At 69.0% G+C, this 55,993-nt stretch carries 52 protein-coding genes (1 of these 52 cut by a window edge); 27 read left to right on the top strand and 25 right to left on the bottom strand.

Annotation, left to right across the window (positions count from 1 at the left end; all coding sequences use genetic code 11):
- The 3 genes from VK92_RS33560 to mmsB all read left to right on the top strand — a co-directional run.
- A protein-coding gene (locus tag VK92_RS33560) for an MFS transporter (RefSeq protein ID WP_021163346.1) crosses the window boundary here: on the top strand, positions 1 to 409 show its final stretch. The gene continues 911 nt to the left of window position 1, outside the view; the window shows 409 of its 1,320 coding nt (coding positions 912-1,320); its start codon lies beyond the left edge, outside the window; its stop codon occupies positions 407 to 409.
- A 115-nt stretch (positions 410 to 524) separates the two neighbouring features.
- Positions 525 to 2,051: a CoA-acylating methylmalonate-semialdehyde dehydrogenase gene (locus VK92_RS33555; protein WP_048025773.1), complete on the top strand. Its 1,527-nt coding sequence runs from the start codon at positions 525 to 527 to the stop codon at positions 2,049 to 2,051.
- Between the two features lie 14 nt (positions 2,052 to 2,065).
- Positions 2,066 to 2,956: a 3-hydroxyisobutyrate dehydrogenase gene (gene mmsB / locus VK92_RS33550; RefSeq protein ID WP_048025770.1), complete on the top strand. Its 891-nt coding sequence runs from the start codon at positions 2,066 to 2,068 to the stop codon at positions 2,954 to 2,956.
- A gap of 121 nt (positions 2,957 to 3,077) precedes the next feature.
- Here mmsB and VK92_RS33545 read toward each other — a convergent pair whose 3' ends face one another.
- Positions 3,078 to 3,410: a hypothetical protein gene (locus tag VK92_RS33545; protein ID WP_048025768.1), complete on the bottom strand. Its 333-nt coding sequence runs from the start codon at positions 3,408 to 3,410 to the stop codon at positions 3,078 to 3,080.
- 510 nt (positions 3,411 to 3,920) lie between these two features.
- Here VK92_RS33545 and VK92_RS33540 point away from each other — a divergent pair.
- Entirely contained in the window at positions 3,921 to 4,685 is a 765-nt protein-coding gene (locus tag VK92_RS33540; protein ID WP_048025767.1) for a DUF4397 domain-containing protein, read from the top strand.
- Positions 4,686 to 4,791: 106 nt separating this feature from the next.
- Here the strand turns inward: VK92_RS33540 and VK92_RS33535 are convergent, their stop codons facing one another.
- On the bottom strand, positions 4,792 to 5,349 hold the full coding sequence (locus VK92_RS33535; protein ID WP_048025765.1) for a DUF3005 domain-containing protein: 558 nt from the start codon (positions 5,347 to 5,349) through the stop codon (positions 4,792 to 4,794).
- Positions 5,350 to 5,524: 175 nt separating this feature from the next.
- On the opposite strand from VK92_RS33535, the gene VK92_RS42660 reads away from it, so the two are divergent.
- The 4 genes from VK92_RS42660 to VK92_RS33515 all read left to right on the top strand — a co-directional run bounded on the left by VK92_RS42660 (position 5,525) and on the right by VK92_RS33515 (position 9,697).
- Positions 5,525 to 5,797: a hypothetical protein gene (locus VK92_RS42660; RefSeq protein WP_226233625.1), complete on the top strand. Its 273-nt coding sequence runs from the start codon at positions 5,525 to 5,527 to the stop codon at positions 5,795 to 5,797.
- Positions 5,798 to 6,035: 238 nt separating this feature from the next.
- Entirely contained in the window at positions 6,036 to 7,586 is a 1,551-nt protein-coding gene (locus VK92_RS33525; protein WP_091924671.1) for an NCS1 family nucleobase:cation symporter-1, read from the top strand.
- A gap of 22 nt (positions 7,587 to 7,608) precedes the next feature.
- Complete coding sequence (locus tag VK92_RS33520; RefSeq protein ID WP_048025762.1) at positions 7,609 to 8,337, top strand: aspartate/glutamate racemase family protein; 729 nt, start codon at positions 7,609 to 7,611, stop codon at positions 8,335 to 8,337.
- A 61-nt stretch (positions 8,338 to 8,398) separates the two neighbouring features.
- Positions 8,399 to 9,697, top strand: a complete 1,299-nt coding sequence (locus VK92_RS33515) for a LysR family transcriptional regulator (protein ID WP_048027967.1) — start codon at positions 8,399 to 8,401, stop codon at positions 9,695 to 9,697.
- A 51-nt stretch (positions 9,698 to 9,748) separates the two neighbouring features.
- Here the strand turns inward: VK92_RS33515 and VK92_RS33510 are convergent, their stop codons facing one another.
- Positions 9,749 to 11,320, bottom strand: coding sequence for an MFS transporter (locus VK92_RS33510; protein WP_048026452.1), 1,572 nt, complete (start codon positions 11,318 to 11,320; stop codon positions 9,749 to 9,751).
- A gap of 100 nt (positions 11,321 to 11,420) precedes the next feature.
- On the opposite strand from VK92_RS33510, the gene VK92_RS33505 reads away from it, so the two are divergent.
- Both VK92_RS33505 and VK92_RS33500 read left to right on the top strand, forming a co-directional pair.
- Positions 11,421 to 12,311, top strand: a complete 891-nt coding sequence (locus VK92_RS33505; protein WP_048026453.1) for a LysR family transcriptional regulator — start codon at positions 11,421 to 11,423, stop codon at positions 12,309 to 12,311.
- 211 nt (positions 12,312 to 12,522) lie between these two features.
- Positions 12,523 to 13,509: an ABC transporter substrate-binding protein gene (locus tag VK92_RS33500; RefSeq protein ID WP_027791218.1), complete on the top strand. Its 987-nt coding sequence runs from the start codon at positions 12,523 to 12,525 to the stop codon at positions 13,507 to 13,509.
- A 29-nt stretch (positions 13,510 to 13,538) separates the two neighbouring features.
- Here VK92_RS33500 and VK92_RS33495 read toward each other — a convergent pair whose 3' ends face one another.
- A complete protein-coding gene (locus VK92_RS33495) occupies positions 13,539 to 13,913 on the bottom strand; it encodes a phage protein NinX family protein (protein ID WP_048026502.1) in 375 nt (124 codons plus the stop codon).
- Positions 13,914 to 14,228: 315 nt separating this feature from the next.
- Here VK92_RS33495 and VK92_RS33490 point away from each other — a divergent pair, with 315 nt between their 5' ends.
- From VK92_RS33490 to VK92_RS33475, 4 genes are all read left to right on the top strand, one after another.
- The gene (locus VK92_RS33490; RefSeq protein ID WP_048026455.1) at positions 14,229 to 15,326 is read left to right on the top strand and encodes a glycosyltransferase family 2 protein; all 1,098 of its coding nucleotides are present in this window, start codon (positions 14,229 to 14,231) and stop codon (positions 15,324 to 15,326) included.
- Positions 15,327 to 15,332: 6 nt separating this feature from the next.
- Positions 15,333 to 16,595, top strand: coding sequence for a glycosyltransferase family 87 protein (locus tag VK92_RS33485; RefSeq protein WP_048026457.1), 1,263 nt, complete (start codon positions 15,333 to 15,335; stop codon positions 16,593 to 16,595).
- 259 nt (positions 16,596 to 16,854) lie between these two features.
- On the top strand, positions 16,855 to 17,934 hold the full coding sequence (locus tag VK92_RS33480; protein ID WP_048026459.1) for a glycosyltransferase family 2 protein: 1,080 nt from the start codon (positions 16,855 to 16,857) through the stop codon (positions 17,932 to 17,934).
- A 14-nt stretch (positions 17,935 to 17,948) separates the two neighbouring features.
- A complete protein-coding gene (locus VK92_RS33475; RefSeq protein ID WP_048026461.1) occupies positions 17,949 to 19,202 on the top strand; it encodes a glycosyltransferase family 87 protein in 1,254 nt (417 codons plus the stop codon).
- Here VK92_RS33475 and VK92_RS33470 read toward each other — a convergent pair.
- The 13 genes from VK92_RS33470 to VK92_RS42195 form a co-directional block, all read right to left on the bottom strand.
- Positions 19,175 to 20,215 (bottom strand): TadG family pilus assembly protein, encoded by a 1,041-nt coding sequence (locus VK92_RS33470; protein WP_048026463.1) that lies wholly within the window; start codon positions 20,213 to 20,215, stop codon positions 19,175 to 19,177. The genes VK92_RS33475 and VK92_RS33470 overlap by 28 nt on opposite strands.
- Positions 20,208 to 20,636: a TadE/TadG family type IV pilus assembly protein gene (locus VK92_RS33465; protein WP_021162502.1), complete on the bottom strand. Its 429-nt coding sequence runs from the start codon at positions 20,634 to 20,636 to the stop codon at positions 20,208 to 20,210. The genes VK92_RS33470 and VK92_RS33465 overlap by 8 nt, the downstream gene beginning before the upstream one ends.
- Entirely contained in the window at positions 20,633 to 21,514 is an 882-nt protein-coding gene (locus VK92_RS33460) for a tetratricopeptide repeat protein (protein WP_048026465.1), read from the bottom strand. The genes VK92_RS33465 and VK92_RS33460 overlap by 4 nt, the downstream gene beginning before the upstream one ends.
- The gene (locus tag VK92_RS33455; RefSeq protein ID WP_048026467.1) at positions 21,511 to 22,455 is read right to left on the bottom strand and encodes a type II secretion system F family protein; all 945 of its coding nucleotides are present in this window, start codon (positions 22,453 to 22,455) and stop codon (positions 21,511 to 21,513) included. The genes VK92_RS33460 and VK92_RS33455 overlap by 4 nt, the downstream gene beginning before the upstream one ends.
- A complete protein-coding gene (locus tag VK92_RS33450; RefSeq protein WP_048026469.1) occupies positions 22,452 to 23,429 on the bottom strand; it encodes a type II secretion system F family protein in 978 nt (325 codons plus the stop codon). The genes VK92_RS33455 and VK92_RS33450 overlap by 4 nt, the downstream gene beginning before the upstream one ends.
- On the bottom strand, positions 23,426 to 24,838 hold the full coding sequence (locus tag VK92_RS33445; protein ID WP_048026503.1) for a CpaF family protein: 1,413 nt from the start codon (positions 24,836 to 24,838) through the stop codon (positions 23,426 to 23,428). Before VK92_RS33445 ends, VK92_RS33450 begins: the two co-directional genes overlap by 4 nt.
- Complete coding sequence (locus VK92_RS33440; RefSeq protein ID WP_042978295.1) at positions 24,835 to 26,058, bottom strand: AAA family ATPase; 1,224 nt, start codon at positions 26,056 to 26,058, stop codon at positions 24,835 to 24,837. Before VK92_RS33440 ends, VK92_RS33445 begins: the two co-directional genes overlap by 4 nt.
- A 21-nt stretch (positions 26,059 to 26,079) precedes the next feature.
- Entirely contained in the window at positions 26,080 to 26,460 is a 381-nt protein-coding gene (locus VK92_RS33435) for a CpaD family pilus assembly lipoprotein (RefSeq protein WP_048026471.1), read from the bottom strand.
- A gap of 15 nt (positions 26,461 to 26,475) precedes the next feature.
- Entirely contained in the window at positions 26,476 to 27,858 is a 1,383-nt protein-coding gene (locus VK92_RS33430) for a type II and III secretion system protein family protein (RefSeq protein ID WP_048026472.1), read from the bottom strand.
- A gap of 54 nt (positions 27,859 to 27,912) precedes the next feature.
- Entirely contained in the window at positions 27,913 to 28,932 is a 1,020-nt protein-coding gene (cpaB, locus tag VK92_RS33425; protein WP_048026474.1) for a Flp pilus assembly protein CpaB, read from the bottom strand.
- A gap of 20 nt (positions 28,933 to 28,952) precedes the next feature.
- Complete coding sequence (locus tag VK92_RS33420) at positions 28,953 to 29,426, bottom strand: A24 family peptidase (RefSeq protein ID WP_048026475.1); 474 nt, start codon at positions 29,424 to 29,426, stop codon at positions 28,953 to 28,955.
- Positions 29,427 to 29,516: 90 nt separating this feature from the next.
- On the bottom strand, positions 29,517 to 29,699 hold the full coding sequence (locus VK92_RS33415) for a Flp family type IVb pilin (RefSeq protein WP_021162901.1): 183 nt from the start codon (positions 29,697 to 29,699) through the stop codon (positions 29,517 to 29,519).
- Between the two features lie 344 nt (positions 29,700 to 30,043).
- Positions 30,044 to 30,463, bottom strand: coding sequence for a hypothetical protein (locus VK92_RS42195; RefSeq protein WP_131723239.1), 420 nt, complete (start codon positions 30,461 to 30,463; stop codon positions 30,044 to 30,046).
- A gap of 99 nt (positions 30,464 to 30,562) precedes the next feature.
- On the opposite strand from VK92_RS42195, the gene VK92_RS33410 reads away from it, so the two are divergent.
- The 6 genes from VK92_RS33410 (at position 30,563) to VK92_RS33385 (ending at position 36,438) form a co-directional block, all read left to right on the top strand.
- Entirely contained in the window at positions 30,563 to 31,630 is a 1,068-nt protein-coding gene (locus VK92_RS33410; RefSeq protein ID WP_048026476.1) for an ABC transporter substrate-binding protein, read from the top strand.
- 14 nt (positions 31,631 to 31,644) lie between these two features.
- Positions 31,645 to 32,487 carry an ABC transporter permease gene (locus tag VK92_RS33405; RefSeq protein WP_048026477.1) on the top strand — a complete coding sequence of 281 codons (843 nt, stop codon included), beginning with the start codon at positions 31,645 to 31,647 and terminating at the stop codon, positions 32,485 to 32,487.
- Between the two features lie 48 nt (positions 32,488 to 32,535).
- Positions 32,536 to 33,354 carry an ABC transporter permease gene (locus VK92_RS33400; RefSeq protein ID WP_048026479.1) on the top strand — a complete coding sequence of 273 codons (819 nt, stop codon included), beginning with the start codon at positions 32,536 to 32,538 and terminating at the stop codon, positions 33,352 to 33,354.
- A 32-nt stretch (positions 33,355 to 33,386) separates the two neighbouring features.
- Positions 33,387 to 34,232: an ABC transporter ATP-binding protein gene (locus VK92_RS33395; protein WP_048026480.1), complete on the top strand. Its 846-nt coding sequence runs from the start codon at positions 33,387 to 33,389 to the stop codon at positions 34,230 to 34,232.
- Positions 34,233 to 34,380: 148 nt separating this feature from the next.
- Complete coding sequence (locus VK92_RS33390) at positions 34,381 to 35,334, top strand: TauD/TfdA dioxygenase family protein (RefSeq protein WP_048026482.1); 954 nt, start codon at positions 34,381 to 34,383, stop codon at positions 35,332 to 35,334.
- A gap of 156 nt (positions 35,335 to 35,490) precedes the next feature.
- Positions 35,491 to 36,438 carry a TauD/TfdA dioxygenase family protein gene (locus VK92_RS33385; protein ID WP_048026484.1) on the top strand — a complete coding sequence of 316 codons (948 nt, stop codon included), beginning with the start codon at positions 35,491 to 35,493 and terminating at the stop codon, positions 36,436 to 36,438.
- A 109-nt stretch (positions 36,439 to 36,547) separates the two neighbouring features.
- On the opposite strand, the gene VK92_RS33380 is transcribed toward VK92_RS33385, so the two are convergent.
- Positions 36,548 to 38,209 carry an ABC transporter substrate-binding protein gene (locus VK92_RS33380; protein WP_048026485.1) on the bottom strand — a complete coding sequence of 554 codons (1,662 nt, stop codon included), beginning with the start codon at positions 38,207 to 38,209 and terminating at the stop codon, positions 36,548 to 36,550.
- Between the two features lie 265 nt (positions 38,210 to 38,474).
- On the opposite strand from VK92_RS33380, the gene VK92_RS33375 reads away from it, so the two are divergent.
- Positions 38,475 to 38,882: a DUF427 domain-containing protein gene (locus VK92_RS33375; RefSeq protein ID WP_048026487.1), complete on the top strand. Its 408-nt coding sequence runs from the start codon at positions 38,475 to 38,477 to the stop codon at positions 38,880 to 38,882.
- Positions 38,883 to 39,277: 395 nt separating this feature from the next.
- Complete coding sequence (locus VK92_RS33370) at positions 39,278 to 40,270, top strand: sulfonate ABC transporter substrate-binding protein (RefSeq protein ID WP_021162891.1); 993 nt, start codon at positions 39,278 to 39,280, stop codon at positions 40,268 to 40,270.
- 46 nt (positions 40,271 to 40,316) lie between these two features.
- Here the strand turns inward: VK92_RS33370 and VK92_RS33365 are convergent, their stop codons facing one another.
- Entirely contained in the window at positions 40,317 to 40,901 is a 585-nt protein-coding gene (locus VK92_RS33365; protein ID WP_021162890.1) for a putative glycolipid-binding domain-containing protein, read from the bottom strand.
- A gap of 174 nt (positions 40,902 to 41,075) precedes the next feature.
- Here VK92_RS33365 and VK92_RS33360 point away from each other — a divergent pair, with 174 nt between their 5' ends.
- Entirely contained in the window at positions 41,076 to 41,984 is a 909-nt protein-coding gene (locus tag VK92_RS33360) for a LysR family transcriptional regulator (RefSeq protein WP_048026488.1), read from the top strand.
- 15 nt (positions 41,985 to 41,999) lie between these two features.
- On the opposite strand, the gene potE is transcribed toward VK92_RS33360, so the two are convergent.
- Both potE and VK92_RS33350 read right to left on the bottom strand, forming a co-directional pair.
- Positions 42,000 to 43,385: a putrescine-ornithine antiporter gene (gene potE / locus VK92_RS33355; RefSeq protein ID WP_021162888.1), complete on the bottom strand. Its 1,386-nt coding sequence runs from the start codon at positions 43,383 to 43,385 to the stop codon at positions 42,000 to 42,002.
- A gap of 110 nt (positions 43,386 to 43,495) precedes the next feature.
- Positions 43,496 to 45,796, bottom strand: a complete 2,301-nt coding sequence (locus tag VK92_RS33350; protein WP_048026489.1) for an Orn/Lys/Arg decarboxylase N-terminal domain-containing protein — start codon at positions 45,794 to 45,796, stop codon at positions 43,496 to 43,498.
- A gap of 516 nt (positions 45,797 to 46,312) precedes the next feature.
- Between VK92_RS33350 and VK92_RS33345 the strand changes: the two genes are divergently transcribed.
- The gene (locus VK92_RS33345; protein WP_165589109.1) at positions 46,313 to 48,493 is read left to right on the top strand and encodes an ornithine decarboxylase; all 2,181 of its coding nucleotides are present in this window, start codon (positions 46,313 to 46,315) and stop codon (positions 48,491 to 48,493) included.
- A 96-nt stretch (positions 48,494 to 48,589) separates the two neighbouring features.
- On the opposite strand, the gene VK92_RS33340 is transcribed toward VK92_RS33345, so the two are convergent.
- The 3 genes from VK92_RS33340 to VK92_RS33330 form a co-directional block, all read right to left on the bottom strand.
- The gene (locus VK92_RS33340; protein ID WP_048026490.1) at positions 48,590 to 49,747 is read right to left on the bottom strand and encodes an iron-containing alcohol dehydrogenase; all 1,158 of its coding nucleotides are present in this window, start codon (positions 49,745 to 49,747) and stop codon (positions 48,590 to 48,592) included.
- Positions 49,747 to 50,079, bottom strand: coding sequence for a putative quinol monooxygenase (locus VK92_RS33335; protein WP_048026491.1), 333 nt, complete (start codon positions 50,077 to 50,079; stop codon positions 49,747 to 49,749). Before VK92_RS33335 ends, VK92_RS33340 begins: the two co-directional genes overlap by 1 nt.
- Before the next feature lie 227 nt (positions 50,080 to 50,306).
- Positions 50,307 to 51,023 carry an SDR family oxidoreductase gene (locus VK92_RS33330; protein WP_048026492.1) on the bottom strand — a complete coding sequence of 239 codons (717 nt, stop codon included), beginning with the start codon at positions 51,021 to 51,023 and terminating at the stop codon, positions 50,307 to 50,309.
- Between the two features lie 133 nt (positions 51,024 to 51,156).
- On the opposite strand from VK92_RS33330, the gene VK92_RS33325 reads away from it, so the two are divergent.
- Positions 51,157 to 52,152 carry a LysR family transcriptional regulator gene (locus VK92_RS33325; RefSeq protein WP_048026494.1) on the top strand — a complete coding sequence of 332 codons (996 nt, stop codon included), beginning with the start codon at positions 51,157 to 51,159 and terminating at the stop codon, positions 52,150 to 52,152.
- Between the two features lie 8 nt (positions 52,153 to 52,160).
- On the opposite strand, the gene VK92_RS33320 is transcribed toward VK92_RS33325, so the two are convergent.
- On the bottom strand, positions 52,161 to 52,898 hold the full coding sequence (locus VK92_RS33320; protein ID WP_048026495.1) for an SDR family oxidoreductase: 738 nt from the start codon (positions 52,896 to 52,898) through the stop codon (positions 52,161 to 52,163).
- A 103-nt stretch (positions 52,899 to 53,001) separates the two neighbouring features.
- Between VK92_RS33320 and VK92_RS33315 the strand changes: the two genes are divergently transcribed.
- Positions 53,002 to 53,970 (top strand): LysR family transcriptional regulator, encoded by a 969-nt coding sequence (locus tag VK92_RS33315; protein WP_048026498.1) that lies wholly within the window; start codon positions 53,002 to 53,004, stop codon positions 53,968 to 53,970.
- 151 nt (positions 53,971 to 54,121) lie between these two features.
- The gene (locus VK92_RS33310; RefSeq protein WP_048026500.1) at positions 54,122 to 55,510 is read left to right on the top strand and encodes a nucleobase:cation symporter-2 family protein; all 1,389 of its coding nucleotides are present in this window, start codon (positions 54,122 to 54,124) and stop codon (positions 55,508 to 55,510) included.
- Positions 55,511 to 55,993 lie beyond the last annotated feature (483 nt).

Here is a 55,993-nt window from a genome sequence, read left to right as displayed (position 1 = left end):
GATGCCGCTGTGCGGCCATCTCAGCGACCGCATCGGCCAGCGCCGGATGTTCGCGATCGGCCTCGTGCTGATGTGCGCGTTCGCCGCGCCGTTCTTCCTGATGCTCGGCACGCAGCAGACGTCGACCGCGTGGTGGGCGATCGTGCTCGGCCTCGGCGTCGTGTTCCCGATTCTCTATGCGCCGGAATCGCTGCTGTTCGCGCAGCAGTTCCCGGCGGAGATCCGCTACAGCGGCATCTCGCTGTCGGTGCAGCTGGCCGGCGTGATCGGCGGCGGCTTCGCACCGATGATCGCGACGTCGCTGCTGAAGGCCGGCGGCGGCCAGCCGCATTACGTGATCGCCTACCTCGTCGGCTTCGGCGTGTTCGCGCTCGTGTGTACCGCGTTGATGCGGCCGGCGCGCGCGTGAGCACGCCGCCGGCATCCGATCGATTCCAGTTCGTCCTGCCGTCCGCCGTGCGCGCATGCGCGGCGGCGGATACGGGCCGCCTTGTTTGTCATTACCCCGTTTCCCGGAGAGTCCCATGAACGCCGCAGTTCCCCAGACCACCCTCGCCCTGCCCACCGCCAAGCTGCTGATCGACGGCACGTTCGTCGAATCGCAAAGCGCCGAATGGGGCGACATCGTCAACCCCGCGACGCAGGAAGTGATCGGCCGCGTGCCGTATGCGACGCTCGACGAGGTCGACGCCGCGATCGCGTCCGCGCAGCGCGCGTTCCAGACGTGGAAGACGACGCCGATCGGCGCGCGCCTGCGCATCATGCTGAAGTTCCAGGATCTCGTGCGCCGCAATCTCGAACGGATCGCGCACACGCTGACGGCCGAGCAGGGCAAGACGCTGCCCGATGCGCAGGGCGACATCTTCCGCGGCCTCGAAGTCGTCGAGCACGCGTGCTCGATCGGCACGCTGCAGCAAGGCGAGTTCGCGGAGAACGTGGCGGGCGGCGTCGATACCTATACGCTGCGCCAGCCGATCGGCGTGTGCGCGGGCATCACGCCGTTCAACTTCCCCGGGATGATCCCGCTGTGGATGTTCCCGATGGCGATCGTCTGCGGCAACACGTTCGTGCTGAAGCCGTCGGAGCAGGACCCGCTGTCGACGATGCAGCTCGTCGAACTCGCGATCGAGGCCGGCGTGCCGCAGGGCGTGCTGAACGTCGTGCACGGCGGCAAGACGGTGGTCGACCGCCTCTGCACGCACCCGGACATCAAGGCGATCTCGTTCGTCGGCTCGACGCGCGTCGGCACGCACGTGTACAACCTCGGCAGCCAGCACGGCAAGCGCGTGCAGTCGATGATGGGCGCGAAGAACCACGCGGTCGTATTGCCCGACGCGCACCGCGAGCAGACGATCAACGCGCTCGTCGGCGCGGGCTTCGGCGCGGCCGGCCAGCGCTGCATGGCGACGTCGGTCGTCGTGCTGGTCGGCTCGGCGCGCGACTGGCTGCCCGAGCTCGTCGAGAAAGCGAAGGCGCTGAAGGTCAACGCGGGCCACGAACCGGGTACCGATGTCGGGCCGGTCGTGTCGAAGGCCGCGCATGCGCGCATCACCGCGCTGATCGACGAGGGCGTGAAGGCCGGCGCGAAGCTCGAACTCGACGGCCGCAACGTGAAGGTGCCAGGTTACGAGCAGGGCAACTTCGTCGGCCCGACGATCTTCTCGGGTGTGACGACCGACATGTCGATCTATACGGAAGAAATCTTCGGGCCGGTGGTGGTCGTGCTCGAAGCCGACACGCTCGACGACGCGATCGCGCTCGTCAACCGCAACCCGATGGGCAACGGCGTGGGGCTGTTCACGCAGAGCGGCGCGGCGGCACGCAAGTTCCAGAGCGAGATCGACATCGGCCAGGTCGGCATCAACATCCCGATTCCGGTGCCGGTGCCCTACTTCAGCTTCACGGGTTCGCGCGGCTCGAAGCTCGGCGACCTCGGCCCGTACGGCAAGCAGGTCGTGCAGTTCTACACGCAGACGAAGACGGTCACCGCGCGCTGGTTCGACGACGACGCGACGGCCGGCGGCGTGAACACGACGATCGCGCTGCGTTGAGTGAGGGCCTGCACATGGAAATTGCATTCATCGGACTCGGCAACATGGGCGGCCCCATGGCCGCCAACCTGCTGAAAGCCGGCCACGCGCTGACGGTGTTCGACCTCGACGCGCACGCGGTCGACGTCGCGGTGCGCGCCGGCGCAAGCGCCGCCGGCTCGCCGCGCGAAGCAGCCGCGCGCGGCGCGGTCGTGATCACGATGCTGCCGGCCGCGCAACACGTGCGCGCGGTCTATCTCGGCGACGACGGCGTACTGGCCGGCGCGCGCCCCGGCGCAACGCTGATCGACTGCAGCACGATCGATCCCGGCACCGTGCGCGCAGTGGCCGACGCCGCCGCGCAGCGCGGCTTCCCGCTCGCCGACGCCCCCGTGTCGGGCGGCACCGGCGGCGCGCAGGCCGGCACGCTGACTTTCATGGTCGGCGCGGACGCCGCGCTGTTCGAGCGCATCCGCCCCGTGCTGCTCGACATGGGCAAGAACGTCGTGCATTGCGGCGGCACGGGCACCGGGCAGATCGCGAAGATCTGCAACAACCTGCTGCTCGGAATCTCGATGATGGGCGTCTCGGAAGCGATGGCGCTCGGCGCCGCGCTCGGCATCGATCCGTCCGTGCTGGCCGGCATCATCAATACGTCGACCGGCCGCTGCTGGAGCTCGGACACGTACAACCCGTATCCGGGCGTGAGCGACACCGCGCCGGCCGCGCGCGGCTACGCGGGCGGATTCGCGGCGAACCTGATGCTGAAGGATCTCGGGCTCGCGACCGAAGCGGCACGGAGCGCGCACCAGCCGGTGTGGATGGGCGCACTCGCGCAGCAGCTCTATCAGTCGATGAGCCAGCAGGGGCTCGGCACGCTCGACTTCTCCGCGTGCGTCAAGCTGTACGAGGCGCAGCCGGCGTAACCGCCGCAGCCGACGCCGGACGTGCGCCGACCCGCGATGTGCCTGTACGGCCTCGCGGGTCGGTTTGCATCGGGGAAAAGGAAGGAAAACGCAGACGGCGGCGTACGCCGCCGCCGGTCGCTCAACCGCGCGGATTCGACGCCGTCTCGAAGGTCGGATGGCACTCGAACGCGAGTTCGGAGCGCGCGCCGACACGGCTGCCGCTGGTCAGCGCCTCCTGCTTCAGGCTGGCGCGCATGCCGCGCTGCGTGCAGTAGTTGGTGGCTTCATCGACGGCCTTCGTATGGGCGTCGGCCCACGTCGTCGATACGCCGACCGTGCGCGTCGTCACGGTAAATACGTTCGGGTTCGACGTCGCGGTCACGTCGGAAGCGGTCGAACACGCGGCGAACAAGCATGCAACAGCCGCGACGGTCAACCATCGCAGGGTTCGAAAGGAAACTGGAGTGGGCATGGGGGGCAAGCGCACGTACTTCGACGTGCATTGAGCAACATAGGCGACAGTATGCCTGCCCGATCGCCGGAGATCATGCCCCTTTCGGTGAACACATTGTTTCGAATGGTTAAACGATGACGGGTGCAGGCAAGATTTACAGCCCTCGCCGGCGTCCGGCTTCGGCCGGCAGGTAGTTTCGCCCTGCCCGCGCGCCGTTGCGGGCGCGCTGGGCGGCGCAACGGCCGGGGCGAGCCCGCCGACCGGGTCGGTACCGACGCGTCCCCGCGCCCGGCCCCTGCGACACCGCCCTTTTTACAACCCGCACGTGCCCCCTCAATCACGCCTGACCGGCCCCGCCCGCACCCGGCCGTCCGGCGCTCCGTCGCCAGACAGGCACGTCGCTTGCGCCATCCACACGCCCGCCGATCCGGCGGACAGCATCCTTCCCGCAACCGGCGTTGCTCACCACGCGACCTTCGCGTGGCGATCCCGCATCGCAAACAGGTTCCCCCTGAACGAGAGGACAACATGAAATCAATACGAACGATAGCGGCCCTGTGCTCCATCATTTCCGTGCTCGCGGCATGTGGCGGCGACGGCAACGACGTCGGCACCGAGCTCGGCATCTCGAAGCCGCAGGCGCGCTTCATCAACGCGGTGCCGGCCGGCCCGAACCTCGACTACTACCTGAACGCCAAGGTCGATCAGTCGGGTGTCGCGTACAAGGGCGTGACGCGCTATCACGACGTCGACTCGGGCACGCAGACCGCGAGCTACGACATCTCGGGCACGACCTCGACCATCGCGTCGCAATCGTTCAGCGCGGCGAACGGCCATCACTACACGACGATCGCGCTGCCGAGCACGACGTCGCTGATCTCCGTGATCGACGATCCGTACGACAAGGGCCTGCTGTCGGACAAGGCGCGCGTGCGCACCTTCAATGCGTCGCCGAACGCGCAGAACATCGACATGTACGTCGTCCCGCCCGGCACCGACATCACGACGCAAAGCCCGACGCTCGCGGGCGCGGCCTACCAGAACGCGGTGCCGGCCACGACGCAGGATTCGATCTACCTGAACGGCGGCAGCTACCAGGTGATCGTCACGACGGCCGGCAGCAAGACGCCGATCCTCAAGACCGCGCCGGTCACCATCAACAACAACGCCGACTGGCTGCTGCTGACGATTCCGTCGGGCGGGGTCGGCGACGTGACGCCGAACGATATCCACGTGCTGGTTGCGCAAGGCAACGACGCCGATTCGTCCGCGCAGGAACTCGGGCCGCAGTAACGGCCGAACACGGCGGCGGCGATCGTGGCGGCCGGTGCGAGTGCACCGGCCGCCACGCGCCGGGTACCGGTATCCGGCGGTACCCGCGGCAGTGTCAGCGGCGGTATCAGTCGATCCGCTCGAGGCAGATCACGTGCTCCGCGCGCGTACCGTCGCCGTGCTCGACGTCGACATCGCCGACATGCCGCACGCGCCAGCCCGGCCGCGTCGCGATCTGCGGCATGTTGCCGCCCGGCCGGCTCTCGATCCCGCCGAGCCCCTCGTCGGGCGTATCGACCGCGTCGTCGAGCGACGCGTTCGAGTAGATCACGTTGTCCTGCAGTTCCGACGCGCCGGTGCGCGCCTCCATGCCCTTGCCGTCGACGTCGACCGTGTTGTCGGTCATCGCCATGTTCGCGTTGTCGAGCGTGACGATCCGGCCGGCCGCGCGACGCACGGGATCGCCGCTGTCGACTGCATGCGCGCCGACGTCGATCGGCGGCAGGCCGGTCGGCGTTTTCGCCGCGACCGCCTCCGGCGTCAGCGGCCGCTTCCCCGCCTCGGCGACCTCGGCGGCCTGGGTCGCCGCGTCGGGCATGTCGCCGGCTGCCGGGGTCTTCACCGGACTCTTCGCGATCTGTTCCCGCTGCTTTTGCGGGGTTGGATTCGATTCCGCGTTCTGCATCGCACCTCCTGTTCCGGACGGCGTGCGCCGGCGTGATGCCGGCGCCGGTCCGGGAATCGCTACAACGGTCCTTGCAAATCTTTCACGCGCAGGTACGGCACGCACGCGCGGCCTGCGATGCCCGTGCCGCACGGCAGCGCACGGGTGACGAACCGGCGCAAGCCGAGTACGCCCCGTGCGCCGCCCGGCCGGTGCCGGTCAGCCGCCGCTTGCGCCCGCCGGCGTGGAAGCCGCGCCCGGCATGCTTGCCGCGCCGCCCGTGGTGCCGCTGTCGGCCGCACCGCTGCCCGGCGTGCCCGACGGCGCGGTGGACGGCGCCGGCGACATGCCGCCGGTGGCGCTGGTGTCCGAACTCGCACCGGTACCGGTGTCGCTCTTTTTCTGGCAACCCGCACCCGCCGCCAGGCCGGCGATCAGGATGCCGGCGAAGACGGCTCGCGATACGTGACGAAGGGAATATCGCTGCATGACACCTCCGCTGATGTCGGTGGATGGAACCCTTCGGCGCGCAATCCCCGTGCCTCGCCATCGATCCCTCGCATTCATTTTTCAAATGGCGCCCAGCCGAATATTTAATTTCCCATCACCGTGCCGGCCACCCATACTCGCGAACAAATCCGAGACATAACGTCCACGGCGGCCGGGCCGTCGCAGCGTCTACGCGCTGCCGGTTTCGCGCCCCGCACATGGAAGGAGACAACGGCGTGCAACTGGAAGCCACCCACCGCCCGGGCATCGTGCCCGGCGCGGTCGACGCATCGCATCGAACCGATTCGGCCGCGCGCGACCCCGCGCTGAGCCCGCGGCTGCACAACCCCGACCTCGCGCCCACCAAGGCGGAGGGGCGGACGTGGGGCCGCTACAGCATCTTTGCGCTGTGGACCAACGACGTGCACAACATCGCGAACTACTCGTTCGCGATCGGGCTGTTCGCGCTCGGCCTGTCGGGCTGGCAGATGCTCGCGTCGCTCGCGATCGGCGCGGTGCTCGTCTACTGCTTCATGAACCTCACCGGCTACATGGGCCAGAAGACCGGCGTGCCGTTCCCGGTGATCAGCCGGATGAGCTTCGGCATCTACGGCGCGCTGCTGCCCGCGATGATCCGCGCGGTGATCGCGATCGCATGGTTCGGCATCCAGACCTATCTCGCGTCCGTGGTGCTGCGCGTGCTGCTCACCGCGATCTGGCCGGGCCTCGCCGCGTTCGATCAGGACGCGATCTTCGGGCTGTCGACGCTCGGCTGGGTCACGTTCGTCGCGATCTGGCTCGTGCAGATCGGCATCCTCACGTACGGGATGGAAATGGTCCGCAAGTACGAGGGGCTCGCCGGCCCGGTGATCCTCGTCACGACGCTGTCGCTCGCCGCGTGGATGTTCAGCCGCACGGGCGGCCATCTCGCGATGTCGATCGGCAAGCCGCTGACCGGCCTGAAGATGTGGACGGAGATCTTCGCGGGCGGCTCGCTGTGGCTCGCGATCTACGGCACGCTGGTGCTCAACTTCTGCGATTTCGCGCGCTCGTCGCCGAGCGCGAAGACGGTGCGGGTCGGCAATTTCTGGGGCCTGCCGGTCAACATCCTCGTGTTCGCGACGATCAGCTTCGTGCTCGCCGGCGCGCAGTTCAAGCTGAACGGCCACATCATCCACAGCCCGACGGAAATCATCGCGACGGTGCCGAACAAGCTGTTCCTCGTGCTCGGCTGCCTCGCGTTCCTGATCGTCACGGTCGCGGTGAACATCATGGCGAACTTCGTCGCGCCGGCCTTCGTTCTGACGAGCCTTGCGCCGCATCGCCTGTCGTTCCGCCGCGCGGGCCTGATCAGCGCGACGGTCGCCGTGCTGATCCTGCCGTGGAACCTGTACAACAGCCCGATCGTGATCGTCTACTTCCTGTCCGGCCTCGGCGCGCTGCTCGGCCCGCTGTACGGGATCATCACGGTCGACTACTGGCTCGTGCGCAAGCAGCGCGTGAACGTGCCCGACCTCTATACCGAAGCGCCGACGGGCGCCTACTTCTACACGCGCGGCGTGAACCGCAAGGCCCTTGCGGCGCTTCTGCCGTCCGCGCTGATCTCGATCACGCTCGCCGTCGTGCCGGCCTTCAGCGCGATGACGCCGTTCTCGTGGCTGCTCGGTGCGGCCATCGCGGGCAGCGTGTACTGGCTGCTGGCCGATCGCAAACGGCAATACGAGGAGCGCTCGGGCGAACCCATCGCGGTCGCCTGCGCGCAACACTGAACACACGCATACGGAGTCGGCAATGAGGATCCTGGTAGTCAACGTCAACACGACCGAGTCGATCACCGACGCGATCGCCGCGCAGGCGCAGGCCGCCGCGTCGCCGGGCACGGAGATCGTCGGGCTGACGCCGCGCTTCGGCGCGGAGTCGGTCGAAGGCAACTTCGAGAGCTACCTCGCGGCGATCGCCGTGATGGATCGCGTGCTGAGCTACGACGAGCCGTACGACGCGGTGATCCAGGCCGGCTACGGCGAACACGGCCGCGAAGGCCTGCAGGAACTGCTGACGGTGCCCGTCGTCGACATCACCGAAGCGGCCGCGAGCGTCGCGATGCTGCTCGGCCATCGTTACTCGGTCGTCACGACGCTCGACCGCACGGTGCCGCTGATCGAGGATCGCCTGAAGCTCGCCGGACTCGACGCACGCTGCGCGTCGGTGCGCGCAAGCGGCCTCGCGGTACTCGAACTCGAGGAGAACCCGGCGCGCGCGATCGAGTCGATCGTCGGCCAGGCGCAGCGCGCGGTGAAGGACGATCACGCGGAAGTGATCTGCCTCGGCTGCGGCGGGATGGCCGGCCTCGACCGGCAGATCGAGGAATGCACGGGCGTGCCGGTCGTCGACGGCGTATCGGCCGCGGTCGCGCTCGCCGAGTCGCTGGTGCGCCTGAAGCTGAAGACGTCGAAGGTTCGCACGTACGCACCGCCGCGCCCGAAGCGGATCGTCGGCTGGCCGGGCACCTTCGCGAAATGACGCGCCGCCGGCCGGCTGCTGTGTCGCGCTCGGGCATCGTGCCGCCGGGAGGCGTATCGGCATGCGGGACACGCTAGAACCGGACGCACTGCCCCGCCGCGCATCCGACGCCGCGGGCGCGCTCGACGTGCTCGATGCGCGGCTGATGCGCATCCTGCTCGTGCTGCTCACCGAGCGCACCGTGTCGCGCGCGGCCGTGCGGCTGAACATGTCGCAGCCGGCGACGAGCGCCGCGCTCAAGCGCCTGCGCACGCTGCTCGGCGATCCGTTGCTGGTGCGCAGCCGCTACGGGATGGTGCCGACCGAGTTCGGCGCGCGGCTGATCGAACCGCTGCGCAACGCGCTGCGCGTGATCGACTTCATCCGCATCCAGCAGCCGACGTTCGACGCGCGCACGTCGGTGCGCACCTACCGGATCGGCTGCCCCGACTACCTGAACGTGCTGTTCGTGCCGAAGCTCGTCGCGCTGTTCCGCGAACGCGCGCCGAACGCGCAGCTCGTGTTCCATCCGCTCGGCGACGGCTTCGACGACGAGCGCGCGCTGGCCGACGGCGAACTAGACGTCGTGATCGACAATCGCCCGGCGCGCTCGTCGCGGTTCCGACAGGACGACCTGTTCGACGATCGCGTCGTATGCCTGATGCGCGCGACGCATCCGCTCGCGCGGCACGGCGCGATGACGGCCGCCGATTTTGCCGACGCGCCGCAGCTGTGCCCGACGCCGTCGTGGCTCGAGGCGTCCGGCGCGATCGACCGGCAGCTCGAACGCGTGGGCCTGCAGCGGCGGATCGTCGTCACGCTGCCGCACTTCGAACTTGCCGCGCATGCGCTCGTGCGCACCGACATGCTTCTGACCACCACGTACCGGCTCGCGCGGCATTATGCGAAGCTGCTGCCGCTCGCCGCCGTCGCGCTGCCGGTGGAGCCGCCGGACATCGTGTACCGGATGACGTGGAACGAATCGGGCGCGTGCGTGGACGGCGTGCGCTGGCTGCGCGGGCTGATCGCGGAAGCGACACGGGCATGGCTCGACGCCGAGGCGATGCTGCCGGCGGTTGCCGCGGTTCCCGCGGGCGCTGTTGCGGACGCAGGGAACCGCGTGCCGGCCGCGGCCGATATGTCCGATATGTCCGATATGTCCGATATGTCCGATATGTCCGATATGTCCGATACATCCGATACAGCCGATACACCCGCTACGGTCGATACACTCGCTACGGCCGATGCACCCGCTACGGCCGCTGCGCCCGACCCGGTTCGACGCACGCGCCGCAGGCAGGCGACGCATTGCCGTGCATCGCACCCGCCGCGCGTCGCCCATGCGGCACGCATCCACCGTCACGCGACGAAGTCGCATTGACCGACGCCACCGACAGGCGCGACAACGCGCCGCTCCTTACGTCACACACCTTCACGCACCATCGCGCATCGGTTGCGCAAGCAACTTCCACGCAACGACGGCCACGACGAGCGCGAGCACGCCGCTTACCGTCAGCGCGTCGGCAAACCCGCTCGCGAACGCGACGGGCGCCGCCTTCGCGAGCGCACCGGCGGCCGACGGCGGCACACGCTCGAGCGCCCGCGCCAGGTCGCCGGCCAGCAGGCTCGACATGAACGGCGCATCGGCGAACGCGCGCAGGCCGGGCGCGGCGGACAGCAGCCGGTCGAGCCGCGCCTGCGTGCTCGCCGCCAGCACCGCGCCGAGCACGCCGACGGCCGTCACGATCGCCGAGAAGCGCGTCGTCGTGCTGATGCCCGACGCCATGCCGGTGCGATTCGACGGCACGCACGCCATGATCGCCTTCTGCGTGTCGCCGTTCATGATGCCCGCGCCGCAGCCCGTCACGAACATGCCGATCGCGACGAGCCGGTAGTCGCCGCCAGCCGTCAGCGCCGCGGTCGCGAGGTTGCCCGCGCCGATCAACGCGAGCCCGCCCGCCAGCACGCCGCCGGACGACACGCGCGCGGCCAGCGCCGCGCCGAGCGACGGCCCGGCGATCATCGCGAACGCGAACGGCAGCATCCCGAGCCCCGCATCGATCGCCGACATCCCGAACGCGTTCTGCAGGTACAGCGGCAGGAACGTCATCATCACCTGCGCGCACGCCGCATAACCGAACATCGCGAGCACGGCGCCGACGAAGCGCGGCTGGCGAAACAGCGCGAGATCGATCATCGGCCGCGCCTGCCAGCGCTCCGCGCCGACGAACGCCGCGAACAGCGCGGCGGCGAGCGCGAGCCGGCCGAGCGTCGCGGCCGACAGCCAGCCGTGCGACGGTGCGCCGATCAGGGCCGCGATCGCGCACGCGAGCGCCGCGCCGAACAACAGGCTGCCGGCCGCATCCACGCGCTTCGCGTGCGGATCGCGCGACTCGTCGATCGCAACGCGCGCGCCTGCCGCGAGCAGCATGCAGACGGGCAGGTTCAGCAGGAACACCCAGCGCCACCCGATCCATTGCGTGATCGCGCCGCCGACGAGCGGCGCGACGGCCGTCGCGATCCCCATGCACATGCCCCAGATCGCCCACGCACGCGCCCGCTCGCGCCCGTCCGGAAAACGGTTCGCGATCACGGCGAGCGCGGCCGTCAGCAACAGCGCGGCGCCGCCGCCCTTCACCGCACGCGCGGCGATCAGCCAGCCCGCCGACGGCGCGACACCGCAGCCGAGCGACGCGAGAAAGAACAGCGCGAGCCCCGCGCCGAGCATCCGCTTGCGCCCGAAGCGGTCGGCGAGCCCGCCGGCCGGCAGCAAGCAGGCGGCGAACGCGGTCATGTACGCGCTCACGACCCATTCGATATCGGCAAAGCTCGCGTGGAAACTGCGCGCAATGCTCGGCAGCGACACGGCGACGACGTTCGTGTCGAGCACGATCAGCGAGCAGGTCGCGGACGCGACGGCGAGCGTCGCGGCGGCGGGCATGCGGCCACCCGTGCGCGGGGCGGCAGCCGCGCCCGCGCGCGACGCCGGTGAAGACTGGGACATCGGACACTCCGGAACAGGTTGAACGAACCGTATGCTAGGCTTGCCCGGTATTGCCCGTCATTGATACTCAGACGCTTTTTTATTGACGAAAACTGCAATCATGGATCGGCTCGAATTCCGTCACGTGCGCGCGTTCCTGAGCGTCGCGCAGCACCTGCACTTCGTCCGCGCGGCCGAGGCGCTCGACATGGCGCCGCCCGCGCTCACGCGGCAGATCCAGGAGGCCGAACGCGTGCTCGGCGCGCGCCTCTTTCACCGGTCGCGCCGCGCGGTCACGCTGAGCGCGGCCGGCGAGGCCTATCTCGCCGAAGCGCGCGCCGCGGTCGAACACCTGCAGCGCGGCCGCGAACTCGCGGCGCTGGCCGAGCGCGGCGAGCTCGGCCGGATCGAGATCGGCTACGTGTCGTCGGCCGTCTATTCAGGCACGCTGCAGCGCACGGTCGGCGCGTTCCGCGACGCGCACCCGCGCATCGAACTGAACCTGCGCGAAGTACCGATGGACGACGTCGCGAACCAGCTCGACACCGGCCGCCTCGACCTCGCGTACGTCCGCCCGCCGCTGCCGCTGCCCGGCGGCCTGCGGATCGTCACGCTGCAGCGCGACGTGTTCGTCGCGGCCGTGCCGGCCGGGTCGCGCTACGCGTCGATGGCCGCCATTCGCGCGGCCGACCTCGCCGACGCGCGCTTCGCGGTGCCCGAACAGGAGCGCGGCACGCTCGAAGTCGCGCGCCGCGGCCGCTTCGCGCCGCTGGTCGCCGCCCGCCCGGGCGGCTTGCTCGCGGTGCTCGCATGCGTGTCCGTGAACGGCTGGGTCGCGGTGATTCCCGATGCGCTCGCCGGCTGCGTGTCGCTGCCGGGTGTCGTGTACCGGCCGATCGCCGGCAAGCCGATCACGTCGGAACTCGCGCTCGCGCACCGGCGCTTCGAAAAGGCGCCGGCAGTGCGCGCGTTCCTGCGAACGGTTCCGTCGGCCGCGCAAGACGCTGAATGAAACGCCCGCGTGCGGCGATGGCGGCGGTGGCGACGGTGGCGGCGATAGCGGCGATAGCGGCGATATCAGCGATAGCGGCGGTGGCGGCCGGGCCGGCCGCCGCGGCACGAATATGCATTGCACGATTCGATGTTTGTCGGCTGGAAACCGATTCCGTAACCTGCCCGGCAACCGCGCCACCTGCGCGCGGGTAACCGAGGACACTCCGCCGATGAATCCAACCTCCGCCCCGGCACGCCGCCGCGTGCTGCAGCGTCTTGTCGCCCTCGCCGCCGCGCCGCTCGCCGGCGGCGTCGCACTGCCCGCCCATGCGGCGGGTGCCGACCCGTCGGGCGTCACGCTCGTGCTCGGCGACCAGGCCGGCGGCCTGCGCGCGCTCGCCGAAGCCGCGCGCGTGCTCGACGGCACGCCTTACCGGTTCCGCTGGGCCAACTTCCAGGGTGCCGCGCCGCTGTTCGAGGCGCAGCGCGCGGGGGCGATCGATCTCGCGCCGGCCGGCGACCTGCCCGTGCTGACGGCCGCGCTCGGCGATCCGTCATTGCGGATCGTCGCGACGCGCGTCGGCTCGGCGACATCGCTCGGCATCGTCGTGCAGCCCGATTCGCCGGTCCGCACCGTCGCCGACCTGAAAGGACAGACCGTCGTCGTGTCGTCCGCGCGCGGCAGCATTTCGCAGTACCAGCTGTACGGCGCGCTGCGCGAACACGGCCTCGCGCCGCGTGACGTCGACGTGCGCTTCGTGCTGCCTGTCGACGCGTTCGCCGCGTTCGAGGCGAAGCGGATCGGCATCTGGGCGACGTTCGACCCGTACTACGGGCATGCGGTACGACGCGGCGCGCGCGTCGTCCGTGACGGCAGCGGCATCAATTCCGGGCTGGCGTTCCTCACGTCGCCGGTCGAAACGCTCGACGATCGCGCAAAGCGCGCGGCGCTCGCGGACGTGCTGGCGCGGCTCGCCCGCGCGGGCCAGTGGGCGCTCGCGCATCCCGCCGACTACGCGACCGTCTATGCGTCGCTCACGCGCCTGCCGCCCGACGCAGCCACCGACATCGCGCGCCGGGCCGCGCTCGCACAGCGCAGCCTCAGCGGTGCCGACATCGACGTGCTGCAGCGTGTCGCCGACCGCGCGGCGGCCGACGCGATCCTGCCGCGGCGCGTCGACGTCGCCTCGATCGCGATCCGCAACGTGTCCGCCTGAACGATGACGCGCGTGGCGGCGTTCAGCGTTCAGCGCGGCCGCGGCATGTCGAGATCCGGCGCGTCGTCGCCGACCGTGGAGGCGACGAGCGTGCGCATCGCGGCGAACCGCAGCGTCGGCCCCGACTGGTTGAACGTGCAGCGCTCGCCCGCGGCCGGCACGGCCTGGTGCAGCACGGCCCGCCATGCGCCACGGCCGCCCTCGCGCTCGAAAGCGGCAAACGGCAGCCGCTCGACGATCGGGCCGCCGTCCGTCCACGATGTCGACGGCACGAACGAAGCCAGCGCCGCGCCCGCCGCGCGAATCGACGTACACCCGGACGCATCGGCGCGCGGGGCATCATGCCCCTGCGCGACCGCGACCCAGTAGTCCAGCGGCGCGCCTGTCAGACCCCGGACTTGCATGCCCGTCTCCGTCACCGTCGTTACCGACTCGACATGCCAACCGTTGCATCTGCGGCGATTGCGGTTCCCGACGGCACCGAAGCGCGCTGCCATATCGCTGAAATCCCTCCCCCGAGCAAACCCGCGCACGTTGTCACGACCGCGTCACTCGTGCGTACAATGATCCGACCGCTTGCCGCCGCCGTTCACGGCAAACGAATCAGGACATTACAAACAGAAAACACACAAAACTGCGCCGATCCGGAGCTGTTTCCGGGAGTTCGGCGACATCAGGACCAGACAATGCGGCGCAGACCGGATCTCACGGGGGGACATATGTCCAGGCACACCCGAAAGCCGTTGGTATCGCTCGTCGTACCCTTCCACGACGAGGCGGAAGCGATCGAGGCATTCTTCGCGACCGCCCTTCCCATCCTCGAATCGATCGACACCACGCGCTTCGAAATCGTTTGCGTGAACGACGGCAGCCGCGACGACACGCTCGACAGGCTGATCGACGTCGCGGCCGGCGACCCGCGCGTGCGCATCGTCGATCTCACCCGGCGCTTCGGCAAGGAGGCCGCGCTCACCGCCGGCATCGACGAAGCCGCCGGCACCGCCGTGATCCTGATCGACGCCGACCTGCAGGATCCACCCGCCCTGATCCCCGCGATGGTCGAACGCTGGCTCGCCGGTGCCGAGGTCGTCGCCGCGAAGCGCACCGACCGCATGTGCGATCCGCTGATGCAGCGCGTGGCCGCCGCGCTCTACTACCGCGTGCACAACCGCCTCTCCGAAGTCGAGATGCCCGAGAATGTCGGCGATTTCCGGCTGATGGACCGCCAGGTCGTCGACGCGCTGCGCGCGCTGCCCGAGCGGCGGCGTTTCATGAAAGGCCTGTTCGCGTGGGTCGGCTATCGCACCGAGATCATCGAATACACGCGTGCGCCACGCAGCGGCGGCCGCTCGAAATTCTCCGGATGGCGGCGCTGGAACTTCGCGCTCGAAGGCATCACGAGCTTCAGCACCGTGCCGCTGCGCGTCTGGACCTACATCGGCCTCGCGTTCGCCGCCCTCTCGTTCATCTACGGCGCCTTCATCGTCATGCGCACGCTGCTGTTCGGCAACCCCGTGCACGGCTACGCGTCGCTCATCTCCGTGATGCTGTTCGTCGGCGGCATCCAGCTGATCGGCATCGGCGTGATCGGCGAATACCTCGGGCGCATCTATCACGAGTCGAAGCAGCGCCCTGTCTATCTCGTGCGGCGCCGTTATCGCGCCGCCGCCCTGGTGGGCCAACATCCGGCGCGGCACGTCGCGCAGCCGGACGCGTCGAAGCTGCTGCCGTTTCCGGTTCGGCGCGTCGCCCCTGCCCGACGACGGCAGACGGCCGCCGCGACCGCGGCAGCAGCACGCAACCTGTCGGTCAAGTAGCGCAGCATGGATATTTCCAGCTCATCGATACAAGCTGACGAACGCCCTGTCCGCGTCTGGCTGACGCCCGGACGCATCGCGCTTTACAGCGCGGTCATGCTCACGATCGGCGTGCTGTTCGTGTCGATCATGGTCCGGGTTGGCTTCCACTCGACCGACCCGGGCTTGTTCCGCCCCGGCTCGGGGTTCACGGTGTTCTGGTCCGCGTCCCATCTGATGCGCCATGGCTCGCCGTGGCAGGTCTACGATGTCCCCGCGTTTTCGCGGGCGCTCGCCGACCTGTTCCCGATCACGGCCGGCCATGCGTTCCTGCCATGGCTGTACCCGCCTTCGTATCTGCTCGTGGTGGCGCCGTTCTCGCTGCTGCCCTATGCGATCGGCTATCCGCTGTTCATCGCGCTCGGCATCGTGCTGCTCGGCGTGTCGACCTGGCGCGTGTCGGGGCTCGCGGCGACGCCCGGCGCGAAACGTATCGGCTGGCTCGCGCTGCTCGCATCTCCGGGCGTGCTCGTCACCGCGACGTACGGACAGAACGCGATGCTGACTGCGACGTGCGCCGCGCTCGCCGTGCATTTCGTCGATCGACGGCCGGTGCTGGCCGGCTTCTTTATGGGACTCCTGTCGGCCAAGCCGCAACTCGCGTTGCTGTTCCCGTTCGTGCTGATCGCGGCGCGTGCGTGGCGCGCATTCGCGTGGGCCGCGGCCTTCGCGACCGCCTTCACCGCGCTGGGCATCGCGACAGGCGGCATCGAATCGCTCCATCTCTTCATGCAGAACGCGGGCGCGCTGCGTTCGCTGATCATCGAGCATGGCGTTCCGTTCTGGTTTGCGTCGCCGACGCCGTTCGCGGCGTTTCGTCTCGCCGGCTTGTCGCCGGCGCTCGCCTATGTTGGGCAGGCCGGCATCGCCGCGGTTGCGATCGCGGCCGCGTGCTTCGTCTGGCATCGCCACCAGGATGCGCGGCTGCGCGTCGCGACACTGTTCATCGCGACGCTCGCCGTGAATCCCTATGTCTGGCACTACGAACTGTCCTGGCTGTGCGTCCCGATCGCGTGCATGATCGCCATCGGCTCGCAGGACGGCTGGCTGCGCGGCGAGCAAGGTTTCGTGGCCATCCTGTGGGCGCTGCCGCTTTACGAGTTTCTGAATCCGTGGATGCATCTGCCGCAGATCGGGCCGCTCGTGACGTCGATCGCGCTGCTCATGCTGCTGCGGCGCGGACGGTTTGCCAGTCGCGGTACGCGCGCCGCGCACGTTCGCGCCCCGTGAGCCGATAGCCGCGCACCACGCCGGCACCCTGCCCATGCCGACTGCTGCGCCTGGCAATCACGCCCCGGGTCGCGCTCGGGCAGCGTCGACATCGGTATCCGGCAAATCAGGCTGCCACCCGCCCCACCACACCCGCATCGATTCGTGCTACGAATCCCCGATTCCTGCCTACAATGATCAGAACGCCTGTCGTCCGGCCTGCAGCGGACGACGACCTGATCCATACGGCGCAGCACGAGCCGGATCTCTCGGGGGACGTATGTCCGCGCACGCCAGAAGGCCGCTGGTATCGCTCGTCGTACCGTTCCACGACGAGGCGGAAACAATCGACGCATTCTTTGCGGCAACGCTGCCCATCCTCGAATCGGTCGATACGATCCGTTTCGAGATCGTCTGCATCAACGACGGCAGTCGCGACGACACGCTGGACAGGCTGATCGACGTCGCAGCCGGCGACCCGCGCGTGCGCATCGTCGATCTCACCCGGCGCTTCGGCAAGGAAGCCGCGCTCACCGCCGGCATCGACGAAGCCGCCGGCACCGCCGTGATCCTGATCGATGCCGACCTGCAGGACCCGCCCGCTCTGATCCCCGCGATGGTCGAACGCTGGCTCGCCGGCGCCGAGGTCGTCGCCGCGAAGCGCACCGACCGCATGTGCGATCCGCTGATGCAGCGCGTGGCCGCCGCGCTCTACTACCGCGTGCACAACCGCCTCTCCGAAGTCGAGATGCCCGAGAATGTCGGCGATTTCCGGCTGATGGACCGCCAGGTCGTCGACGCGCTGCGCGCGCTGCCCGAGCGGCGGCGTTTCATGAAGGGCCTGTTCGCGTGGGTCGGCTATCGCACCGAGATCATCGAATACACGCGTGCGCCACGCAGCGGCGGCCGCTCGAAATTCTCCGGATGGCGGCGCTGGAACTTCGCGCTCGAAGGCATCACGAGCTTCAGCACCGTGCCGCTGCGTGTCTGGACCTACATCGGCCTCGCGTTCGCCGCCCTCTCGTTCATCTACGGCGCCTTCATCGTCATGCGCACGCTGCTGTTCGGCAACCCCGTGCACGGCTACGCGTCGCTCATCTCCGTGATGCTGTTCGTCGGCGGCATCCAGCTGATCGGCATCGGCGTGATCGGCGAATACCTCGGCCGCATCTATCACGAGTCGAAGCAGCGCCCCGTCTATCTCGTGCGGCGCCGTTATCGCGCGCAGCGGGACACCGCCGCGCATCCTGCGTCGAAACTGCTGCAGTTCCCGCTCAAGCGCACGCACGCGGCCCGCCGCCGGACGCCGCTCCCCGCGACTGCCGCCGGCCACGGTGCGCGGAAAATCTCCATCAAGTAGTCGCTACACGCCGCATGGATATCCCCCGGGACACGACGCGATCGGCGGACCATCCCGTCCGCGCATGGCTGACTCCGCGGCGCGTCGTCGCGTACAGCGCGGTCGCGCTCGCGTGCTACGCGCTGTTCGTCGCGATCTGGGTATCCGTCGTCCGTCATGCGCCGGCCACCGCCTTGTCGCGCCCGGGCCCCGACTACGCGGTGTTCTGGACGGCGTCGTACGTGATGCTGCACGGCTCGCCATGGCAAGCGTACGATGTGCCGACCTTCACGCGGCTGGCCGCCGACCTGTTCCCGCAGTTCCGCCGCGAAGACCTCGTCGCGTGGCTGTACCCGCCCACCAACCTGCTGCTCGTGACGCCGCTCGCGCTGCTGCCCTTTGCGATCGGCTATCCGCTGTTCGTCGCGTTCGGTGTCGCCGTGTTCGGTTTCGCCGCATCGCGCGTATCAGGCCTCGGCGCGATCCCCGGCGCAAAGCACGTCGGCGGGTTCGCGCCGGTCGCCGCCCCGTGCGTGTTCGTCACCGGGATGTTCGGGCAAAACGCGTTCCTGACCGCGTCGTGCGCGGCGCTGGCCGTCTGCTGGGCGGACCGCCGGCCGATGTGGGCGGGCCTCTGCATCGGCCTGCTGTCGGCCAAGCCGCAACTGGCGCTGCTGTTCCCGTTCGTGCTGGTCGCCACGCGCGCATGGCGCACGATCGCGTGGGCCGCGCTCGCCACCACCGCGTTCGCCGCATTGAGCATCCTCGTCTGCGGCGTCGAGTCGCTCCATCGGTTCGTCGCCGGCACCGCGCTCGCGCGGTCGCTCCTCCTCGAGCAAGGTGTCGTGTTCTGGCTCGCGTCGCCGGCGCCGTTCGCCGCCTTCCGGCTCGCGGGCCTGACGCCCGGGCTCGCGTATGCCGCGCAGGCGTGCATCGCGGCGCTGGCGATCGCAGCCGCCTGCATCGTGTGGACGCGTTCGCGCGACATCCGCATGCGTGCCGCCGTGCTGGCGGTCGCGACGCTCGCGGCGAACCCCTACGTGTGGCACTACGAGCTCGCATGGCTCGGCATCGCGATCGCGTGCATGCTGGCGACCGGCTGGCAGGACGGCTGGCTGCGCGGCGAGCAGGCCGCGATCGCGCTCATGTGGCTGCTGCCGATCGTCGAATACCTGAACCCGTGGCTGCAATGGCCGCAGATCGGCCCGGCCGTGACGCTGTTCGCGCTCCTCGTGCTGCTGCGCCGCGCCGGCCCGCGTGCTCACAACGCGAGCCGCGGCGGCACGTAGACGCCGTAGTACGGCCCGACGCCGGTCCCTGAGCCCGACATCTTCACGCCGGCGACGAAGTGGCCCTGGATGTACTTGTACGAGCCGCCGAGCGACACGTCGACATGGAACGGCGCGAACGCGACGATCGGCACGGTGGTGCTGGTCGCGGTCTGCGTGACGACCGGCAGCACCACCGTCGTGCCGACCGGCACCGACGTATAGAGCGTCGCCTTCACGCCGGTCGCGAGATTGATGCTGTCGCCGATGTTGAGCGCCGTCGGGTTGCCGGTCACCATCAGGTTGCCCATCGTCGTCGTGTCGGTCGCGGTCGACTGGAACGAGGTCCACTGCCCGCCCATGCAGAGCAGGCCGTAGACCTGGCCGTTCGTGATCGAGAACTCGTATGGCTGGCCGGTCAGCGGATTGATCAGCGGCTGGTTGGTCGCGGCGTTCCAGTACAGGTTGTACACGCACTGGTCGATCGCAACCGGAAACAGTGCGCCCGCCGCCACCCCGCCCGGCGCCGCCAGCACCGCCACCGCGGTCGCGCTGCCGGAGGCGCCGGGAATCCCCAGCAGCCCGCCGAGCAGCAGCGGAATCGAGCCGCCGTTCACGCCGGGCGCGCGCGACACGGTGACCTGCACCGCCGGCACGTCGTAGGTGCCGGGCGTGATGGTCGTCGGCCGCATCGACGCGGGATTGCGCGTCACGTTCCAGTATCCGGTGGTCACCGTGCCGGTCGACAGCGCCGCACCGGCCGCCGAGTTCCGCGCGATCACGCCGTTCGCCGCCGGCGCGGCCTGCGACCAGTTCACCGCGCCGCCGCTCGGCGACATCATCGCATCGGCCCCCGCGAGCGCGGCCGCATCGGCCGCGTTCTGCAACTGGTTGTTCACCGTGACCACCCACGCGATGTCGATCGCCAGTGCGCCGAACGACAGCAGCGGAATCAGGAACATCAGGAAGAACAGCGCGACCGAACCGCGCTGCCGCGCGGGGCCGGCGGGTTGCGTTGCGCGCACGTCATTCATAGAGCATCACTGAAGTCGCCGAAACCGTCACCGGGCCGGTGAGCGCGCTGAACGCCGAACCCAGCACGAGCCCCGTATACGTGTAGGTCACGGTCACCGTCAGCGCGGTGCCCGACGTCGTGCCGTTCGCCTGCGTCACGGTCACCGCCGGGGTGGTCGCGGTGCCGCCGGTGATCAGGCTGTTCTGCATCGCGTTCTGCGCGATGCCCGCGATCTGCGTCGTGGTCAGCATCGGCACGCGCAGCACGACACCGGCCCGCGCCGCCTCGCGGCTCGCGTTCGTGATGACGGCCTTGTCGCACAGGATCAGGCTCGTGTCGATGATGCCGATCAGCACCATCAGCAGGAACGGCAGCATCAGCACGAATTCGAGAGACACGACGCCGCGCGCGCGGCGGGCGCCGGTCGCCCCGCGTGTCATTTTGCGGCCCCCGCACCCGGCGGTGCGACGCCCGGCTCCAGCGCCGCGCCGGACATCGGCGGCGCGGCACCGGCACCGGCCCCCCCTGCACTGCCGCCGCCCCCGCGCGACGCGAGCCGCGCGCGCACCGCCTGGTAGAAGCGCAGGTTGTCCGCCACCGCCGACGCGGGCAAATCCGCGGACAGCAGCTTCTTCGCCGAATCGGTATTGCCGAGCACGCCGTACGCGAACGCGAGGTTCTGGCGCGCCTGCCACGGCGCGGACGGCAGCCCGGCGACGTCGAGCAGCACGTTCACGCCCTCGCGCGGCCGGTTGCTCAGCACGAGCGACAGCCCGAGGTCGACGCGCAGCCCCTGCGCGTCCGGGTGCGCGCGCAGCGCGTCGCGATACACGACCTGCGCATCCGCATGACGCCCCTGCAGGTCGAGCACGGTGCCGAGCCCTTCCGCCGCGAGCGGATGATTCGGCTGCGCGGCCAGCAGGTCGCGATAGCGCTGCGCGGCTTCGTCCAGCCGCCGCTGCCGCAACGCGACGCGCGCGAGCCCGAGCCGCGGGCCGAGCTCCGCGGGCGCCTGCCGCTGCGCGTCGTCGTAGAGAATCCGCGCGCGCTCCAGGTCGCCCGCGCGATAGTTGACGTCGCCGAGCCCCAGGCGCGCCGCGAGCGATTCGGGATGCTTCGCGAGCACCTTCTCGTACAGCGTCGATGCGAGATCGACGTTGCCGCCGGCCAGCGCGCTGTCCGCGATGCGCAGCTCGGCCTGCGGGTCGTCGCTCTTGTGCGACAGCACCGGCCGCGTCTGGATGCCCGGCGCGCAGCCGCCGGCCAGCACCGGCAGCACGGCCGCGAACGCGAACGCGCGTATGACGGATCGTGTCATCTGAATACCTCGAGCAGGCGAATCGCCGCCGGGCCCGCCGCGATCAGGCACACCGTCGGCAGGATGAACAGCATCATCGGCAACGTGATCTTCGGCGCCAGCTTCGCGGCCCGTTCCTCGAGCGCGACAATCTGCTCGGTGCGCTCGGTGCGCGACAGGGTGCGCAGCGCCTGCGTGATCGGCGTGCCGAAGCGCTGCGACTGCGTGAGCGTCGTCGCGAGCGACCGCGCCGACGTGAAATCGACGCGCGTCGCGAAATGCGCGAGCGTCGCGGACACGTCGCCGCTCAGCGTGAGCTCGTCCGCGCACACCGTCAGCTCGTCGGCGAGCGGCGGGCAGATGCGCGACAGTTCGTGCGCGACGCGCCGGATGCCCGACGCGAGGCTGTTGCCGGCCATCGTGCAGATCACCAGCAGGTCGAGCGCGTCCGGAAAGCACGCGGCGATGAGCCGCCGCCGCCGCCGGATCATCGCGCCGAGCACGTACTCCGGCACGATCACGCCGATCACGAACGCGGCGACCATCGCCAGCGCCCGGATCACGAAGTATTCGCCGAAGCGCGGAATCAGCGGGCTGAACACGATCGCGCCGCATGCGAACAGCACGCCGCAGCTCAGCTTGATCCCGATCATCGACGACACCGCGCGGCGCTCGCGAAAGCCCGCGCGCGTCAGTTGCAGGCCGAGCTTCACGCGCTGCATCGGGTCGAGCACCGGCAACCGTTCGCCCAGCTGCGCGAGCCGGCGCGTCAGGTCCTGGCGAACGCCGCCCGGCTGCAGCCACCCCGTCACGGGTGCCGGCGGGTGCTGCCCGGCAGCCTGCCGCACGCGCGCGGCGATCCGCTGGCGGGTGCCGCCGCCGGGTCTGCCGAGCGCCGCCGCGACACAGGCGAGCAACAGCAGCAATTCGAAGCCGCGGGCGGCCAGTATCGACATCGTCATCGCGCGGTATCCAGTTTCGAGATCTTGCGGATCACCAGCAGGCCGACCGTCAGCAACCCGGCCGCGATCGTCAGCATCGTGTGCCCCGCGTGCGTCGAGAACAGCAGCATCACGTAGTCGCGGTTCACGAGGAACAGCGCGCCGATCATCACGAACGGCACCGCTGAAATGATGTTCGTCGTGATGCGCCCTTCGGCGGTCAGCGCGCGGGTCTTCAGGCGGATGTCGCGGCGCGTGCGGATGATGCTCGACAGCTCGTCGAGCGTTTCGCCGAGGCTGCCGCCGGTCTCGCGCTGCAGCAGCAGGTAGACGGTGAAGAACGAGAAGTCCGCGATCATCAGCCGGTCCGCCGCCTGCGTCAGCACGTCCTTGAGATCCGCGCCGACGCGCAGGCTGTCGCCCATCGAACGGAACGTCGCGCGCACCGGCTCGGCCGCGCCGTCGCCAACCATGCTGATCGCCTGCGTGACCGGAATGCCCGCGCGCACGGCCCGCACGATCACGTCGATCGCGTCCGGGAACGCTTCGAGAAAACGCACCCGGAAGCGGTCGACCAGCGCACGGTAGCCGGCGCGCATCGCGACCAGCGGCAACCCGACATAGATCAGCGGACGCAGGAAACCCGGCGGCCCGATCAGCTTCACCGCGACGATCGCCGCGATCGCACCGGCGATCGTGCTCGCGACGACGATCCTCACCCCGCCCTTGCCGCCCACCGCGCGCACCCGCGTTACGCGGCGTTGCAGCCACGCGCGCAAGCGGCCTTGCCGGCGCTCGAGGTTGAACAGCGCGACGCCGGGCGCGGCGGACGCGTGCCCGGCGTGCCCGGCGAGCGACGGCGACAGCTTGCGCATCCGTGCGCGGATGCGCTGCGCCGGGTGATGGCTCGCGCGATCGAACAGCGACGACAGCACGAGCCCGATCGCGAGGATCGTCACGAACCCGCCCACCGCGAACAGGTCGGCGGCCCTCATTGCCGGAAGACCTCGGCAAGCGCATCCTCGACGCCGTAATACGCGGCACGCGCCGCGAATCCCGGCCGCAACGGCGACGCCTCGAACACGCCCTTCACCGCATCGCGCGTCGTGTCGCCTTCCTGGCGGAACACGAACAGGTCCTGCGTGATGACCACCTCGCCTTCCATCCCGACGATCTCGGTGATCCGCGTCACGCGCCGCACCCCGTCGCGCATCCGTTCGATCTGCACGAACAGGTGCACGGCGCTCGCGATCTGGCGGCGGATCGACAGCAGTTGCAGGTTCGCGTTCGCCATCATCACCATGCTCTCGAGCCGGCTGATCGCGTCGCGCGGCGAATTCGCGTGAATCGTCGTCATCGAGCCGTCGTGCCCCGTGTTCATCGCCTGGAGCACGTCGAACGCCTCGGGGCCGCGAATCTCGCCGAGGATGATGCGGTCGGGCCGCATCCGCAGCGCGTTGCGCACGAGATCGCGCTGCGAGATCCCGCCGAGCCCCTCGGTATTTTCCGGGCGGGTCTCGAGGCTCACGACGTGCGGCTGCAGCAACTGCAGCTCGGCGGCATCCTCGATCGTCACGATCCGTTCATGCTGCTCGATATGCTGCGACAGCGCGTTGAGCAGCGTCGTCTTGCCCGAGCCGGTGCCGCCCGAGATCACGATGTTCAGTCGGCACGCGCACGCGACCTTCAGCACCTGCAGCATCGGATGCGAGATGTTGCCCTGCTGCGCCATCCGCGCGAGCGTGATGTCGCGCTTCGCGAACTTGCGGATCGAGATCGACGGGCCGCGCATCGCGATCGGCGGCAGCACGACGTTCACGCGGCTGCCGTCGGCGAGCCGCGCATCGACCATCGGGCTGCTCTCGTCGACGCGCCGCCCCACCGCCGCCGCGATCCGCTGCGCGACGCTCGCCACGTGCGCGTCGTCGCGGAACTTCAGCGACGTGAGCTCGAGCCGGCCCGCGCGCTCGACGTACACCTGGTCGGGCCCGTTGACGAGGATGTCGGTGACCGTGTCGTCGGCCAGCAGCGGCTCGATCGGCCCGACGCCGAACATGTCGTTCAGGATCGCATCGACGATCAGCACCTGCTCGCCGGCGGTGATCTTCAGGCGCTCGCGCTCGACCGTGTGCGCGGCCACCTGCTCGATGCCCGCGCGCACCTCGTCGCGCGTCTTCATCAGCGCCGCCGACATGTTCATCGACGTGAACACCGCGTGGCGGATCGCGTCGAACTTGCTCGACCGGATCAGCGCCTCGTGGGTATCGGCCGCCACGGGCGCACGGGCCGATGCCGACGCGGGCGCAGGTGCTTCCGCCGGCGCCGGTGCCGGCTCGTGCGCCACGGCGGGCGTCGCGGCCGGCACGGGGTTCGCCGGCGGCCGGTTGCGGGTACCGAACGTCACGATCCCTTCCTCCATTTGACGAGCCGCGCATACCACGGCTCGGCGACGGCCATCGGCTCGCCGGTAATGCCGTTCGCGAGCTGCCGGATCTGATCCACGAAGCCGTGCCGCTTCGCGCCTTCGATCGGCTCGCCGAGATTCTCGGCGACGGCGAGCGTCTGCGGCTCGTGCGGCAGTTCGTGCAGCGGCGCGCCGCCGAACGCCTCCTCGAAATCGACCGGCTCGACCCGGCCCGCGACGGGCGCGAGCGGGTTGTTCAGCACCATCGACAGCAGCCGCTCGCCGGGCAGTTCCCGCACGAAACGCACGAGCCGCGCGGCCTCGTATGCGGCATGCACCGAGCGGTCGACCACGACATGGACGAGATCGGACGCGACGAGCGCGTCCTCGAGCAGCTTGCCGGCACCGCTCCCGACGTCGAACAGCACGTAGTGGAAGCGGTCCTTCAGCATGTCGACCAGGCGCGCGACGGCCTCGTCGCCCACCGGGGCGTCGGCACCGTACGCCAGCTCGGCGGACAGCACGTGCAGCCGGTCGCCCTTCGTGACGAACATGCGCTCGAACAACGCGTCGTCGGGGCGCTGGCCCATGTTCAGCAGTTCGATCAGCCCGTTGTTGCTGGACAGCCCGAACATGGAGTTCGCGCCGCCGCCATGCAGGTTCAGGTCGACATAGGCCACGCGGCGGCGCTTCTCGCCCGCCAGGAAGCGCGCGAGGCTCACCGTGATCGTGGTCGCGCCGACGCCGCCGCGCGCGCCGACGAAGCTGACGACCTTGCCGGTACGCGCCTGGACGACCGACTCCGTGGCCGTCAGCGCACGCCGCATCAACTCGACGGTCAGCGGCTTGACGATGTAGTCCTGCACGCCGATGCCGAGCAGGTTGCGAAACAGCCCGACGTCGTTCTGCGTACCGATCGCGATGACGCGCACCGACGGGTCGCACACGTCGGCGAGCCGCATCAGGTCCGACACCGGCAGCACCGAATCCGACACGTCGATGACGAGCTGGCGCGGCGAACGCTCGTACTGCTGCAGCAGCCGGATCGCATCGTCGCAGGTGCCCGCCTGCAGATGGGTGCGCGTGATCGACAGCTCCTGCGCGACGCGGCGTATCACGTCCTCGCTGCCCGGATCGGCGACGACCGCGACGAGATCGGCCGCTCCCGCGGACGCGGCGCGCCGGGTGTGCTGGCGATCGAGGAGGTTCATGGGCGGCATCGTGATGGCATCCGGGTCGGTTCAATGGCCGGGCGAGCCGGTCGTCAGCGTCTTGCCGGGCGTCGGCTGCTTCACGCGATCCTCGACGTAGCGGCGCACCGCGTCGGCCGCGGCCTGCGCGTCCGCGCCGCCGTAAGGCACGGGCGCGACGAGATCCTCCGGCCGCGCGAGCATCGCCGCGAGGTTCGAGTAGGTCGCGCAGCCGAACGGCACGCCGGGCCGCGCGTACCCCGCGTCAACGAGATGCGACGCCTGCATCAGCGTCGCGCAATCGGGCGGCACCGCGCGCGCGCCGTCGAAGCCGATCGTCCGCGCATCGGGCAGGTTGACCGGCGGCGGCGCCGACAGGCAGCCCGCGAGCCCCAGCGGCAGCAGTGCGGCAACGATCGATCGGGTTCGCATGGGCGCACCTCCGGTTCAGTACACGAAGCCCGCGGCGCCGACGAGGCGCGGCGTATCGCCCGACAGCAGGTCGAGCCCCAGGTTGCGCTGCACCGCGAACTCCAGGTCGCTGCTCGGCCGCGCGACCGTGTCGATCGCCTGCTCGAGCTGGCCGGGCCCGGCCGGCTGAACGATGTACGGCGTGACGATGACGACCACCTCGGTCTTGTTGTCCTGGAAGTTCTTCGACGAAAACAGCCGGCCGATGATCGGCAGCCGGCCGAGCCCCGGGATCTGCGACACCGTATCGGCCGTCTGGCTCTGCAGGAGGCCGCCGATCGCGAAGCTCTGCCCGCTCGACAGCTCGACCGTCGTCTCGACGCGCCGCACCGTGAGCCCCGGCACCTTGACGCCGCCGGTCGTCACGCTGTTGTTCGCATCGACCTCGCTCACTTCCGGCCGCACCTTCAGGCTGATCCGGTTGTCAGCGAGCACGGTCGGCGTGAAATCGAGCGACACGCCGAACGGCTTGAACTCGACCGTGATCGCGCCGGTCGACGAGCCGGCCTGCGCGACCGGGATCGGAATCTCGCCGCCCGCGAGGAAGCTCGCGGTCTCGCCGGACATCGCGGTGAGGTTCGGCTCGGCGAGCATCGTGATCAGGCCCTCCTGGTCGAGTGCGTCGAGCACCACGTCGATCGACCAGCGCCCCGCGCGGAACCCGCCGAGCACCGAGAACGCGCCCGTCGGCGACAGGTTGAACAGGCTGGTCGTCGGATCGAACAGCGTGCGCCCGTTGAACAGCCCGCCGACGAAGTTGCCGGCCCCGCCCAGCGAGCTCCAGTTGATGCCGAGCTGCTGCGTGATGTTGCGGCTCACCTCCGTCACCCGCACGCGCAGGTTCACCTGGATCGGGCGCGACAGCGTGAGCCGGTTGACGATCTTTTCCTTGTCGTGCAGGTACGGCGTGAGCGACTGCATCACGGCGTCGGCGTCGGCCGCGCTCGGCACCTTGCCCGACACCATCAGCGAGCCCGGCGCACCGGACACCGACAGCTTCAGTTGCGGAAAGCGGCTGTCGAGCACGCCCTGCAGCGACGCCGTGTCGACCTGCACGATCACCGTCTTGCGCAGGATCGGACGATGGTTCGCGCCGAGCGCGATCAGCGTGGTCGTGCCCGCCTTCTTGCCGAACACGAATACGGTACGTGGCGACGGCACCTGGATGTCCGCGATGGCAGGATCGGCGACGAACATCGCGGTTGCGGGCTCGGGCAGCGACAGCAGTTCCCCCTTGCCGGTCGCGATCGACAGCGCCGCGCCCGCGTCCGGCGCCCGCGCGACCTGCGCGGAGGCGCCCCCGGACGCGATGCCGCAGGCCAGGCCCAGGAAAGCGATCCAACGAACCATGCGCACCATGCGTGTTCCCGTCAAATGCCGGCCGCCGGACGGACGGCCCGAATCGTCAATCCGTCACTGCACCGTCGCTCCCGGCGGCGGCGCACCCGCCTGCGCCGCGACATTGGCACCGCCCGGCGCCGCGGGCATCGCCGGCCACGACGGCAGCCCGGACGGCAGCGGCGGCAGGCCCGGCGTGCCGGTTCCGCCGCCGTGCGATCCGTCGTCGACCGACGAACCGCGATAGATCACGACCGCGTTGTTCCGCCACGCCGGCCGCGCGCCCGCATCCGGCCCGGCGGACGGCTCGCGCGCGGTCTCGCGCGCCGCGCGCGACACGTCGCCGGCCCACACCGGCTGGGTATCGGCCTCCTGCTCGTCGCCGCCCGCCGGCTGCCGCCGGTCGCTCGTCGCGAAGCTGCGCAGCGCGAGCGACAGCGAGCCGAGGCGGGTCGCCACCAGCACGACCTGCGCGGTGCGCGGCGCGACCTCGAGCGTGACCGTGCGCGCACGCGCCGTCGCGTCCGGCGCGCTCGCGGGCGCCTTCGCGCGCTGGAATTCGGAACCGACGGCGAGCACGCGCGCGCGCCGCACCACCGTCTCCGCTTCGAACGTGCCCGGCGACGTCGCCGAGCCGCCGATCTGCTGCGTCAGCAACACGTCGACGAAGTCGCCCGGCTGGATCAGCCCCGCATTGCCCGACACGTCGTCGACCGGCACCGAGATCGCGCGCATGCCGGGTTGCAGCGCGGCCGCGAGAAAATCCGGCGCGCCGGCCGGAATCACGTTCTCGACGCGAATCGGCGCGCCCGCGCCCACGTGATTGCGCAGCAGCGCGCCCTTCAGGTCCGCGCCCGGCTGCGACTCGACGAACGCGCCGGCCGGCACCTGCGCGCGCGGCATGCGTTTCCACGCGAGATCGTTGTCGCGCAGCAGCAGCCCTTCCGGCAGGTCGGCGGCGGCGACCCGCACACGCGCCTGATCCGTTTCTACGGGCACCGACGGCGTCGACGCGGCGACGTACAGTTCGCGCAGGATGAACGCACCGATGCCGGCGGCAACGACGAGCACGGCCATTCTCAGCGGTTTGGGCATGGCGGCGTGCGTCCCCCGGGCTAGGTAAGCGAAACCGTGTGTGGAAACGACGCCCAGACGGCCAGCGTGCCGCCGAGCGCGAGCGCCACGCCGTACGGCACGCCGCGCGCGTCAATCGCGTGCACCGGCGTGGCACGGCGCGACCGCGATACCAGCAACGCGACGCCGCACAGCGCACCGCCCGCGCCGACACTCGCCAGCACCGGAAACACCAGCGCCGGGCCGGCCCACAGGCATACCGTCGCCGCGAGCTTGACGTCGCCTCCGCCGATCCAGCCCGCGTGACGCATCGCGCCGAACAGCAGCAGCGTCGCCGCGCCGATCGCGACATGCCCGGCCAGCGGCGCGAAGCCGTCGCGCGCGAGCGCCGCCGCGACGAAATACAGCGCCGCGAACGCGAGCACCACGCGATTGGACAGCCGCCGGTCGCGCAGATCCTGCGCGGCGAGCGAGGCCAGCAAGACCGTGGCCACCGACTGCACGAGCGTGAGCATGGGAGAGCCGTCCGTCGACACGCACCGGCCGCGGATACGTTCTACCGCTGCGGATCCCGGTGTTCGCCGGTGGCGCGCGGGTTCAGCGGATCAGATCAGGCTCGTCACCTTGTTGATCAGCGTCGTGAATATGCTCGGCAAGCCGCCGCTGGTGCTGCTGAGGATCACGCCGACCGCCGCCAGCGCGACCACGACGATGCCGGCCAGCACTGCGTATTCGAGCGAGCTGACGCCGCGTTCGTCACGCAGCAGGGACTTGACGTATTGCAGCATGGCAACCTCCGAGTAACGGGTCGGTGACCGACCGTTGAACGCAAAGACGCACCCTTGCTCCGGCGGTTGCGCAGGACATTCGCCCATTGCGATGCCTGCGGGCGACCCTGGCACTGGGTCGTTCGCATCCCCCGGAATACTCTCGATCACGACAACACGCGGCGTGCAACGATGACTTCGACCGTTGCGTGCCCGCATCCCCGGTGCGGTCTTCCCGCACGATGCAACCGCGCTGATTCGTCTAGGGTATAGACAATTTTTCAGGCGAATTCAAATGATTTGGCGTCGGAGTGCATTTATGGATTTCATGCTGCAACGATGAAAGCCATATCACTCATTTGCCTTCATTTTTCTCGCGGCATTTCGCATGGTTCACCTATCTGAACAGGCATAGCCACTGTTGCGGCGCATGATTTTCCGACCGGCCATCGAACCGTTTCCATTCGATTTGCCGGCATGCCGGATCGATCGACAGTGGCTCGTTTCTCCTTATCCAGCGTGCCTTCCCGGCAAAATTGACCGGCCCTCGTCGCATTTCCCCGATTACCTGCCTCCATCTTTCCGCCCGGATTCGTCCAGCGATCCTTACGTAAATCCATCCACGTCACCATTGCGATTTTCAAATCGACGATTTCCCTATTCCGCATCCGGCCGCAATCGACATGATGGGAATCCTGAATGAATCTCCAATGCATGTGAATGCGGTTCTCCGTCGCAAAGAACGGAACGCGTGACGCGGCAACCCGTAAAGCGGCGATAAGCATAGTTCAAATCGTTTCTTGTCCGGCCCCGGCACGTCATCGAGAATGCCCCGACGGGCTGCGGCCCTGCCTTGTTCCTCAACATTCCGGACCCGTCGATTCATGCTTCCACTGCGCCTGCTGCGATCGCTGCTCATTGCGTCCCTCATTGCGTTGCCGGCCGCCGCCGCGCACGCCGACAAGCCCGCCACCATCCGCATTGGCGTCGCCCAGCAAGGCGCCGGCGATCCGCCGACGTTCGGCGGCTCGAGCGCCGCCACCGCGCAGTTGCAGCAACAGGTCGAAAAGGCGTTCGCGGCGGACGGCATCAAGGTGGAATGGCTGTTCTTCAAGGGCGCGGGGCCTGCCGTCAACGAGGCGATCGCCAACAAGGCGCTCGACTTCGCGTACCAGGGCGACCTGCCCGCCGTGCTCGCGCGTGCGAACGGGATCAAGACGCGCCTGCTGCTCGCCGCGAGCGTGCGCTCGGGCGTCAAGATCGCGGTGCCGCCCGACTCCACGATCCGCTCGATCAAGGACCTGAAGGACCGCCGCGTGTCGATCTTCCGCGGCACCAACCTGCAGCTCGTCGCCGACAACGCACTCGCGAAAAACGGCCTCGGCGAACGCGACCTGCGCGTGATCAACCTCGATGCCGCGAGCTCGCTCGCCGCGCTCGCGTCGAAAGGCATCGACGCGTCGGTGGGCGACTACCAGCTGTACAAGCTGCGCGACGCGGGGCTCGCGAAGATCATCTACGAATCGCAGAACGACGGCCCGCAGTTCACGCGTCAGACCCACCTGCTCGTGCTCGACGATTTCGAGCGCGCGCATCCGGACATCGTGCAGCGTGTCGTCACCGCGATCGTCAAGAGCGCGCAATGGTCGTCCGACGAGGCGAACCGCGATGCGCTGTTCAAGCTGTGGGCGAAGAGCGGCGTGCCGGTTTCGTCGTGGCAGGCCGACTACGCGAACCAGCGCCTGAAGGACCGCTTGTCGCCGCTGATCGATCCGTTCTTCGTCGCGCGCTACAAGTCCGTCGCGCAGGATGCGCTCGCGTTGAAACTGATTCGCCAGCCGGTCGACGTCGACGGCTGGTTCGAGCCGAAGTATCTCGACAACGCGCTGCGCACGCTGAAGCTCGAAAACTACTGGCAACGATACGACGCGGCCGGCAAGCCCCTTTCCTGACCCGGACTTTCCCGATGAGCGACACCGCGTTTTCCGTCCCGTCGTCCGACACTCGCACGCTCACCGCGCAGCCGCACCCGGTGGCGCACGTGAAACGATGGTCGTGGCGGCTCGCGCCGTGGCTGCTGCCCGCGCTGCTGTTCGTGCTGTGGAGCGTCGGCAGCGCGCGCGGCTGGATCGCGCCGCAGATCCTGCCGCCGCCGGAACGCGTGTTCGACGCGCTCGCGGATCTCGCGACGAGCGGCGATCTCGTGCGTCACACGCTGATCAGCCTGCAGCGCGTGCTGGTCGGGTTCGCCGCCGGCACGCTGCTCGGCTTCGCGACCGGCGTCGCGCTCGGCCTGTCGCGCACGCTGGAAGCCTACGTGCTGCCCAGCTTCAACGCGCTCGTGCAGATTCCGGTGCTCGGCTGGCTGCCGTTCCTGCTGCTGCTCGTCGGCGTCGGCGAACCGCTCAAGTACCTGCTGATCGCGCATGCGGCACTCGTTCCCGTCACGCTGAGCACGCTGCAAGGGTTTCGCCAGACACCGCCCGCGCTCGACGAAGTCGCGCGCGTATTCGGCTACACGCGCCGCCAGCGCATCGTGCACGTCGTGCTGCCCGCCGCGATCCCGACGCTCGCGACCGGCGTGCGGCTCGCGTTCACGAAGTCGTGGCTCGCGCTCGTCGTCGTGGAGCTCGTCGCGTCGTCCGAAGGGCTCGGCTACCTGATCGTGTACGGGCGGCAACTTTTCCAGCTCGATCTCGTGATGGCTGCCGTGATCGTCGTCGGGGCGGTCGGCCTGCTGATCAACCGGCTGCTCGACGCGCTCGAGGCGCGCCTGCGCCGCGGCGTGCCGTCCGCCTTCCGGGGCTGAGCCACACGCGATGCCCGCCCCGCCCGCGCAACCGAAGGAGATTCTCCCGTGACGCATTACGCTTCGCCGGACGCCGCACCGCCGGCCGCCACGGCCGCCCGTCGCCTGCGTGCGCCCGACTGGCGCGGCTTCGTCCTGCCGCTCGTCGCGTTCGCGCTGTGGTGGGCCATCGCCTCCGCGCACGTCGTGAACAGCGGCCTGCTCGTCGGCCCGGCCGACGTGTTGCGCACCGCATGGGTGCAAGCGACGAGCGGCGCGCTCGGCCGCGCGCTGTCCGCGTCGCTCGCGCGCGAAGCCTGCGGTTTTGCGATCGGCGCGGCCGGCGGGCTGCTGCTCGGCACCGCGCTCGGGCTGTCGCGCCTCGCCGCGCGAATGGTCGGCCCGAGCTTCGACACGTTCAAGCAGATCTCGCTGTTCGCGTGGATTCCGCTGATTTCCGTATGGTTCGGCCTCGGCGACGTCGCCAAGGTCGTGTTCCTGTCGCTCGCCGCGCTGCTGCCCGTTGCCGCGCACACCTGCGACGGCATTCATGCGGTGCCGCGCGCGTATGTCGACGTCGCCCGCGCGCTGCGCTACTCGCGGCTCCAGCTCGTGCGCCACGTGATCCTGCCGGCCGCGCTGCCGTCGATCTTCACCGGGCTGTATCTCGGCCTGATCTATTCGTGGCTCGCGACGCTCGGCGCCGAATACCTGCTGGTCGCCGGCAGCGGGATCGGCAACACGCTGATCGACGGCAGCGAGCAGTTCCGGATGGATCTCGTGCTGTTCGGGATCATCGTCGTCGGCGTGACCGGCTGGGCCCTGAACGCGATCGCGCGCGCGATCGAGCGCAAGGTGCTGGCCCGGCGCGGCGACCTGCCGCGCTGATCGCCCTTTCCTTCCCCTTCCTCAGACCCGCCATGACGACCCTCGCCTCCGATTCGCTCGACATCCTCCACGTGAGCAAGCATTACGCGCAACGCGGCGCCGCGCTCGCCGTGCTCGACGACGTGTCGCTGCACGTGCGCGCCGGCGAGTTCGTCACGATCGTCGGCGCGAGCGGCTGCGGCAAGTCGACGCTGCTGCGCCTGATCGCCGGGCTCGACACCGATTACGCGGGCGAGATCCGTGCCGGTGCCGAGCGCGTCCGCGATACGTCGCTGCAGCGCGGGATCGTGTTCCAGGATCACCGGCTGTTCCCGTGGCTGACCGTCGCGCAGAACATCGAGGCCGCGCTGCGCAACGCGCCGCTCGATGCGGCCGCGAAGCGCCGCGCGGTCGCCGATCACATCGCGCTCGTCGGGCTGAACGGCTTCGAGCATGCATATCCGAACCAGTTGTCGGGCGGGATGGCGCAGCGCGTCGCGATCGCACGCGGCCTCGTGAATCGCCCGCGCGTGCTGCTGCTCGACGAGCCGTTCGGTGCGCTCGACGCGCAGACGCGCGCGCGGATGCAGAACGAGCTGCTGCGCATCTGGGAACAGGAGCGCATCACGATGATCCTCGTCACGCACGACGTCGACGAAGCCGTGTATCTCGGCGACCGTGTCGTGACGATGGCGCCGCGCCCGGGCCGCATCGAGCGCATCGTCGACGTCGCGCTGCCGCGCCCGCGTCGGCGCGATTCACCGGAATTCGCACGGTTGCGCGACACCGTGCTCGCCGGTTTCGACGACGGCGAACCGCCTGGCGACGACCACCCGCGCGGCAAGCGTATCGACCCGCCGCGCCCGCACCGGATCGGCGAATGGCGGCTCGCGTGGTAGCACGCATGGCGCTTCGATTTGCTCAGCACGACGACGCATATCGATCGTCGCCGCTCGCACGCTAAGGTTGTGACGATTCATCGGTTCCGGTTGCGCACGGTCCCTGCTTGAATGGAGACTCGACCGACCCGACTCCAGGAGACTCCCGATGTCCGAAGTCCAGCACGCCGCTCACCCGTCTTCGCATGCTTCGCACGCCGCGCCGCGCACGGCCGCCACCCCGCTCCAGCTTCGCCAGGTCGCCGGCCGAATCGGCGCCGAGATCGCCGGCGTGCGGCTGTCGGGCACGCTCGACGACGCGACGTTCGACGCGATCCAGGCCGCGCTGCTGCGCCACAAGGTGCTGTTCTTCCGTGGCCAGCATCACCTCGACGACACCGCGCAGGAAGCGTTCGCACGCCGCTTCGGCGAGACCGTCGCCCACCCGACCGTGCCGTCCGTCGACGGCAGCGCGCACCTGCTCGAACTCGATTCCGCACACGGCGCGCGCGCCAATTCGTGGCACACCGACGTGACGTTCGTCGATGCGTACCCGAAGGTCTCGATCCTGCGCGCGGTCGTGATTCCGCCGTTCGGCGGCGATACCGTGTGGGCCAACACGGCCGCCGCCTATGCGAACCTGCCCGACCCGCTGCGCGCGCTCGCCGACGCGCTGTGGGCGCTGCATACCAACGCATACGACTACGCATCGACGCACGTGCATGCCGACGATGCGCAACTGAAGCGCTACCGCGAAGTGTTCACGTCGACCGTCTACGAAACCGAGCACCCGGTCGTGCGCGTCCATCCGGAAACCGGCGAACGCACGCTCGTGCTCGGGCATTTCGTGCAGCGGCTCAAGGGGCTGTCGGCGCAGGATTCCGCGCACCTGCTGCAGGTGTTCCACGAACATGTGACGCGTCTCGAGAACACCGTGCGCTGGAACTGGCAGGAAGGCGACGTCGCGATCTGGGACAACCGCGCGACGCAGCACTACGCGATCAACGACTACGGCGATGCGCGCCGTGTCGTGCGCCGCGCGACCGTGCACGGCGACGTGCCGGTCGGCATCGACGGCCGCCGGAGCGTCGTGCTGAAGGGGCCGGGCGCGACGCTGCAATAACGCCCGCGTCACGCGGCGGCGCCGTTCCGTGCGCGCCGCCGCACCTGCCTCCCCCGCCACCGGACACCCGACCATGCCTTTCCCGCCACCGGACCGACGCGCGCACGCGCAACGATGTCGGCCCCGCACCCCGTTCATTTCCGCCAGGAGCGTCGCATGAGCGCCTTACTCGAACCCGCCGCCGAGCCGATCGACGTGATCCCGCTGTCCGCCCATATCGGTGCGGAAATACGCGGCGTCGACCTCACGCAACCGCTGACCACGCCGCAGATCTCGGCGATTCGCGCCGCGCTGCTGAAATGGCGCGTCATCTTCTTCCGCGAGCAGTTCCTCACGCACGAGCAGCACGTCGCGTTCTCCGCGCAGTTCGGTGAGCCGACGGTCGGCCACCCGGTGTTCGGGCACGTCGACGGGCATCCCGCCGTGTACTCGATCGCGAAGCACCGCAAGGCCACCCGCTTCGAAGGGGAACCGGTGCGCCGGCCGTGGACCGGCTGGCACACCGACGTGACGGCCGCCGTGAACCCGCCGTGGGCGTCGATCCTGCGCGGCGTGACGATCCCGCCTTACGGCGGCGACACGCACTGGACCAACCTCGTGCGCGCGTACGAAACGCTGTCCGCGCCGCTGCGCGGCTTCGTCGACGGCCTGCGCGGCCTTCATCGCTTCACGCCGCCGGCCGGCGCGCGCGCAACCGATGCGTTCGACGACGCGGTCGAACGCCGCCCGCTCGTGACCGAGCATCCGCTCGTGCGCGTGCACCCGGAGACCGGCGAACGCGCGCTGTACGTGAGCCCGAGCTTCCTGAAATCGATCGTCGGACTGACGCCGCGCGAGAGCCAGACCCTGCTCGAACTGCTGTGGGAACACGTGACGCGACCCGAATTCACGATCCGCTTCAAGTGGGAGCCGCGCAGCATCGCGTTCTGGGACAACCGCGCGACCGCCCACCTCGCGCCGGTCGACATCTTCGATCTCGACTTCGACCGCCAGCTCTATCGCACGACGCTCACCGGCGACGTGCCGGTCGGCCCCGACGGCCGGCCGTCGGTCGCACTCGAAGGCTCGCCGGTCGAGGCCGCGGCGGCGGTCGCGCTCAACTGAACCGGCGGCAGCCGGCGTGCCACGGCGCGCCGGCCTTTCCTTCGCTTCCTTCGCTTCCGTCACGTCATGCGGATGAATGCGCGGGCCGCGCGTGTGCGCGGCCCGTCCGTCAATCCAGCCAGACCCCGTCGAAACGGTGGCCGCCGAGCGGCGAGAACGTCAGCCCGTGCACGCGCTTCGACACGGGCAGCGACACGATCGACGTCGCGATCGGCGTGAACGGCACCTGGTCCTTGAACACGACCTGCGCCTGTTCGTACAGCGCCGTGCGTTTCGCGACGTCCGCATTGGAACGCGCGGCGTCCACCAGCCGTTCGAAATCCTGGTTGCACCATTTCGCGAGATTGCTGCCGTGCACCGCGTCGCAACCGAGCAGCGTGCCGAGCCAGTTGTCGGGATCGCCGTTGTCGCCCGACCAGCCGTACAGGATCGCGTCGTGCTGCCCTTCGAGCTTCGCGCGGCGGTTGTATTCGCCCCATTCGTAGCTGACGATCTTCGCGCGCACGCCGATCTTCGCCCAGTCCTGCTGGATCAACTGCGCCATCAGCTGCGCATTCGGGTTGTACGGGCGCTGCACGGGCATCGCCCACAGCGTGAGGTCGAAGCCGTTCGGGAAACCGGCCTGCGCGAGCAGCGCCTTCGCGGCCGCCGGATCGCGCGGCGCATCCTTCAGGCGCGGGTTGTACGACCATTGCGCGGGCGGCATCGGGTTCGTCGCGATCTTCGCGTCGCCGTTGAACACGGTCTTCACGATCGCCGACTTGTCGATCGCGATGTCGAGCGCGCGCCGCACGTCGACGCGATCGAGCGGCGCATGCTGCGTGTTGTACGCGACGAAGCCGACGTTGAAACCCATCCCCGAGAACAACGACAGCTTCGGGTCGCGCCGCACCGTGTCGAGGTCGGCCGGCCGCGGGAACACCGACACCTGGCATTCGCCGGACACCAGCTTCTGCAGGCGCGCGGCCGGATCGGGCGTGATCGCGAACACGAGACGGGCGAGCTTCACGTCGTCCGGCTTCCAGTAGTCCGGATTCGCGTCGTAGCGGATCAGCGCGTCCTTCTGGTACGTGCGCAGCAGGAACGGCCCCGTGCCGACCGGGAACTGGTTGATGTCGGCCTCTCGATGACGCGCCGCGAGCTGCGACGCGTACTCGGCCGACAGGATCGACGCGAACGCCATCGCGAGATTGCGCACGAACACGACGTCGGGCGTCTTCAGCACGAAGCGCACCGTGTAGTCGTCGACCTTGTCGATGCGTTCGATGTTGCGGTCGAAACCGAGGTCGCTGAAATACGGGAAGCTGACCGGATAGGCCTTGCGGAACGGATCGTCCCGATCGAGCATCCGGCGGAACGTGAACACGACGTCGTCGGCCTGGAACGGCCGCGTCGGCTTGAACCAAGCGGTCGTCTGGAACTTCACGCCGCGCCGCAAATGGAACGTGATCGTGCGCTGGTCGGGCGACACGTCCCAGCTCGTCGCGAGCGACGGTTCGAGATCGAGCGTGCCGCGCCTGAACTGCACGAGCCCGTTGTAGATCGTGAACGTGCTCGCGTCGAAATCGGTGCTCGTCGTGTGCTGGCCCGGATCGAAGCCGGCCGGGCTGCCTTCGGTGCAATACACGAGCGTCTTGCCGGCGGGCGCGGCAAGCGCGTGCGTGGCCGCGCCGGCGAGCAGCAGCGACGCCGCGATGCAGCGCAGGGCCGTCGCGGCGCGCGGCGGTTTCCGCACGCGACGCGCGGCGGGCGAAACGAAAGAGGTCTTCATGGTGGCGGAATCGGTGGCTGTCTTGCAGATGACGACGGCCGATCTTCGCGCGTCGCCCGCCGATCGCTTACCAATTAATTCCGCGTTGCTTATCGCTGGATCGGCATCCCGCCGCCACGGCACGGGGATGTCCGTGCGAGCGTCGGGCACGTGGCCCGCTCGGTCTCTTCCGGCCCCGTGCAGGTTCGCCGAAATGGGTGCATCGTATCGGCTGGCCAACGCCGGCGCGCATCCCGTCGCGCCGCCGATTCCAGGAGGACACACCATGCCTGTCAGCCCCGATACGCCTGCTCGCCCGGTGAAGACGCCGGGCCCCGATCACCCGATCACGATCGAATCGCACCCGCGGCGGGTCGTGGTCAAGGCGGCCGGCCGGATCGTCGCCGACACGCGCCGCGCGCTGGCGCTGCGCGAAGCCGCCTACCCGGCCGTGCTGTACATCCCGCGCGAGGACGCCGACCTGACGCTGCTGCTGCGCACCGATCACGCGACCTACTGCCCGTACAAGGGCGACTGCGCGTACTACTCGATCCCGGTCGGCGGCGAACGCGCGGTCAATGCCGTCTGGACCTACGAGGCGCCCTATCCGGCCGTCGACGCGATCCGCGGGCATCTCGCGTTCTATCCGGATCGCGTCGATTCGATCGAGGAAAGCCCGACCGGCTCCGATTGAGCGTCGCGGCAGCGGTTCAGGCAGCGGCTCGTCGAACGCCGGGCGGCCACGCGTGTGACGCGGCGATTTTTCCGGGGCGGCCTGCCATGCCGCGCCGTTCCGGCCGCGTTCCGGCCGTGTTCCAGCCGCGGTTTGACCACGTTTCGGCTCGTCGCTGCGGGTTCCGGCTCGTCCCGGCGGGTTTTTGCACCGATCGCCGGAGCGAAAGCCGACAACGCGTCCACCGCTGATTTGCATATGCGCATTCGTTGGTTGGCCGCCGGTGCAGGCGGACGTATCGTCACGAGTCCGGCGCGGGCCGGCCCGTGGCGTGCAGCGCCCGCATCCGGCCCCGCCCTGCGCCGACCGCGTCGCCCTTCGCGCGCGGCCCGCTCCTTCGCCCGCAGGACGCCTCGATGAACGACACACCGCACGCAGACGTTGAACCGACACCGGCGAACCCGCATCGCCGCCACTGGCTGCAAGGCGCGGCCGCCGGGCTGGCCGGGCTCGCGCTCGGCCCGCTCGCCGGCCTGCCCGCGCACGCGCAAGACAGCGGCACGCGGCTGCGCGTCGGCTTCCAGAAATACGGCAACTTCGTCGTGCTCAAGGCACGCGGCACGCTGGAAAAGCGGCTCGCGAGCCAGGGCGTCACGGTGCAATGGCTCGAATTTCCGGCCGGCCCGCAATTGCTCGAGGGCCTGAACGCCGGCGCGATCGACGTCGGCACGGTCGGCGAGACGCCACCGATCTTCGCGCAGGCGGGCGGCGTCGATTTCGTCTACATCGGCAACGAGCCGCCCGCGCCACAGGGCGAGGCGATCGTCGTGCTGCCCGATTCACCGATCCGCAACGTCGCGCAGCTGCGCGGCAAGAAGGTGGCTTTCAACAAAGGTTCGAACGTCCACTACCTGCTCGTGAAGGCACTCGAACACGCAGGCCTGACGTATGCCGACATCCAGCCGATCTACCTGACGCCCGCCGACGCGCGCGCGGCGTTCGTGCAGCGCAACGTCGATGCGTGGGTGATCTGGGATCCGTACCTGGCCGCCGCCGAGCGGCAGATCGGCGCGCGCGTGATCGCGAACGGCGAAGGGCTCGTGCGCAATACGCAGTACTACCTCGCCGCACGAAAATACGCGGCCGCTCATCCGCAGGTGCTGCGCGCGCTGCTCGACGAAGTCGACGCGGTCGACCGCTGGGCACGCGACCATGTGACGGAAGTCGCCGCGCAACTGTCGCCGCTCGTCGGCCTCGACGCGCCGACGCTCGAAGTCGCGCTCAAGCGCGCCGGTTATGGCGTGCAGCCGATCAGCGACGCGACGCTCGCGTATCAGCAGAACATCGCCGACGCGTTCAGCGCGCTGAAGCTGATTCCCGGCAAGCTGTCGGTGGCCAGCGCACGCTGATGCACTGCCGCTGACGCACGGCACGGCACGACCCGGCATGCGTGCGTCAGCGCGCGGAGGCCGCGCCGATGCGTCGCCATTCGTCGTAGTCGGTGACGAGGCCCGCTTCGTCGACCGCGATATCGGCCGCATACGTGCCGCTTTCGTAGCGGTACACGTGTTCCGCCGTGCGGGTATAACGCTGCTCGCCGCGCACGAACTCGAATTCGGGAAAGCGCAGCCACGCGGTATGGATCACGGCCGCCTCGCCGACGGCCAGCCCGAGCCGCCGGATCGGCAACGTGTTCGTCGACGGGCTGAAACCGAGATCGATATCGGTCGCGCCCGCGAGCGCCGGTACGTCGACGCCGTCGATCGTCCAGCGCCCTGCGTCGCACGCGATATCCCGCTGCCGCGGCGGCTGCGTACCGCCCCACTGCGTGATGCGTGCCGCGCGCGTGAGCCAGTCGGCACCGCACGAGATCGCGTAATCGACACGAAACGGCGCGCCGTCGATCGCGCCCGACACCGACCCCGACAAACCGATACCCGTTCGCGACTCGACGAGCCTGCACCATTCGGCCGCCTGCCAGGTCTGCACGATCTGCCATGCGACGCAGCGCGTGCGCACCGCTTCATCCTGTTGCGTCATGTCGTCGTCTCCAGTCGATCGCACGGAAGCCGATTGTCGCCCATCGCACCGGCGAACACACGCGGCCTGCGCAACCGATGGTCAGTATCGGGTCGCTCCACACCTTCATTCAGCCGTGCTTTGGTACCATCCGTCGATCGGCATCAACCGGAACCGGACAAGGGGCGCGACTTCATGGATTTGCTGGCGACGATGCGCATCTACGTCAGGGTTGTCGAGCGCGGCACGATGTCCGGCGCGGCGCGCGATCTCGACATGGGCCAGCCGGCCGTCAGCGAGCGTATCGAACGGCTCGAGAAGCATCTCGGCACACGGCTTCTGATGCGCAGTGCGCGCACCCTCGTGTGCACGGAAGAAGGCCGGATCTTCTACGACCGCAGCAAGGCGCTGCTCGAAGCGGCCGACGATGCGGTCGCATCGGTCTCGAAGACGGAAACCGCGCTCGACGGCACGATCCGGCTCGCGGCGCCGCAATGCTTCGGCGAGGTCGTGCTGCCGGGCGTGCTGATGCATGTCCGCACCGCGTATCCGGGCCTGCACATCGATCTGGTCCTGAACGACGACATCGTCGATCCGGTCACGGAAGGCGTCGACATCTCGATCCGCGTCGGACAGCTCGGCGACGGCGGGTTCGTCGCGCACCCGGTCGGCGCGGTGGGCCGCCGGCTCGTCGCCGCGCCGTCGTATCTCGACCGGTGCGGCCCGATCGACACGGCGGCCGATCTGGCCAACCATCCGTTCATCCGCGTGAAAGGCGTCTTCGCGAGCGAACGGCTGCCCCTGCAGCACGACGGCGGCCCGCTCGAATACGCGCGCATCCGCACGATCATGACGACGAGCCACTGGCGGCCGATGTTCGACACGATCGCGGCGGGCGGCGGCATCGGCGTGGTCCAGCACCCGGCCTGCGCCGACGCGCTCGCGGCCGGCACGCTCGTCGAGCTCCTGCCGCGCTACGCGATTCCCGACTTCGCGCTCAACGTGCTCGTCCACGCGCAGCGGCCGCTGCCGCCGCGCGTGCGGGCCGTCGTCGACGTGCTGAAGCAGGACATCCCGCCGCTGCTGGCCCGCGCCGCCCGCTGACGACGGCAGCCGCCGTCAAGCCTGCAGCGACTTCCCCGGCTCCTTCACGTGCGCGTCGACTTCCATCTGGTAGAAGCGCGCGCTGACGAAACCGAACAGCGTCCAGCCCAGGAACACGCACAGGCCGCCGAGCATCAGCGCCTGCTCGCCCGAGCTGAACAGCGCATAGAAGCTGTACGCAGTGGCCACCATCGCGATCACGTTCGTCAGCAGCGCCTTCGCCGGCGGCACCTTCGCGACCTTCTGGATCGTGATCAGCGCGGCCATCGACATCACGTAAGGCACGAGGTTCGTGACAACGGCCAGATCGACGATCTTCTGGAACTGGCTGCTCAGTTCCGGGCTGATCGTCATCAGCGCGAGCGCGACCTGCGCAACGAGCAGGATCACCATCCCGACGATCGGCGTGCCGGTGCGGGTCGCCTTCGCGAACACCGGCAGGAAATAACCGACGTCCGCCGAACTCTTGAACACCTGCGCGACCGTGAACTGCCAGCCGAGCAGCGAGCCGATGCACGCGATCACCATCAGCGCGGTGACGATCGTGCCGACCGTCGGCGTGAACATCGTCGCGAACGCAATGCCGAACGGTGCGTTCGACTTCGCGAGGATCGCGTTGGGCACGATCCCTGCGATCACGTTGGTCGACACGATGTAGAAGATCGCCGACGCGATCGTGCCGCCGAGCACGGCGATCGGCACGTTGCGCTCCGGATTCTCGACCGCGTCCGAGTTCGCGCACGCGGATTCGAGCCCGAGGAACGCCCACAGCGTCACCGCGATCGAGCTGCTGACGGCCGGCCCGAACGGCAGGTTGTTCGGATTCCACGCGGCGCCCCAGGTCGCGCCGCTGAACCAGAACCAGCCGATCAGCGACACGGCGACGACCGGAATGATCACGCCCCACACCGTCACCGCGCCGATCCGGCCGGTGATGCGCGAGCCGCCGAAGTTCGCGACCGTCGTGAGCACGAGCAGGAAGATCGTCCACAGGCCGGTTTGCAGCGGCGACAGCGTCGCGTCGAACAGCACGGTGCCGTAGCCGACTGCCGTCACGCCGATCGCGACGTTGGCGATCACCAGCGACAGCCCGTACGTGTAGTTCGCCATGTAGTTGCCGGCCTTGCCGAACGCGTATTCCGCGTAGCCGCCCATCCCGCCCGGCTTGCGGCTCAGCATGCCGCAGCGCGCGAACGCATAGGCCAGCGCGAGCGAGCCGCCGGCCGTGACGATCCACGACAGCAGCGAGATCGTGCCGACCTGCGCGAGCTTCGACGGCAGCAGGATGATGCCGGAGCCCATCATGTTGACCGCCGTGAGGATGGTCAGCTGCCAGACGTTCATCCGGTTCTTCGGCGCGGCCGCCGTGGCCGCGTCGGACATGCGCGCTGCGTTTTCCATGATGTCGATCCTTCGATGTGAGGCCGCCGCGCGGCCGGTCGCCTGCTCGCGTGCTCGCGTGTTCGCGTGTTCGCCTGCTCGCGGGTTGACCCGTTCGCCCGGCCGGATGCTCAGGCCGTCAGGCAGTACACGCGGTACGTGCCGTCCTCGACTTCCACGCCGTGGGTGTCGTGCGCGAAGCCCGGGAAGCGCCGGTCATACGCCTCGAGCGCCTTCAGGTAACCGAGCACCGGGCCGCCGGCCGGCCCCGCGTTCTCGCCGGGCATCAGCAGCGGAATGCCCGGCGGATACGGCACGACGCCGGTAGCGACCGTGCGTCCGGCCAGCTCCTCGAGCGTGACCTGCTCGACGCGGCCCTGCACCAGATGCTCGTACGCGCGCACCGGGCTCATCTCCGGCTTCGGCAGGATCGAGAAGGCTTCCGACATCAGCCGCGTCGTGCCGAGCTGCTCCATCGCCGCGAACATCGTGTCGGCCAGGTCCTTCAGCCCCATGCCCGCATAGCGCGAACCATGCGCCTTCGCGAGCGACGGAATCGCCATGTCGAGCGGCAGGTTCGCGTCGTAGTCGCGCTTGAAGTCGCACAGCGCGCTGACGAGCGAGCCCCACTTGCCTTTCGTGATGCCGATCGAGAACAGGAACAGGATCGTGAAGTCGGTCGTCTTCTCGACGACGATCCCGCGCGCATCGAGATACGCGGTCAGAACGCTCGCCGGAATGCCGACCGGCATCAGGCCGCCGGCCGGCGCGACACCCGGCGTGACGATCGACACCTTGATCGGATCGAGCATGCAGTAGCCGTCCTCGATGTTGCCGAAGCCGTGCCATTGCGCGCCGGGGCGCAGCACCCAGCACGACGGATCGCTCGCGAGCAGCTCGGGCGGCGCATCGTGGAACGGGAGCGTGCGGCCCGTGCGCGTCTCGAGCACGGTGTCCGGTTGCCAGCATTCGAAGAACCAGTCGCCTTTCGCGCCGAACTCGCTGTTCATTCGCGCGATCATCTGCCGGAACGCGACGGCCTCCTCGATCGACTCGTGCGTGAGCGCCGCGCCGCCGGGGCCGTCCATCATCGCGGCCGCGACGTCGTTCGACGCGATGATCGCGTAGTTCGGCGACGTCGACGCGTGCATCATGAATGTTTCGTTGAACTGGCCATGCGGGATCGGGTTGCGGCCGTCGCGCACGTGGATGTACGACGCCTGCGACAGCGCGGTCAGCAGCTTGTGCGTCGACTGCGTCGCGAACACCGTCGGGCGGTCCGCATGGTGGTCGCGCGGGTCGCCGTGCATCGCGTGGCGATCGCGGTAGAGCGGATTGAAACGCGCGTAGCCATACCAGGCCTCGTCGAAATGCAATCGATCGACGCTCGCGCCGAGCAGTTCCTCGACGCGCGCGACGTTGTAGCACAGGCCGTCGTACGTCGAGTTGGTGACGATCGCATGCTTCGGCTGGCGATCGGCGAGCCCGGCCGTGAGCGGGTTCGACGCGATCGCCTCGCGGATCGCCGTCTGCGTGAGGCGCTCGGACGCGATCGGACCGATGATCCCGTAGCGGTTGCGCGTCGGCACGAGGTAGGTCGGGATCGCACCCGACATCGTCATCGCGTGTTCGGCCGACTTGTGGCAGTTGCGGTCGCACAGCGCGATCTGGTCGCGGCTCACGCTCGCCATCAGGATGATGCGGTTCGACGTCGACGAGCCGTTCGTCACGTGATACGTGCGATGCGCGCCGAACACGCGTGCCGCGTAGCGCTCGCTCTCGCCGATCGGCCCCGAGTGGTCGAGCAGCGAACCGAGCTCGCCGACCGAGATCGACAGGTCGGAACGGAACAGCGCTTCGCCGAAGTATTCGAAGAACGCGCGGCCCACCGGCGATTTCAGGAAACCCGTGCCGCCCGTGTGGCCGGGTGTATGCCATGAGTATTCGTAGACGCGCGAGAATTTCGCGAGCGCGCCGAACATCGGCGGCAGCACGGTGGCGCGATAGCGTTCGATCGCCGCATGGATGCGCCCGCCGATGAAGTCGGCGGTATCTTCGAGCAGCCACACGAAATCGTCGACCTGGCCCATCACCGCGGACGGCACCGTCGATGCGACGCTGCGGTCGGCCAGCAGGAAGATCGGCACCTTGCCGTTGCGATGGCGGACCGCGTCGAGCACGGCCTCGGACGGCCCGTGGCCGTCCACGCCGAGATCCCAGTCGAGCAGCACGCACTGGATCGACGGGTCGGAACGGATCAGCATGATCGCATCGTCGGCCGAGGTTGCCGTGAGCACGTCGATGTCGCGCTGCGCGAGCTCCGCGCTCAGCGTGCGGACCGCGCGCCCGGTCGCCGTTTCCTGCGTGATCTCGTCGTCGACCAGAAGCGCGCGCATGCCGAGACGACGAATGCCACCGACGGACGTATTCATGTTGTTGCCCTCGTTGTTCCGATGCTTCGTTAGTGTGATCCGTCTCACGAGCACGCGGACAGCAGGCCACGGGCCGCGGCGTGAGACGCTCGCCAATCCGGTTTGATTCGCCATCCAATTCGGAGCCGACTATGCCATAGATGCCTTTTGATGAAAAGCAGACGATTCGGTGAAACTGTCAGCCGTTTTCAAATCGCATTTCACGCCCGGTTCATTTTGATGTGCATTGCAACACGCGCATTCCCGGTTATTCGAGTGCTTTCACGCGGCAGCCGGACCGGCGATTCCGGTCGATTGAATTCGCAGGGTTTTGTTGCTACGATCGGCTGCGCCGTGCGTTGACCGGCGGCGGCTGCACGGCGCCGCGCAAGGCCTCTCCGCGCGGCGCGCCGTGCGTCATTCGGCATTCAGCATTCGCGGGAGCATTTCAATCGGCTGCGGCGCGTGCCGGATTATGCGGATTACGCGCCCGTGCGAATGCGGCTCCCGTTTCGGCACATTTACGGGAGAATTCGCGTGAGCCTGTTGAAAATCGCAGTCGAGCCGGCGCTGATCGGCGCCTTCCTCACCACGCATGAACAGGTCGATGTATTTCAGACCGATTTCACGAATATCGCGGCAATCGTGGTCGGAATCGATTCGGCGCAACAGGTGCTGAAAACCGTCGAACGAACCGGGTTCGCGATTCCGTTCTTCGTCGCGGTCGAGCCCGGCCAGGAAGTGCCGCCGTCGGTCCTGCCGAGCGCGAGCGGCGTGATCCAGCTCCGTCATGGCGGCCGCCACTACTACGGCCGGCAGATCTCCGCCGCCGCCGACATCTACAGCGAGAACCTGCTGCCGCCGTTCTTCAAGGTGATGCGCGAATACGTGCAGCGCGGCTATGTGGAGTTCGACTGCCCCGGCCACCAGGGCGGCCAGTTCTTCTCGAATCATCCGCTCGGCCGGATGTTCTTCGACTTCTTCGGCGAGACGATCTTTCGCGCCGACCTCTGCAACGCGGATGTCCGGCTCGGCGACCTGCTGATCCACGAAGGCCCCGCGCTGGAAGCGCAGCGCAATGCCGCGCGGATCTACAACGCGGACAAGACATATTTCGTGCTGAACGGCACGTCGACGTCGAACAAGGTCGTCACGAGCGCACTGCTCGCCCCCGACGATCTCGTGCTGTTCGACCGCAACAACCACAAGTCGGTGCATCTCGGCGCGCTCGTGCTGTCCGGCGCGCGCCCGGTCTACCTCGAAACCGCGCGCAACGCGTGGGGCCTCATCGGCGGCGTCGACAGCGCGGCGCTCGACGAAGCGCGCATTCGCGACGCAATCCGCGACGTCGCGCCGGAGCGCGCCGACCGGCCGCGCCCATTCCGGCTCGCGGTGATCCAGCTCGGCACCTACGACGGCACGATCTACAACGCGCGCGAAATCGTCGACCGGATCGGGCATCTGTGCGACTACATCCTGTTCGATTCGGCGTGGGTCGGCTACGAGCAGTTCATCCCGATGATGCAGGACTGCTCGCCGCTGATGCTCGCGCTCGGCCCCGACGATCCCGGCATCTTCGTCACGCAGTCGGTGCACAAGCAGCAGGCCGGCTTCTCGCAGACGTCGCAGATCCACAAGAAGGACAGCCACATCGAAGGCCAGAAACGCTTCTGCGATCACCGGCGCTTCAACAACGCGTACATGATCCATGCGTCGACGAGCCCGTTCTACCCGATGTTCGCGGCGCTCGACGTCAACGCGCAGATGCACGCGGGCCCGGCCGGCAAGCGCCTGTGGCGCGACTGCGTCGCGCACGGCGTCGACGCGCGCAAGCTGCTGCTCAAGACCTGCCGCCAGATCCGTCCGTTCGTGCCGCAGAACGTCGACGGCCGCCCGTGGGCCGACTACCCGACCGAGCAGATCGTCGACGACCTGCGCTTCTTCCGCTTCCACCCGGCCGACACCTGGCACGGCTTCGAGGGTTATGCGGACGACCAGTATTTCGTCGACCCGTGCAAGCTGCTGCTGACGACACCCGGCATCGATCGCGATACGCACGAGTACGCGCCGTTCGGCGCGCCGGCGCCGATCCTCGCGCGCTACCTGCGCGAGCACGGCGTCGTGCCCGAGAAGGCCGACCTGTACACGATCCTGTTCCTGCTCACGCCGTCGGAAAGCTTCGGCAAGCTGCAGCACCTGGTCGCGCACCTCGCGCAGTTCGAACGGCATCTCGACCAGGACACGCCGCTGCGCGAAGCGATTCCGTCGCTGTGCGAAGCGTATCCGGAGCTGTACGGCAACATGCGCCTGCGGCAGCTGTGCCAGCGGATGCACGACTTCTACCGTAGCCACGACATGAAGCATCTGCAGAAGCTGATGTTCCGGCGCGCACGATTTCCGAAGCAGGCGATGCTGCCGCAGGCCGCGAACGCCGAGCTGATCCGCAACAACGTCGAACTCGTCACGCTCGATCGCATCGAAGGCCGGATCGCGACGGAAGGCGCGTTGCCCTATCCGCCCGGCATCTTCTGCGTGGTGCCCGGCGAAGTCTGGAGCGGCCCGGCGCTCGACTACTTCCGCGCGCTCGAAGCCGGGATCAACGCGCTGCCGGGTTTCGAGCCGGAAATCCAGGGCGTCTATCTGCAAACGCAGCCGGACGGCACGAAACAGGCGTCGGCGTATGTGGTGGCGGCCGGCGCCGACGCGTCGAGCGCATAACCCGGCGGGCAGTGCGGCAGCTGTGCTTCGGGACTGCCGGACGGCGCGGGCATCGTGACGTGAATGCGTGGCGGGCGGCGCGCCGCGCCCGCCCCGTCACCACGCGTGCCGGTAAATCTCCAGCGCGTCTGCTTCCGTCACCTCGCGCGGGTTGTTCACGAGCAGGCGCGTCTGCAGCATCGCGTCCGACGCCATCCTCGGCAGGTCGGCCTCGCCGATACCGACTTCGCGCAGCGTGCGCGGAATGCCCGTCGCGGCGATCAGCCGGTCGATCTCGCCGATCAGCGCGTGCGTACGCGCTTCGTCGCTGCCCGTCGCCGACGGCGCGACGATCGCCGCGAGTTCCGCATACAGCGGTGCGGCGGCCGGTGCGTTGAAACGCAGCACGTGCGGCAGCACGAGCGCGTTCGACAGCCCGTGCGGCACATGGAAGATCCCGCCGACCGGATAGGCCAGCGCGTGCACGGCAGCGACCGGCGCATTCGCGAACGCCTGCCCCGCGAACATCGCGCCGACCAGCATCGCCTCGCGCGCGTGACGGTCGTGGCCGTCGTCGCACGCTGCGAGCAGGTTGCGCGACAGCAGCGTCAGCGCGTGCACGGCCAGCATGTCGGACACCGGGTTCTTCAGCCGCGCGGACGTGTAGGCCTCGATCGCATGCACCATCGCATCGATGCCCGTCGCGGCCGTCGCCGCGCGCGGCAGGCCGAGCGTCAACTCGGCGTCGAGGATCGCGACATCGGCGAACAGGTGCGGCGACACGACGCCCATCTTGCGCGCCTCGCCGACCGTGACGATCGACACGGCCGTCACTTCGGAACCCGTGCCGGCCGTCGTCGGCATCTGCACGAGCGGCAGCCGCGCGCTCGTGACCTTGTCGACGCCGTACATGTCGGCCAGCGCCTGCTGCCCGGGCACGAGCACCGCGATCAGCTTCGCGACGTCCATCGACGATCCGCCGCCCAGGCCGAGCACGATCTCGGCATCGGCCGCGACGGCCCGCTCGGTCGCGTCCAGCACCACGTGCTCGGGCGGATCGGCGATCACGTCGTCGATCACGGTGACCTGCCAGCCGTGCGCGGCGAGGCTCTCCAGCGCCGGCGCGAGCACGCCGCTGCGATGCAGGAACGCATCGGTGACGACGCACAGCCGCACGAGCGCCGGAAAGCGTTCACGCAACAACGCGCCGAGCCGGCGCGCGGCGCCGAATTCGACGACCTGCGTCGGCACGGTACGGAATTGAAACGGGTTCATCAGGCACCTCCCGGCGACGTCGCCGTGCCGGTGTCCGGCTGCACCATGAAGCGCAACACGTCGCGGCGATCGAGCAACGGAAAGATCGCGCCGACACCGATCCGCTGGAAATGCGGCGTATCCCGATGCACGTCGAGGCCGTCCGCGTAGCGGTAGCGTTCGAGGATCACGATGTGGTCGGGGTCCTCCGCCGACCGGAAATACGCGTAGTCGAGGTTCTGCGGCTCGGTGCGCGTCGCCGGCGCGAGTTCCGCGAGCAGTTCGAGCACGCGGTCGCCGTTGCCGGGTTTGGCGAAGAAATGCGCGATGACCTGCAGGTAGGGTTCGTTCATGTTGCGCTCCGTGTTCGACTGGGGGCCGTCACGACGGGGACGCACACGATGCGCGGCGAACCGGGGGATTCGAACGCGACGGCGCAACGCCGTGTCACTGGCTTGTCGTCGCATTGTATTGAATCCGCACGGTCTTCGCAGAGCCGGCATCGGGCCGCAAAAGGCCCGGCGAAACCCGTGCCCCGATCACGAGGCGGCGGATCGCAGCGGGGAGCCCGCCGTGACGATTACCACAGCACCGTGCGCCCCAGATAGTCGAGATATTCGAGCCCCGGGCGCGCCCGCTTGGCGACCAGCACGTCGACGAGGCTCGGCACGCTTTCCTCGATCGTCAGGCGCGCATCCGGCCCGCCCAGCTCCGTGCGGACCCAGCCGGGTGCCATCAGCACCATCGCACGCCGCGTATCGGCCTGGCGCGCCGCGAAGCTGCGCATGAACTGGTTCAGCGCGGCCTTGCTGCCGCGATAGACCTCGCGCATCCCGCTGACGTTGTTCGCGACGCTGCCCTGCCCCGACGACATCGCACCGATCAGGCCGTCCGCGGTCACGCAATCCTGCAGCGTCTCGATCACGCGCATCGGCGCCAGCGCATTCGTGACCATCACGCGCACGAACTCGTCGGTCGTCACTTCGCCGATCGTTTCGGTCGGCTCGTTCGTCATTCCCGCGTTCACGAACAACATGTCGAAGCGCCGGCCCGACAGCCGCTCGCGTAGCGCCGCCAGTTGCGCCGGCTCGCAGATGTCGAGCGTCTCGATGTCGAGCCGGCCGTCGAACCGGTCGGCGAGGTCATGCAGCCGCGTGCGCCCCGATCCCTCCCGCACGGTGCCCGTGACGCTCCAGCCCTTGCCCAGGAATTGCTCCGCCATCGCGAGGCCGAGGCCGCGCGAGGCCGCGACGAGCAGGATCGTCGGTGCGTTTTTACTCGATACAGTCGATTGCATGGTGTCCGCCTTTGCCGGGTTGCGTCATGCAGCCACTATAGGTGCGCATCCCGACAGGCGCCAGACGCATCCGACTCAAACCATAGTTGCATCGAACGCCATGTCACATCGTGCAGTGGCGTATCCTGTCGCCATGGAAGACATCGACCTGAACCTCGTCACCGCGCTCGACGTGCTGCTGTCGGAAGGCAGCGTGACCGGCGCCGCGCGCCGGCTTGGCCTGAGCACGTCCGCGATGAGCCGCACGCTCACGCGGCTGCGGGTGTCCACCGGCGATCAGCTGCTCGTGCGCGCCGGGCGCAAGCTCGTGCCGACGCCGCACGCAGCCGCGTTGCGCGACCGCGTGCACGCGATCGCAACCGATGCGCGCGCGGTGCTGCGGCCGGCAACGGCCGACGTGGATCTGACGACGCACGCGTCCACGTTCACCATCCGCGCGGCCGCATCGTTCATGGAAATGCTCTCCGGCCCGGTGGTCGCCGCACTCGGCGAAATCGCGCCGCAGGTGCGCATCCGCTTCGTCCCGAAACCCGACCGCGATCCGCAAGCGCTGCGCGACGGCGCCGTCGATCTGGAAATCGGCAAACGCGGCGACGATGCCCCCGAACTGCACACACGCATGCTGTTTCACGACTGGCACGTCGCGGTGGCACGCGCCGGGCATCCGCTGTTCGCATCGGGCAGGATCACGCCCGCGCGTTATGCGGCCTGCCGTCACGTGATCGCGTCGCAGCTCGGCGATTTCGGCGGGCCGGCCGACGACCCGGCCGGCGGGGCCGGCCAGGGCGACACCGTGCGCGTCGTCGTACCGGGCTACCCCGATGCGATGCGTGTCGCGGCCAGCACCGACCTCATTGCGCTCGTGCCGCGCTCGAGCCTCGGCAACGCGTTTTCGCCGGGGCTCACGGACGCCCTCGGGCTGCGCAGCTTCGAGATCCCGGTGCGCCTGCCCGGGATCCTCGTTTCCGCGCTGTGGCATCCGCGCATGCACGGCGACCCCGTGCATCGCCGCCTGCGCGATGCGGTCATCGCCGTCTGCCAGCGCGCGTATCCGGATTCCCGCACACCGCACACATCGCACACATCACGCCCGCCGGCACGCCGCACCGGCTCGCGCACCGCAGGCTGACACGCGGTTCAGACCAGCCGGCCGCCGCCGTCGATGTGCAGGATCTCGCCGTTCATGAAGCCGTTGCCCAGCAGGAACGCGATCGCCTCCCCCACTTCATCGGCACGCCCGACCCGGCCGCCGGGCAAAGCCGACGCCGCACCGGCGAGAATCGCGTCGCGCGCTTCCGCGCCGAACGCGTCGTAGAGCGGCGTCTCGACGAAGCCGGGCGCGACGACGTTCACGCGAATCGGCTTCAGTTCCAGCGCGAGCGACTGCGCCAGTGCCTCGACGCCGCGCACGGCGGCGGCGATGACGGACGTGCCGTGCGCGGCCGGACGATCCGACAGTTGCCCGCCGGTCAGCACGATCGAGCCGGTTGCCGGCATCAGCGGCAACGCGGCCCGGATCGCGTAGACCGGCCCGGCGATACGTTCCTGCAGCGCGGCGAGCAGGTGATCGGGATCGGTCTCGTTCAGCTTGCCCGCAATGAACCGGCCGGCCGTGACGACCAGGTGATCGACGCGCGTGAGCGCGTCGAATACGGCCTGCACCGCCTGCCGGTCCGCGATGTCGGCCACCGCGATGCGCGCGCCGCCGATCGCTTGCGCAGCGGCCTCGAGCTTCGCGCGGGTCCGGCCGACCAGCGTGACGCTCGCGCCTTTCGCCTTCGCGGCGGCCGCGGCCTCGAGGCCGATTCCGGAGCTTCCGCCGAATACCACGACGTGCGCACCGTCCAGTGCCGAAGATTGCGTTGCCTCGTTCATGTCGACTCCTCGTCAGGGATTGAAGGTTCGCGAACGTTAGGTCATTCTCCATTGCGCAGGAACGTGGGAGACTTGAATAAGGTTCATTCCCGAAAGGAATAAGATGGAATCGCTGCGATCCATGCGCGTGTTCGTCCGCGCCATCGAGCTCGGCAATTTCTCGGCGGTCGCGCGCGAGGAAGGCACCGGCCAGCCGACGATCAGCAAGATCGTCGCCGCGTTCGAAAAGGAACTGGGCGTCCGCCTGCTCGAACGCTCGACCACGAGCCTCGCGCCCACCGACGAAGGCCGCCGCTTCTACGATCGCTGCAAACGCGTGATCGACGAATACGCGAGCGCGGTGGCCGAGGTGCGCGGGCAAACGGTGCGGCCGGTCGGCAAGCTGGTCGTCAATGCGCCGCTGGGGCTGGGCGAGCTGAGGCTGAATGCGCTCGTGCTCGAATTCCTCGCCGCATGGCCGGAGATCGAGGTCGAGCTGCAATTGACCGATCGCGTGATCGACCTGGTCGAAGAAGGCGTCGACGTCGCCATTCGCCTCGGCCACCTGCTGCCGCCGGATGCCGTGGCGCGCCCCATCGCGTCGTCGCCCCGCCTGCTCGTCGCCACGCCGAAGTACGTCGCGCAGGCACCGAGGCTCCGCCGGCCGGAAGACCTGGCGCGGCACGCGTACGTCGGCTACGCACGCGCGGACATCGGCAACGAACTGGCATTCGCCCGCGGCGACGAGCAGGTCGCCGTTCCGGTGCACGGCCGGTATCGCGTAAACAGCTCGATGGCGCTGCGGGAATGCTTTCTCGCCGGGAACGCGGTGGGCAGCGGGCCGGCGTGGCTGGTTCAGGACCTGATCGACAGCGGCCAACTCGTCCGGTTGCTGCCGAAGTGGGACATGGTGCCGCCGCATGCGCTGCACCTCGTGTATGCGTCGCGCCGGTATCTGCCGCTCAGGACCCGCACGTTCCTGCAGTTCATGGAGCAGCGGATTCCCGGGCTGCCCGGGTTCCATGCGACGACCGCCGCGACCGCCAACTCGGCCGCCAATTCGGCCGCGCGCGCATCGCGGCAGCCCCGCTGACCGGCGGGCGTCGCGGTCACGGCCGCCCGGGTGCCGATCCGCCACCGTTTTCCCGATCCGCCGAATTCCCGCTATTGCAGCGCCACCCGGCGGCGCCGGCAGGCCGTTCGGCTAAAATGCCGCACTTTCCACCTTGTCCGGCCCGCTCGCCATGCAACCCGCCTCCTCCGCCCAACCCGCCGCCCATGGCGCCGACGCCGCAGATGCGGCCCGCGACCTCGTCTACGGCCCGAACGACCGGCCGGCGCCGATGGTCGCCTTCATCGCAGCGCTGCAGCACCTGCTGGCGATCATCGTGCCGATCGTCACGCCCGGCCTGCTGATCTGCCAGGCGCTCGGCGTATCCAGCCGCGATACGACCCTCATCGTGTCGATGTCGCTGGTGATTTCCGGCATCGCCACCTTCGTCCAGTGCAAGCGCTTCGGCCCGCTGGGCGCCGGCCTGCTGATCGTCCAGGGCACCAGCTTCAACTTCGTCGGCCCGCTGATCGCCGGCGGCAGCCTGATGGTCAAGCAAGGCACGCCGGTCGAAACCGTGATGGCCGCGATCTTCGGCGTCGTGATTGCGGGGTCGTTCGTCGAAATGGGCGTGTCGCGCATCCTGCCGTTCGTGAAGCGCCTGATCACGCCGCTCGTCACCGGCATCGTCGTGCTGCTGATCGGCCTCACGCTGATCAAGGTCGGCCTCATCAGCATGGGCGGCGGCTTCGGCGCGATGGCCAACGGCACCTTCGCGAGCGCGGAGAACCTGACGCTGTCGGGCCTCGTGCTCGGCACGATCATCCTGCTGAACCGCGTGCCGATCGTGTGGGTGCGCAGCACCGCGCTGGTCATCGCGCTCGTCATCGGTTATCTCGCGGCCGCGTTCCTCGGCCGCCTCGACTTCACCGGCATGCACCAGGCCGCGCTGTTCCAGGTCCCGACGCCGCTGCACTTCGGCATCGGCTTCTCGTGGTCGCTGTTCGTGCCGATGCTGATCATCTACCTCGTCACGTCGCTCGAAGCGATCGGCGACGTCACGGCCACCAGCAAGATCTCGAACGAGCCGGTCGAAGGGCCGGTGTGGATGCAGCGGATCAAGGGCGGCGTGCTCGTCAACGGCGCGAACTCGCTGCTGGCCGGTGTGTTCAACACGTTTCCGAGCTCGGTGTTCGCGCAGAACAACGGCGTGATCCAGATCACCGGCGTCGCCAGCCGCCACGTCGGCATCTGGATCGCGGGGATGCTCGTGGTGCTCGGCCTGTTCCCGGTCGTCGCCGGCGTGCTGCAGGCCGTGCCGGAACCCGTGCTCGGCGGCGCGGCGATGGTGATGTTCGGCGCGGTGGCCGCATCGGGCATCAACATCCTCGCGGGCGTCCAGCTCGATCGCCGCGCGCTCCTGATCATCGCGGTGTCGCTCGCGCTCGGCCTCGGCGTGTCGCAGGTGCCGGACATCCTCAACAGCCTGCCGCACGCGCTGAAGAACGTGCTGGAATCGGGCGTGGCGACGGGCGGCATCTGCGCGCTCGTGATGAACTGGTTCCTGCCGGAAAAGAAGTAAGCGGATGAGCCCCACGACGCGCGGTACGCCTGACGGGCCGCACCGCGCGTCGTACCGGCCGGCATCCGCTGCGCCCGGTGCGGGCAACGCGATCGGCGTATCGCCGACCGGCCGACTCCGCTCGCGCCACCCATTGCCCCGATTCCACGCGGCGCCGCGGCGCGCCTGAAACCGCTCGGCCGCTATCGCCGGCATCACCGGTTCCCGTACGAACGCCGCATCGGAGAATTGCAGCAGCGTACGCACGACAGCCACCACGTCGTGAACCGGCAGCAGCCCGCCATCGCAAGGGCGTCCGGCGCGGCACCAGCCACCAGCCACACCCCACGAAACGCACACACCGAACTGCACTTTTGACGTGCCCCGGGGTTATCGACCCCGTGTCGGCGCCGATCAAAGGTCAAACTCGGTCATGCCGCCTTGGCCGATCAATTTGGGCTGGTTAGAATCACGACATGCCCCGCGCCCCTGCCCCCAACAACG

It is taken from the genome of Burkholderia sp. LK4, assembly GCF_001043615.1.
Taxonomy (GTDB): domain Bacteria; phylum Pseudomonadota; class Gammaproteobacteria; order Burkholderiales; family Burkholderiaceae; genus Burkholderia; species Burkholderia cepacia.
This window is presented reverse-complemented; position numbering and strand designations above follow the sequence as displayed.

What these genes read in the sequence shown, in the direction of transcription:
- VK92_RS33435 (WP_048026471.1), bottom strand. Translation starts at nt 26,460, where the DNA reads ATGCGAACCCGATCGATCGTTGCCGCACTGCTGCCGCTGGGGCTCGCG.
- VK92_RS33465 (WP_021162502.1), bottom strand. Translation starts at nt 20,636, where the DNA reads ATGACACGCGGGGCGACCGGCGCCCGCCGCGCGCGCGGCGTCGTGTCT.
- VK92_RS33480 (WP_048026459.1), top strand. Translation starts at nt 16,855, where the DNA reads ATGTCCGCGCACGCCAGAAGGCCGCTGGTATCGCTCGTCGTACCGTTC.
- VK92_RS33460 (WP_048026465.1), bottom strand. Translation starts at nt 21,514, where the DNA reads ATGACACGATCCGTCATACGCGCGTTCGCGTTCGCGGCCGTGCTGCCG.
- potE (WP_021162888.1), bottom strand. Translation starts at nt 43,385, where the DNA reads ATGGAAAACGCAGCGCGCATGTCCGACGCGGCCACGGCGGCCGCGCCG.
- VK92_RS33310 (WP_048026500.1), top strand. Translation starts at nt 54,122, where the DNA reads ATGCAACCCGCCTCCTCCGCCCAACCCGCCGCCCATGGCGCCGACGCC.
- VK92_RS33330 (WP_048026492.1), bottom strand. Translation starts at nt 51,023, where the DNA reads ATGCAATCGACTGTATCGAGTAAAAACGCACCGACGATCCTGCTCGTC.
- VK92_RS33340 (WP_048026490.1), bottom strand. Translation starts at nt 49,747, where the DNA reads ATGAACCCGTTTCAATTCCGTACCGTGCCGACGCAGGTCGTCGAATTC.
- VK92_RS33320 (WP_048026495.1), bottom strand. Translation starts at nt 52,898, where the DNA reads ATGAACGAGGCAACGCAATCTTCGGCACTGGACGGTGCGCACGTCGTG.
- VK92_RS33495 (WP_048026502.1), bottom strand. Translation starts at nt 13,913, where the DNA reads ATGCAAGTCCGGGGTCTGACAGGCGCGCCGCTGGACTACTGGGTCGCG.
- VK92_RS33555 (WP_048025773.1), top strand. Translation starts at nt 525, where the DNA reads ATGAACGCCGCAGTTCCCCAGACCACCCTCGCCCTGCCCACCGCCAAG.
- VK92_RS33490 (WP_048026455.1), top strand. Translation starts at nt 14,229, where the DNA reads ATGTCCAGGCACACCCGAAAGCCGTTGGTATCGCTCGTCGTACCCTTC.
- VK92_RS33315 (WP_048026498.1), top strand. Translation starts at nt 53,002, where the DNA reads ATGGAATCGCTGCGATCCATGCGCGTGTTCGTCCGCGCCATCGAGCTC.
- VK92_RS33370 (WP_021162891.1), top strand. Translation starts at nt 39,278, where the DNA reads ATGAACGACACACCGCACGCAGACGTTGAACCGACACCGGCGAACCCG.
- VK92_RS33515 (WP_048027967.1), top strand. Translation starts at nt 8,399, where the DNA reads ATGCGGGACACGCTAGAACCGGACGCACTGCCCCGCCGCGCATCCGAC.
- VK92_RS33380 (WP_048026485.1), bottom strand. Translation starts at nt 38,209, where the DNA reads ATGAAGACCTCTTTCGTTTCGCCCGCCGCGCGTCGCGTGCGGAAACCG.
- VK92_RS33385 (WP_048026484.1), top strand. Translation starts at nt 35,491, where the DNA reads ATGAGCGCCTTACTCGAACCCGCCGCCGAGCCGATCGACGTGATCCCG.
- VK92_RS33455 (WP_048026467.1), bottom strand. Translation starts at nt 22,455, where the DNA reads ATGACGATGTCGATACTGGCCGCCCGCGGCTTCGAATTGCTGCTGTTG.
- VK92_RS33350 (WP_048026489.1), bottom strand. Translation starts at nt 45,796, where the DNA reads ATGAATACGTCCGTCGGTGGCATTCGTCGTCTCGGCATGCGCGCGCTT.
- VK92_RS33335 (WP_048026491.1), bottom strand. Translation starts at nt 50,079, where the DNA reads ATGAACGAACCCTACCTGCAGGTCATCGCGCATTTCTTCGCCAAACCC.
- VK92_RS33375 (WP_048026487.1), top strand. Translation starts at nt 38,475, where the DNA reads ATGCCTGTCAGCCCCGATACGCCTGCTCGCCCGGTGAAGACGCCGGGC.
- cpaB (WP_048026474.1), bottom strand. Translation starts at nt 28,932, where the DNA reads ATGCCCAAACCGCTGAGAATGGCCGTGCTCGTCGTTGCCGCCGGCATC.
- VK92_RS42195 (WP_131723239.1), bottom strand. Translation starts at nt 30,463, where the DNA reads ATGCTTATCGCCGCTTTACGGGTTGCCGCGTCACGCGTTCCGTTCTTT.
- VK92_RS33505 (WP_048026453.1), top strand. Translation starts at nt 11,421, where the DNA reads ATGGATCGGCTCGAATTCCGTCACGTGCGCGCGTTCCTGAGCGTCGCG.
- VK92_RS33485 (WP_048026457.1), top strand. Translation starts at nt 15,333, where the DNA reads ATGGATATTTCCAGCTCATCGATACAAGCTGACGAACGCCCTGTCCGC.
- VK92_RS33390 (WP_048026482.1), top strand. Translation starts at nt 34,381, where the DNA reads ATGTCCGAAGTCCAGCACGCCGCTCACCCGTCTTCGCATGCTTCGCAC.
- VK92_RS33420 (WP_048026475.1), bottom strand. Translation starts at nt 29,426, where the DNA reads ATGCTCACGCTCGTGCAGTCGGTGGCCACGGTCTTGCTGGCCTCGCTC.
- VK92_RS33520 (WP_048025762.1), top strand. Translation starts at nt 7,609, where the DNA reads ATGAGGATCCTGGTAGTCAACGTCAACACGACCGAGTCGATCACCGAC.
- VK92_RS33545 (WP_048025768.1), bottom strand. Translation starts at nt 3,410, where the DNA reads ATGCCCACTCCAGTTTCCTTTCGAACCCTGCGATGGTTGACCGTCGCG.
- VK92_RS33535 (WP_048025765.1), bottom strand. Translation starts at nt 5,349, where the DNA reads ATGCAGAACGCGGAATCGAATCCAACCCCGCAAAAGCAGCGGGAACAG.
- VK92_RS33510 (WP_048026452.1), bottom strand. Translation starts at nt 11,320, where the DNA reads ATGTCCCAGTCTTCACCGGCGTCGCGCGCGGGCGCGGCTGCCGCCCCG.
- VK92_RS33450 (WP_048026469.1), bottom strand. Translation starts at nt 23,429, where the DNA reads ATGAGGGCCGCCGACCTGTTCGCGGTGGGCGGGTTCGTGACGATCCTC.
- VK92_RS33475 (WP_048026461.1), top strand. Translation starts at nt 17,949, where the DNA reads ATGGATATCCCCCGGGACACGACGCGATCGGCGGACCATCCCGTCCGC.
- VK92_RS33410 (WP_048026476.1), top strand. Translation starts at nt 30,563, where the DNA reads ATGCTTCCACTGCGCCTGCTGCGATCGCTGCTCATTGCGTCCCTCATT.
- VK92_RS33415 (WP_021162901.1), bottom strand. Translation starts at nt 29,699, where the DNA reads ATGCTGCAATACGTCAAGTCCCTGCTGCGTGACGAACGCGGCGTCAGC.
- mmsB (WP_048025770.1), top strand. Translation starts at nt 2,066, where the DNA reads ATGGAAATTGCATTCATCGGACTCGGCAACATGGGCGGCCCCATGGCC.
- VK92_RS33525 (WP_091924671.1), top strand. Translation starts at nt 6,036, where the DNA reads ATGGAAGGAGACAACGGCGTGCAACTGGAAGCCACCCACCGCCCGGGC.
- VK92_RS33365 (WP_021162890.1), bottom strand. Translation starts at nt 40,901, where the DNA reads ATGACGCAACAGGATGAAGCGGTGCGCACGCGCTGCGTCGCATGGCAG.
- VK92_RS33440 (WP_042978295.1), bottom strand. Translation starts at nt 26,058, where the DNA reads ATGCCGCCCATGAACCTCCTCGATCGCCAGCACACCCGGCGCGCCGCG.
- VK92_RS33360 (WP_048026488.1), top strand. Translation starts at nt 41,076, where the DNA reads ATGGATTTGCTGGCGACGATGCGCATCTACGTCAGGGTTGTCGAGCGC.
- VK92_RS33430 (WP_048026472.1), bottom strand. Translation starts at nt 27,858, where the DNA reads ATGGTGCGCATGGTTCGTTGGATCGCTTTCCTGGGCCTGGCCTGCGGC.
- VK92_RS33395 (WP_048026480.1), top strand. Translation starts at nt 33,387, where the DNA reads ATGACGACCCTCGCCTCCGATTCGCTCGACATCCTCCACGTGAGCAAG.
- VK92_RS33470 (WP_048026463.1), bottom strand. Translation starts at nt 20,215, where the DNA reads ATGAATGACGTGCGCGCAACGCAACCCGCCGGCCCCGCGCGGCAGCGC.
- VK92_RS33500 (WP_027791218.1), top strand. Translation starts at nt 12,523, where the DNA reads ATGAATCCAACCTCCGCCCCGGCACGCCGCCGCGTGCTGCAGCGTCTT.
- VK92_RS33325 (WP_048026494.1), top strand. Translation starts at nt 51,157, where the DNA reads ATGGAAGACATCGACCTGAACCTCGTCACCGCGCTCGACGTGCTGCTG.
- VK92_RS33405 (WP_048026477.1), top strand. Translation starts at nt 31,645, where the DNA reads ATGAGCGACACCGCGTTTTCCGTCCCGTCGTCCGACACTCGCACGCTC.
- VK92_RS33540 (WP_048025767.1), top strand. Translation starts at nt 3,921, where the DNA reads ATGAAATCAATACGAACGATAGCGGCCCTGTGCTCCATCATTTCCGTG.